Origin of the sequence: Streptococcus sp. A12 (genome assembly GCF_905372335.1) — a bacterium.
Classification (GTDB): domain Bacteria; phylum Bacillota; class Bacilli; order Lactobacillales; family Streptococcaceae; genus Streptococcus.
In genome coordinates this window covers 1-45,698 of record NZ_CAJPOU010000008.1, presented here as the reverse complement: position 1 = coordinate 45,698, position 45,698 = coordinate 1, and the positions used below count along the sequence as shown (strand labels likewise).

At 41.3% G+C, this 45,698-nt stretch carries 44 protein-coding genes and 1 tRNA gene; 3 read left to right on the top strand and 42 right to left on the bottom strand.

The features are described from left to right. Positions 1-29 precede the first annotated feature (29 nt). The 6 genes from QZ158_RS02185 to QZ158_RS02160 form a co-directional block, all read right to left on the bottom strand. Positions 30-953 (bottom strand): ATP-binding cassette domain-containing protein, encoded by a 924-nt coding sequence (locus tag QZ158_RS02185; protein ID WP_293874099.1) that lies wholly within the window; start codon positions 951-953, stop codon positions 30-32. A 9-nt stretch (positions 954-962) separates the two neighbouring features. Further along, positions 963-2,030 (bottom strand): ABC transporter ATP-binding protein, encoded by a 1,068-nt coding sequence (locus QZ158_RS02180; RefSeq protein ID WP_048788750.1) that lies wholly within the window; start codon positions 2,028-2,030, stop codon positions 963-965. An 11-nt stretch (positions 2,031-2,041) separates the two neighbouring features. Continuing rightward, entirely contained in the window at positions 2,042-2,968 is a 927-nt protein-coding gene (gene oppC / locus QZ158_RS02175) for an oligopeptide ABC transporter permease OppC (protein WP_293874094.1), read from the bottom strand. Continuing rightward, positions 2,968-4,467: an ABC transporter permease gene (locus QZ158_RS02170; RefSeq protein WP_293874091.1), complete on the bottom strand. Its 1,500-nt coding sequence runs from the start codon at positions 4,465-4,467 to the stop codon at positions 2,968-2,970. Before QZ158_RS02170 ends, oppC begins: the two co-directional genes overlap by 1 nt. Positions 4,468-4,531: 64 nt before the next feature. Next, a complete protein-coding gene (locus QZ158_RS02165) occupies positions 4,532-6,517 on the bottom strand; it encodes a peptide ABC transporter substrate-binding protein (RefSeq protein WP_293874088.1) in 1,986 nt (661 codons plus the stop codon). 180 nt (positions 6,518-6,697) lie between these two features. Continuing rightward, positions 6,698-8,662, bottom strand: a complete 1,965-nt coding sequence (locus tag QZ158_RS02160; protein WP_293874085.1) for a peptide ABC transporter substrate-binding protein — start codon at positions 8,660-8,662, stop codon at positions 6,698-6,700. Positions 8,663-8,846: 184 nt separating this feature from the next. Between QZ158_RS02160 and pbp3 the strand changes: the two genes are divergently transcribed. Continuing rightward, entirely contained in the window at positions 8,847-10,091 is a 1,245-nt protein-coding gene (pbp3, locus tag QZ158_RS02155; protein WP_293874102.1) for a D-alanyl-D-alanine carboxypeptidase PBP3, read from the top strand. A gap of 64 nt (positions 10,092-10,155) precedes the next feature. On the opposite strand, the gene QZ158_RS02150 is transcribed toward pbp3, so the two are convergent. From QZ158_RS02150 to QZ158_RS02105, 10 genes are all read right to left on the bottom strand, one after another. Continuing rightward, entirely contained in the window at positions 10,156-10,728 is a 573-nt protein-coding gene (locus QZ158_RS02150) for a hypothetical protein (protein WP_293874082.1), read from the bottom strand. 21 nt (positions 10,729-10,749) lie between these two features. Further along, positions 10,750-12,162 (bottom strand): Fe-S cluster assembly protein SufB, encoded by a 1,413-nt coding sequence (gene sufB / locus QZ158_RS02145; RefSeq protein ID WP_006594961.1) that lies wholly within the window; start codon positions 12,160-12,162, stop codon positions 10,750-10,752. Positions 12,163-12,307: 145 nt separating this feature from the next. Beyond that, positions 12,308-12,742 carry a Fe-S cluster assembly sulfur transfer protein SufU gene (sufU, locus tag QZ158_RS02140; RefSeq protein ID WP_048714758.1) on the bottom strand — a complete coding sequence of 145 codons (435 nt, stop codon included), beginning with the start codon at positions 12,740-12,742 and terminating at the stop codon, positions 12,308-12,310. Beyond that, positions 12,729-13,955 (bottom strand): cysteine desulfurase, encoded by a 1,227-nt coding sequence (locus QZ158_RS02135; protein ID WP_293874075.1) that lies wholly within the window; start codon positions 13,953-13,955, stop codon positions 12,729-12,731. The genes sufU and QZ158_RS02135 overlap by 14 nt, the downstream gene beginning before the upstream one ends. Before the next feature lie 2 nt (positions 13,956-13,957). Next, positions 13,958-15,220 carry a Fe-S cluster assembly protein SufD gene (gene sufD, locus QZ158_RS02130; RefSeq protein ID WP_293874072.1) on the bottom strand — a complete coding sequence of 421 codons (1,263 nt, stop codon included), beginning with the start codon at positions 15,218-15,220 and terminating at the stop codon, positions 13,958-13,960. A gap of 41 nt (positions 15,221-15,261) precedes the next feature. Beyond that, on the bottom strand, positions 15,262-16,032 hold the full coding sequence (gene sufC, locus QZ158_RS02125; RefSeq protein WP_006594965.1) for a Fe-S cluster assembly ATPase SufC: 771 nt from the start codon (positions 16,030-16,032) through the stop codon (positions 15,262-15,264). An 86-nt stretch (positions 16,033-16,118) separates the two neighbouring features. Continuing rightward, positions 16,119-17,276 carry a glycosyltransferase family 4 protein gene (locus QZ158_RS02120; RefSeq protein WP_293874067.1) on the bottom strand — a complete coding sequence of 386 codons (1,158 nt, stop codon included), beginning with the start codon at positions 17,274-17,276 and terminating at the stop codon, positions 16,119-16,121. Then, positions 17,273-18,019 carry an adaptor protein MecA gene (mecA, locus tag QZ158_RS02115; RefSeq protein WP_061564740.1) on the bottom strand — a complete coding sequence of 249 codons (747 nt, stop codon included), beginning with the start codon at positions 18,017-18,019 and terminating at the stop codon, positions 17,273-17,275. The genes QZ158_RS02120 and mecA overlap by 4 nt, the downstream gene beginning before the upstream one ends. A 165-nt stretch (positions 18,020-18,184) precedes the next feature. Continuing rightward, positions 18,185-19,021 (bottom strand): undecaprenyl-diphosphate phosphatase, encoded by an 837-nt coding sequence (locus QZ158_RS02110; RefSeq protein ID WP_293874064.1) that lies wholly within the window; start codon positions 19,019-19,021, stop codon positions 18,185-18,187. A gap of 160 nt (positions 19,022-19,181) precedes the next feature. Continuing rightward, positions 19,182-21,089 carry a DUF2207 domain-containing protein gene (locus tag QZ158_RS02105; RefSeq protein WP_293874061.1) on the bottom strand — a complete coding sequence of 636 codons (1,908 nt, stop codon included), beginning with the start codon at positions 21,087-21,089 and terminating at the stop codon, positions 19,182-19,184. A gap of 120 nt (positions 21,090-21,209) precedes the next feature. Between QZ158_RS02105 and QZ158_RS02100 the strand changes: the two genes are divergently transcribed. Both QZ158_RS02100 and QZ158_RS02095 read left to right on the top strand, forming a co-directional pair. After that, on the top strand, positions 21,210-22,772 hold the full coding sequence (locus QZ158_RS02100; protein ID WP_293874058.1) for an ABC transporter substrate-binding protein/permease: 1,563 nt from the start codon (positions 21,210-21,212) through the stop codon (positions 22,770-22,772). Beyond that, positions 22,772-23,512, top strand: a complete 741-nt coding sequence (locus tag QZ158_RS02095) for an amino acid ABC transporter ATP-binding protein (protein ID WP_009732258.1) — start codon at positions 22,772-22,774, stop codon at positions 23,510-23,512. Before QZ158_RS02100 ends, QZ158_RS02095 begins: the two co-directional genes overlap by 1 nt. A 195-nt stretch (positions 23,513-23,707) precedes the next feature. Here QZ158_RS02095 and QZ158_RS02090 read toward each other — a convergent pair whose 3' ends face one another. The 26 genes from QZ158_RS02090 to QZ158_RS01965 form a co-directional block, all read right to left on the bottom strand. Next, on the bottom strand, positions 23,708-23,923 hold the full coding sequence (locus tag QZ158_RS02090) for a hypothetical protein (protein WP_006594972.1): 216 nt from the start codon (positions 23,921-23,923) through the stop codon (positions 23,708-23,710). A gap of 108 nt (positions 23,924-24,031) precedes the next feature. Continuing rightward, positions 24,032-24,919 (bottom strand): SPFH domain-containing protein, encoded by an 888-nt coding sequence (locus QZ158_RS02085; protein WP_023022202.1) that lies wholly within the window; start codon positions 24,917-24,919, stop codon positions 24,032-24,034. A gap of 59 nt (positions 24,920-24,978) precedes the next feature. After that, positions 24,979-26,229, bottom strand: coding sequence for a threonine ammonia-lyase IlvA (gene ilvA / locus QZ158_RS02080; protein ID WP_293874037.1), 1,251 nt, complete (start codon positions 26,227-26,229; stop codon positions 24,979-24,981). A gap of 215 nt (positions 26,230-26,444) precedes the next feature. Then, positions 26,445-27,467, bottom strand: a complete 1,023-nt coding sequence (ilvC, locus tag QZ158_RS02075; RefSeq protein ID WP_293874035.1) for a ketol-acid reductoisomerase — start codon at positions 27,465-27,467, stop codon at positions 26,445-26,447. Positions 27,468-27,685: 218 nt separating this feature from the next. Further along, positions 27,686-28,162: an acetolactate synthase small subunit gene (gene ilvN / locus QZ158_RS02070; protein WP_006594976.1), complete on the bottom strand. Its 477-nt coding sequence runs from the start codon at positions 28,160-28,162 to the stop codon at positions 27,686-27,688. Next, positions 28,155-29,855, bottom strand: coding sequence for an acetolactate synthase large subunit (locus QZ158_RS02065; RefSeq protein ID WP_272080697.1), 1,701 nt, complete (start codon positions 29,853-29,855; stop codon positions 28,155-28,157). Before QZ158_RS02065 ends, ilvN begins: the two co-directional genes overlap by 8 nt. Before the next feature lie 187 nt (positions 29,856-30,042). Beyond that, positions 30,043-30,642, bottom strand: coding sequence for a response regulator transcription factor (locus QZ158_RS02060; RefSeq protein ID WP_126403787.1), 600 nt, complete (start codon positions 30,640-30,642; stop codon positions 30,043-30,045). A 1-nt stretch (position 30,643) separates the two neighbouring features. Next, positions 30,644-31,741 (bottom strand): sensor histidine kinase, encoded by a 1,098-nt coding sequence (locus QZ158_RS02055; protein ID WP_293874015.1) that lies wholly within the window; start codon positions 31,739-31,741, stop codon positions 30,644-30,646. Continuing rightward, positions 31,738-32,478 carry an ABC transporter permease gene (locus QZ158_RS02050; protein WP_293874012.1) on the bottom strand — a complete coding sequence of 247 codons (741 nt, stop codon included), beginning with the start codon at positions 32,476-32,478 and terminating at the stop codon, positions 31,738-31,740. Before QZ158_RS02050 ends, QZ158_RS02055 begins: the two co-directional genes overlap by 4 nt. Then, a complete protein-coding gene (locus QZ158_RS02045) occupies positions 32,447-33,364 on the bottom strand; it encodes an ABC transporter ATP-binding protein (protein WP_293874009.1) in 918 nt (305 codons plus the stop codon). The genes QZ158_RS02050 and QZ158_RS02045 overlap by 32 nt, the downstream gene beginning before the upstream one ends. Beyond that, positions 33,351-33,548, bottom strand: coding sequence for a hypothetical protein (locus QZ158_RS02040; RefSeq protein ID WP_123159968.1), 198 nt, complete (start codon positions 33,546-33,548; stop codon positions 33,351-33,353). The genes QZ158_RS02045 and QZ158_RS02040 overlap by 14 nt, the downstream gene beginning before the upstream one ends. Then, positions 33,545-33,736 carry a hypothetical protein gene (locus QZ158_RS02035; RefSeq protein ID WP_014712940.1) on the bottom strand — a complete coding sequence of 64 codons (192 nt, stop codon included), beginning with the start codon at positions 33,734-33,736 and terminating at the stop codon, positions 33,545-33,547. The genes QZ158_RS02040 and QZ158_RS02035 overlap by 4 nt, the downstream gene beginning before the upstream one ends. Positions 33,737-33,864: 128 nt before the next feature. Then, positions 33,865-34,434, bottom strand: a complete 570-nt coding sequence (locus QZ158_RS02030; RefSeq protein WP_154854537.1) for an SP0191 family lipoprotein — start codon at positions 34,432-34,434, stop codon at positions 33,865-33,867. Between the two features lie 160 nt (positions 34,435-34,594). After that, positions 34,595-36,259 carry a DAK2 domain-containing protein gene (locus QZ158_RS02025; RefSeq protein WP_293873991.1) on the bottom strand — a complete coding sequence of 555 codons (1,665 nt, stop codon included), beginning with the start codon at positions 36,257-36,259 and terminating at the stop codon, positions 34,595-34,597. Positions 36,260-36,261: 2 nt separating this feature from the next. Next, a complete protein-coding gene (locus tag QZ158_RS02020; RefSeq protein ID WP_293873988.1) occupies positions 36,262-36,627 on the bottom strand; it encodes an Asp23/Gls24 family envelope stress response protein in 366 nt (121 codons plus the stop codon). A gap of 155 nt (positions 36,628-36,782) precedes the next feature. After that, the gene (gene rpmB / locus QZ158_RS02015; protein WP_001140948.1) at positions 36,783-36,971 is read right to left on the bottom strand and encodes a 50S ribosomal protein L28; all 189 of its coding nucleotides are present in this window, start codon (positions 36,969-36,971) and stop codon (positions 36,783-36,785) included. Positions 36,972-37,089: 118 nt separating this feature from the next. Beyond that, entirely contained in the window at positions 37,090-37,785 is a 696-nt protein-coding gene (locus tag QZ158_RS02010; RefSeq protein WP_293873985.1) for a hypothetical protein, read from the bottom strand. Positions 37,786-37,789: 4 nt separating this feature from the next. Then, complete coding sequence (locus QZ158_RS02005; protein WP_048788766.1) at positions 37,790-38,236, bottom strand: LytTR family DNA-binding domain-containing protein; 447 nt, start codon at positions 38,234-38,236, stop codon at positions 37,790-37,792. Between the two features lie 177 nt (positions 38,237-38,413). Next, positions 38,414-38,725, bottom strand: a complete 312-nt coding sequence (locus QZ158_RS02000; protein WP_293873980.1) for a hypothetical protein — start codon at positions 38,723-38,725, stop codon at positions 38,414-38,416. Between the two features lie 274 nt (positions 38,726-38,999). Continuing rightward, positions 39,000-39,929 (bottom strand): alpha-L-glutamate ligase, encoded by a 930-nt coding sequence (locus QZ158_RS01995; RefSeq protein WP_293873979.1) that lies wholly within the window; start codon positions 39,927-39,929, stop codon positions 39,000-39,002. A 10-nt stretch (positions 39,930-39,939) separates the two neighbouring features. After that, positions 39,940-41,190: a dicarboxylate/amino acid:cation symporter gene (locus tag QZ158_RS01990; RefSeq protein WP_293873977.1), complete on the bottom strand. Its 1,251-nt coding sequence runs from the start codon at positions 41,188-41,190 to the stop codon at positions 39,940-39,942. Between the two features lie 293 nt (positions 41,191-41,483). Next, positions 41,484-41,556 (bottom strand) — tRNA-Thr (locus QZ158_RS01985). Positions 41,557-41,656: 100 nt separating this feature from the next. After that, positions 41,657-42,442 (bottom strand): ABC transporter permease, encoded by a 786-nt coding sequence (locus QZ158_RS01980; RefSeq protein WP_293873975.1) that lies wholly within the window; start codon positions 42,440-42,442, stop codon positions 41,657-41,659. A gap of 1 nt (position 42,443) precedes the next feature. Then, the gene (locus QZ158_RS01975; RefSeq protein WP_293873973.1) at positions 42,444-43,262 is read right to left on the bottom strand and encodes an ABC-2 family transporter protein; all 819 of its coding nucleotides are present in this window, start codon (positions 43,260-43,262) and stop codon (positions 42,444-42,446) included. Between the two features lies 1 nt (position 43,263). Further along, entirely contained in the window at positions 43,264-44,256 is a 993-nt protein-coding gene (locus QZ158_RS01970) for an ATP-binding cassette domain-containing protein (protein WP_293873971.1), read from the bottom strand. A 359-nt stretch (positions 44,257-44,615) separates the two neighbouring features. After that, complete coding sequence (locus QZ158_RS01965) at positions 44,616-45,548, bottom strand: alpha/beta hydrolase (RefSeq protein ID WP_293873969.1); 933 nt, start codon at positions 45,546-45,548, stop codon at positions 44,616-44,618. Positions 45,549-45,698 lie beyond the last annotated feature (150 nt).

Sequence of the window (45,698 nt, the reverse complement as noted above, 5' to 3'; positions counted from 1 at the left end):
AGAAGCGTATTCTTCTCGTTTTCTTATGATTATACAAGTTCTTTATATTTTTTCTGTTCAGCTTTATTTGCCCAAACGTAATGTCCAGGTTTGATTTCAACCATTTCTGGTTTGTCGGTTGAATAATCATGCTGATCTGGATCATAAACTTTCAGAACTTTTTTGCGTTCTAGAATTGGGTCTGGAATCGGTACAGCTGATAGTAGAGATTGTGTGTAGGGATGAATTGGATTATTAAACAATTCTTCCGTCTCAGCTACTTCTACAATAACTCCTTTGTAAATAACCGCAATACGATCAGAGATAAATCGAACGACTGAAAGATCGTGTGCGATAAAGAGATAGGTCAAGCCCAACTCTTTTTGGAATTTCTTAAGGAGATTTAAAACTTGCGCACGTACGGATACGTCAAGGGCTGAAATAGGCTCGTCTGCGATAACAAATTCTGGTTCCATTACCAAGGCACGAGCGATCCCAATCCGCTGGCGTTGTCCACCAGAGAATTCATGGGGATAACGAGTCAAATGCTCTGCTAGAAGCCCTACTTCATGCATAATCTCTTTTACTTTACGTACTCGGTCTTCTTCATTGTCGAATAGGTGATAATTGTACAAACCTTCTGAAATAATGTAGTCGACTGTTGCACGCTCATTCAAACTTGCTGCCGGGTCTTGGAAGATCATTTGAATTTTTCGGATTAATTCATTTTCATCCTTACGCGATTGCTTACCATTGATTTTTTTGCCATCATACAGGATTTCACCTGCACTAGTGTCATTCAAACCAATGATTGCACGACCAATTGTCGTCTTCCCACTACCAGACTCACCAACAAGAGAAAATGTTTCTCCTTTGTTGATGAAGAAATTTGCATTCTTTACAGCTACAAATTTTTTACTTCCTTCACCGAAGGAAATTTCTAGATTTTTAACTTCTATTAATTTTTCTGTCATTTCCTTCTCCTAGTCCTTGATTGTAGTGAATCCCATTTTCGCACTAATCTTTTCATGAAGATTATCAATAATTTCTGGTTTATTGACTTTTGGTGCATCTTCATGTAAGAGCCATGTTTTAGCCCAATGTGTATCTGAAACATTGAAGACTGGTGGATGTTCCTCAAAATCAATTTGCATTGCATAGTCTGAACGCAAAGCAAAGGCATCCCCTTTTACTGGTGAATACAATGATGGAGGAGTTCCTGGGATAGAATATAAATCACCTTTAGAGGTAGACAATTGTGGCAAACTTGAAAGGAGACTCCATGTATAAGGATGTCTTGGATCGTAGAAGATTTCTTCTACTTTACCAAATTCTACAATTTCACCAGCATACATTACGGCAACCTTATCTGCAATACTTGCAACCACACCTAAGTCGTGGGTAATAAAGATTGTTGTAAAGTTATATTCTTTTTGCAATGATTTCAACAAGTCAATGATCTGGGCTTGGATGGTTACGTCAAGGGCCGTTGTAGGCTCGTCACAGATCAAGATATCAGGACGACAAGCCAGCGCAATAGCAATAACGATCCGTTGGCGCATCCCGCCTGAATATTGGAAAGGATATTCGTCAAAGCGACGTTCCGCTTCTGGGATTCCAACCTTTTCCATATAATCAATGGCCATTTCTCTGGCTTCTTTGGCACTCTTGCCTTGGTGTTTAATAATAACTTCCGTAATTTGTGATCCGATTGTATTAATCGGGTCTAAACTAGTCATTGGATCTTGGAAGATGGTTGCAATTTTTGCACCGCGGATATCTTCCCAGTCTTTGTTTGACTTGAGTTCTGTTAATTCTTGCCCACGATAATTAATGTTACCATTGGCAATTCGGCCGTTGTCTTCTAACATTCCTGTGAAGGTTTTTGTGAGAACAGATTTACCAGAACCTGATTCACCAACAAGTGCCATGACTTCACCTTCAACAAGGTCTAAGGACACATTGCGAATGGCTGTTAAGACACGATCCCGAACATCAAATTCTACTACGATATCGCGAGCAGATAAGATTACATTTTTATCATTTGTCATACCTACTCCTCCTATCTATGTGTACGTGGATCGCTGGCATCTGCAAGGTTTTGTCCAACGATATAGAATGACAAGGATACCAAGACTAAGACTGTCAATGGAATCCAGAAAAGATACGCATTGGTTGTCACGTTTTGTGAGTAGTCTGAAATCAGACGACCTAAACTTGGAACTGTAATTGGCAATCCCAATCCAAAGAAGGAAAGGAAGGCTTCAGTTGAAATAAAGGCTGGCAACAATTGAGTTGTTGTTGTCACAATAACAGATACCAATTGCGGCAAAATATTTTTTGTCACGATTTTTAGAGTTGGAGTCCCCAAAGTACGGCTGGCCAAGTTGTACTCTAAATCACGGTAACGCATAATTTGGACACGGATAGAATAAGCAATTCCAATCCATCCTGTTACCGTCATCGCCAAAATCAAGTTCCAGAAACCAGCACCGATTGAGTAAGTCAAGACAATAACAATCAACATGAATGGAACGTTTGAAATAACGTTATAAACTTCCATCATGAAACGATCGATTGATTTTGACACACCCCAAATCCCACCAATCACTACACCGATCACAACGTTGATCAAGGTAGCAATAAAAGAGATGATAATCGAATTACGGGCACCAAACCAAACTCCATCAAACAACGATTTACCATTGTTATCTGTACCAAAGAAAGCTTTGGCACTTGGAGGATTCAAACGAGCAGTGAAATCATTAACTTTACTTACATCATTGTAATCAAAGTTTGAAAACATTGGATAAACAAAACTCATCAAGAGAATTCCCACCAAGACTGCTAACATGAAAATGGTTGATTTCTTTTTGAAAAATTGGCGAAATACCGATTTCCAGTAGGAGTACGACGGCGCATCAATTGTTTCAGAGGCAAAGTCGTCACGTTCAACAAATTGGAATTTCTTTCTATCGATTGTAGACATTATTTGCCTCCTTTCTTAGTTGTCAATTTGATACGAGGGTCTACCATAACCATGAGAATGTCACCGGCCATTGCTCCAAATACAGCAAGAACAGTAAAGATGAAGACAAGACCAACCACCATGGTATTGTTCGATGCCTTGATGGAATCAATCAACATTTTACCCATACCAGGGAAGGCAAAGACGGTTTCTGTCAAGGTAGCTCCTGAGATAACCAAGACCAATTGAACAGGAATACCTGTAACGATTGGAACCATGGCATTCTTGAAGATATGTTTGCGTGAAATTTCTTTTTCAGAAAGTCCTTTAGCACGTGCAAAACGGACAAAGTCTTGTGAGTGCAAGTCAATCATATAACGACGAATCCAAACAGCCAAACCTGGAGCGGTCAACAGTCCCAAAATGACAGAAGGAAGAACATACGATCTCCAGTCCTGAGCTCCTAAGACTGGGAAGGAGTCTGGAAGACCGATTGTTGAACCTACCAAGCGAACAATGTAAACCAAGGCAATCGTTGGAAGAGCCATCATCAATGTCAAGACAGCTGTCGAGGCACTATCAAACCATGTGTTCTTCAACAAGGCCATGTAAGATCCCAATGGAATCGCAATCAAGTAAGCAATTGCAATCCCGATCAAGCCGATAATAGAAGAGCTCACAATCATGGATGGATTTTCATAGTTGCTCAAAGTTGCTGTATAGGCATCTCCTTTACCAAAGCGGGCAATATCTTGAGCATCTGCCTTGCTTGGTGATTTGTAAGTACGTGAGTAGATATTGATAGAAGATTCTTTTTTCCCTGTTGGGAAGTTTACTTCACTCTTCTTGGTAGTACCTTGTCCTTGTGTAATAACCTGAAGAACTGGCGTATTGGAATAAGTTGGATAAGATTCACCCAAGTTTAACGATACAAAATTTTGATGAATGAACGGGAATTGACCATTGAAATACAAAAGATATTTATGTTTAGTCCCCGAACCAACTACTGACCAACCAATAGCTGGATCATTTTCAATGCGAATATAGCGTTCAAGTTTTGGATTGGAAGCATCTTTGATGACATTTGGATGATCAATCTGAATCAGGTTGCCATAGAATCCAATAACACGTTCAAAGACAGGGACTTCACGAGTTGCGTAAAAGCCTTTGTTTTCAGGGAAACGTTTCAATACCCAGCCATTTCCAAGATTAGAAATGTACTTTTTGTAGATCTTTTCGTTTTCTTTAGTAGGCTCTACAGTTACTGATGAGTCTTCCTTGCTTGCTTTTTCTTTCAAAGCTTTTGAATCAAGATATTCTATATACCCCATACGATCATAGACTGTGTTTTCATAATTGATTTTAGAATCCTTAGTCTTTGCAATCTTATTATAGTTAGGGTCGTTTTTGAAAATTAAATTTCTTGGGGTTAGCGTATAAATAATTGTATACGTCAATGTCGTAACCAAAAAGATCGACACTAACGAACGTAAAATACGCATAAATATATATTTTTTCATATTCCGTTCCTTTAATGTTCAAAAGAACTTTCTCCCCTATTAGAGAAAGTTCTGATGAAGGTGATTATTTAACGTGTTTTTCTAGTTCTTGCTGAGCTTTCTTATTTGAATCAGCTTTTTCTTTCAACCATTTTTCACGTTCTTGATCATATTGTTTTTTAGTGACAGGCTCATCTTGAACTTCAACATATTTGAAATAAGTTGATCCTTTGTTACCTGTTTGTGATGAAGGTCCAGAGAATGGAACTACTTTTGAAACAACTGTAGCTGCTCCAGCGCTAGTCATAGTTGGAATCACTAATGCGCTATCTGTTAACCAAGCTTGTGCTGCTGCAAATTTGTCGTAACGTGTTACTACGTCTTGAGTTTCTTTTTCTGCATCATCAAGCAACTTCGCATATTCATCTAAACCAACTGCTTTAGCAGAAGCATTGTCGACACCACCAGCAAATCCAAGGTAAGTCTTAGTTTGGTCTGGTGAAGATGGTTGCAAGGTATCAAGGTAAGTAGATGGGTCATCGTAGTCTGGATTCCATCCTACAAGCCCTTGAAGATCCCAGTCAGTTTCTGCAGCTGATGGTACGTTCAATGTAATGTTCAAGACTTCATCTTGGTCCATCATTTGAAGGTCCACAACAACGTTTTCTGTGCCAAGTGTTTCTTCAACTGATTGTTTGAAGGATTGCATCCGTGACACAAAGTTTGTTGAGTTTTGTGCAACTGGAACATCCAAGTGGATTGGGAATTGAACACCTTCTTTTTGGAGTTCAGCTTTTGCTTTTTCAAATTGAGCTTTTGCTTTTTCCTTGCTATAGAGGGCGTTTTGACCGTCCGCAAGATTCACACCGCTCCATTGATCTCCATATGTTTGCAACTTGTCTGCTACTACATCACCAAAGTCTTTACCGTTTACTTGAACAAAGGCAGGTGCAGTGTACATATTCCGAATAGCAGCCTTAGCATAGTCTTTACCATTGACTTGTGCTGAATAATTCTCACGGTTCAAGGCAAAGGTGATCGCTTGACGGAAATTCTTGTTTAAGATCGCTTTCTTAGTAGAAGATTTCTGGTCATCTGACGTCTTAGAAGTATGGTTGTATGCTTGACGGTCAATATTGAAACCAAAGACTGCTACACCAGCACTAGGTTGTGTGTTGTAGATATTGTCTTTGTATTTCTCTTCAACTGACGCAAAGTTTGAGCTTGCTGGGAAGAGACGAGCAACTGTATATGATCCATCAGTAAAGCCACGCGCCAATGAATCTTGGTCTGATCCATCATAATAAGAGAATTTGATCTTGTCGATATGAACGTTGTCTTTATCCCAATACTCTTCATTCTTTTCAAAAGTGATTTCTGATTTAGAAGTGATTGATTTCAAAAGGAATGGACCATTGAACAAGATTGATTTAACATTACCTGGTTGACCAAATTCATCACCCTTGCTCTTCAAGAAATCTGTACTAATTGGGAAAAGAACACCATTAGTTGTTTTTGAATTCCAGAAAGTTTCTGGTTGGTTCAAAGTATACTCAAGAGTATAGTCATCCACTGCTTTGACTCCAACCTCAGAGAAATCTGAAATTTTTCCTTCTGAGTAGTCTTTCAATCCTTTGATTGAGTCTTTTACCAATGGAAGAGATTCTGATTTTTTATCCGCCGCATGCTTCAATCCAGTAACAAAGTCATGAGCTGTTACTTCACCATGCTCTTCACCATCAGCATCATACCATTTAACACCCTTACGGATTTTGTAAGTATAGGTCAAACCGTCTTTTGAAACAGACCAATCTTCAGCAATAGATGGTACAAGGTTTCCGTACTTGTCGTTCTCCAACAAACCATCTACACCGTTTGTTGTAATATCGTGTACGGAAGCTTTTGAAGATACAGTGTAATCCAAAGTTGTTGGATCATCGTTATAAACATAGCCATATGTTGTATCTTTTTTTGATGCATACTTGCTATCTTTTGAGCCAGAACATGCTGCAAGGAAAGTTGCTGCGAGCAATGTTACTCCGGCAAATGCAAAAACTTTACTTTTTTTCATTTTGAGTCTCCATTTTATTGAATTTAGATAGAATTATAGCATAAGTGAGACAAAAAGTAAACTAAATTTTCTGAATATTTGGCAAGCGAAAGGAGCCACTAAGCGGAGGACTGTCTAAAAAATCAATCCTTTTTAGTGGCTCCTTACCCTACATAAACTTATACGTTCTTACTATCCCAGCTATTTAGATTCGATGTGGTTCTTTAATTCTTCTTGGGCTTTTTTATTGGATTCGGCCTTTTCTTTCAACCATTTTTCTTTACTTGCATCGTAATCTTTTGTCTTGATGACTTCTTCTGAAAGTTCAAGATATTTATAGTTGGTTCCTGTACCTTTTGTTCCAACCCATGAAGCAGCACGACTATATGGGACAGTCCGTTGCAGCATTGGAGTTCCACCATTTGAAACAGTTGGCAAGATCAACGAACTATCGGTTAGCCATGCTTGAGCGGCTGCGTATTTCTCATAACGTACAGCTTGGTCACTCACTTCTGCATTGGCATCTTTTAAGAGCTCTGCATACTTCCCAAAGTCAACTGCTGTAATAGCAGGGCTTTTTGAACCTGCATCCACACCTAGATAGTAGAAAACCGAACCGTTAACAGGACTTAAACTCTCTAAATAAGTAGATGGATCTTGGTAGTCTGGAACCCATCCTCCGCCTGCAAGGTCATAATCTTTCTCAGCAGCAGTGTCTGTAAAGTAGGTAATATTGTTAAAGTCATCATCAGATAATTTCTGAATATCTACGACAACATTGTCTGCACCAAGAACAGCTTCTACGGATTGCTTAAAGGAGCTAGCTTGTTGTACCTGACTGTTATCTGTCTGACTAACAACGTAATCCAAATGAATTGGGAATTGTACCCCTTCTTTTTGCAGTTGTTCTTTTGCTTTTGCAAATTCAGCCTTAGCTTTTTCTTGATTGTAGAGAGTGGTTTGGGCATCATCTAGATTTACGTCTTTCCACTCATCCCCATAGCTCACCAATTGTTTCTCAACAACCTTACCGAACTCTTCACCATTTACTTGAACAAAAGTCGGTGGAACCAAGGTGTTTCGAAGAATCTTGGTCGCCGCATCCGCACCAGATGTTTGAGCTGCATAGGCTTCACGGTCAAAGGCAAAGTTGACGGCTTGACGGAAATCCTTGTTTAAAATCGCTTGTTTTGTAGACGATTTTTGAGCATCTGTCGTTTTGGCTGTATGGTTATACTTCTGACGATCGATGTTGAAGCCTAGGTAATAAGATGTACCATATTGAACACCATAAACAATATTATCACCAAATTTCTTTTTCACACTCTTATAAGTGGAGCTATTTGGCATTACTGTCGCAAATGAATATTGTCCATTCTCAAATTTCTTGATGACTGATTCTGGATCTGATCCGTCATTGTAAGTCAACTTCACATTATCAATATGAACATTCTTTTCATCATAGTATTCTTTATTTTTTACAAGTTCAATTTGAGATTTTGAAGTTAAATTCTTCAAATAATAGGGACCGTTATAGAGAATACTACTTGGTTTCAGGGAACCAAAGTCTTTTCCTTGCGATTTTAAGAAAGTTGCGTTAACTGGGAAAAGGACGCCTGATGTCGTCTTAGAATTCCAAAAGCTTTCTGGACGTTCCAAGGTATATTGAACGGTGTAATCATCTAGGGCTTTCACGCCAACTGTCTGAAAGTCTGTTGTTTCACCCTTGGCATAGGCATCCAAGCCTTTAATGGAGTTTTGGATTAAGAAGAGACCTTCAGATTTTGATTCCACAGCATGTTTGATTCCTGTCACAAAATCGTGAGCTGTTACAGCACCATACTCTTCCCCTTCACTGGTGTACCATTTAGCATCTTTTCGAAGTTTATAGGTATAGACCAAGCCATCTTCTGAAACTGTCCATTCTTCTGCCAAACTTGGGATTAAATTTCCATATTTATCATTTTCTAACAAACCATCAACAAGATTACTTGTAATATCAGACGTCGTTGTACGAGTCGATACAATGTAGTCCAAAGTATTTGGATCCGTTGAATAAATATAAGAATAAGTAGATTGATTGCTGCTTCCACCACCGCATGCTGTTAATAGAAGAGCGCTGGCTAGAGAAACACCGGCCAGTACAAACCGTTTATTTACTTTCATCACTATCTCCTTATGTTAGGTTTTCTACCATTATACACTATTTCTTCCATTTTACCAACTATCTTTACAATTTACTTATAGAGTTTTAAATTAAGTGAAGGTGAAAATAGGATTAAAGCAGTTGCCTTCTTTTATGATACAATAGTAGAGACAAAAAACAATCGAGGATTCAAACGTGAAAAAAATAATCACTTTACTTCTTTGCATAATTCTTACCCTTCTCAGTACTTCTCCTGTAAGAGCGGAGGACCTAGACCTCGGAGCTCAGCATGCTATTGCAATCGATGGAACAACAGGTAAAATACTCTACGAAAAAAATAGCAATGAAAAAAAAGAAGTTGGTGGAATCAGCAATCTCTTAACTACTTATCTCGTTTACAAAGCCATTCAGCAAGGAAAAATCTCTTTAAATGATGACGTAGATATTTCGGACAAAGCCTACCAACTGACCGCTGTTGAAGGAATCAGCAATGTCCCCATGGAAGCCCGTAAATACAAGGTTAAGGACTTGCTCACTGCTCTCCTCGTATCAAACGCCAATAGTGCCGCCATCGCCTTAGCTGAAAAAGTAGCTGGTAGCGAAGAAAAATTCGTCCTCCTCATGAAAGAAAAGCTCAAAGATTGGGGAATTACAGATGCGACGATTGTGAATGCTAGTGGTTTGAACCAATCTATCATTGATGGGGATGGGGATGAGGATGAGGAAAACAAAAAGAAAAATACAGAAAACAAGCTGAGTGCTTATGATGTTGCAGTTATTGCAAAACATCTCCTAGAAGACTATCCTGAAGTTACAAAAATCACCTCACTTCCCCATGCAGACTTTGCTGGAATTCAATTGGAGAGCAGTAACTATATGTTGGAAAACATGCCCAACTATCGAGCAGGAGTAGATGGTCTAAAAACTGGAAATTCCGAAAAAGGAGGGATCTCATTTGTTGCCTCTACGAATCAAAATGGGATTCGAATGATTACCGTTGTCATTGGTGTTGAGGCAATCGATGGCGACCCTTACGCACGATTTGTTGCAACAGCCAACCTGATGAATTATGTGAGCCAAAACTTCGTTCCAAACCTCATTGTCAGCAAAGGCAAAGCTTACAACAACAGTAAATCAACAGTCCTTGATGGTAAAAAAACAAGTTCCACCGCTGTCGCTAAGGATGACTTCATTGTGATTGAACGACAAGGAAGCCAAGCAGAAGCTAAAATCACCTTTAAAAGTAGCCAATCTTCATTTAGCGCTCCTATAAAGAAAGGTACTTCTCTCGGAACCCTTACCTACACTGATCCAGAACCCATCGGTCGAGGGTATATCGAAGGTAAAGCCCCTAGTATGGAAATGGTAAGCGGAGAAAATATCCAAAAAAGTTTCTTCTTAAAGGTGTGGTGGAATCAATTTGTTCGTTACGTCAACGAAAAACTATAAATGCTCATAAACAAAAAAGAGGTCACCCTCTTTTTTTGTTTATTCAATTCCGTCAACAGAACTTCTATCGAACTTCGAAATAAGGAAAAGCAGTATCGCTGTCTATTGGATGAGTCGGGATTTCTTGTTCAATCAACGCACGCCAACCTGCTACCAATTCTCCAAAAGATAAGCTAGCTTCAGGTGTAGCTGTTGTTAGCTTCCGACCAAACCAAGCCATGGTCGCCGTTTCTAATTGAAGCATGGCATAACTAATCACAGGAACATTGGCAGCTTCGTAATTTTCATTGACTGCATGGGCTACTGCTGGTGCTTGAGGCAAGAGTTGAAGGCGGATTTTTTCTACAAGTTCTGGATCCAATTCTTGCCAAGAAATTAATTTCCCATCGATTTGATAATACAAATCAAATGTTTCTTGACCCGGCTTAAAATTCACTAGCATAAAGGCACGATCCGCTTTATCAGGACCGCCAACAGCCTTCACAGCATTGATCAAGAGATTTTGTTCCATCTGTCTCCAATAATCATCTGCTTCTTCTGCTAGATCAATTGTAAAGGGTGGAACAATTTCCTCAACAGGAATTTCGCCCTTATTCGCTTTTTCAACATTACCAAATATTTTTTTTAAGAATCCCATTTTGCTTCTCCTTTTATCCCCTTAACCGACAGATCCTTCCATTTCATAGCTAATCAAGCGGTTGAGCTCAACTGCATATTCCATTGGAAGTTCTTTAGTGAAAGGCTCTACAAATCCCATGACGATCATTTCAGTCGCTTCTGATTCTGATAAACCACGGCTCATGAGGTAATAGAGTTGCTCTTCAGAAATCTTAGAAACCTTAGCTTCGTGCTCCAAAGCAACTTGCGAGTTATGGATTTCATTAAATGGAATGGTATCTGACGCAGATAAGTCATCCATGATAATGGTATCACACTCAATGTGACTGACAGATTTCGCTGAATCTTTATTGAAGGTCACTTGTCCACGGTAGTCAACCTTTCCTCCACCTTTCGCGATGGATTTTGAGACGATTGAAGAGCTGGTATGTGGAGCATTATGGATCATTTTAGCACCTGTATCTTGGTGTTGCCCCGCATTTGCAAAGGCGATAGAAAGCATAGTCCCACGCGCGCCTTCTCCATCCAGATAAACAGACGGGTATTTCATGGTCGTTTTAGCCCCGAGGTTTCCATCGATCCATTCAACTGTCGCATCTTTGGTCGCTTTGGCCCGTTTGGTTACCAAGTTATAGACATTGTCGGACCAGTTTTGGATGGTCGTATAACGCATATAAGCGCCATCCAAGGCAAAAATTTCGACAATAGCTGCGTGCAGGCTATTGCTTGAATAAGTCGGTGCTGTACATCCTTCTACATAGTGGACGCTAGCGCCTTCGTCAACAATAATCAAAGTCCGCTCAAACTGACCTGTATTTTCATTATTAATCCGGAAGTAAGTCTGCAAAGGAACATCGACCTTAACACCCTTCGGCACATAGATAAAGGTTCCACCTGACCAAACAGCTGAGTTGAGGGCTGCCAACTTATTATCCGTTGGAGGTACCAACTTAGCAAAGTATTGCTTAAACAAGTCTGGGTATTCCTTCAAAGCCGAATCTGTATCGGTAAAAATGATTCCGAGCTTTTGGAATTCTTCCTTCATGTTATGGTAAACTACTTCAGACTCATACTGAGCAGCTGCTCCGGCTAGGTAAGCACGCTCTGCTTCTGGAATACCAATCCGTTCAAATGTTTCCTTAATTTTTTCAGGCACTTCATCCCAGCTACGTGCAGGTTTATCAGATGGTTTTTGATAATAAATCAAATCATCAAAATCAATATCTGACAAGTCCGCTCCCCAAGTTTGCATCGGCATTTTTTTAAATGCTTCATAAGACTTCAAACGGAACTCCAGCATCCATTCTGGCTCATTTTTCGCAGCAGACAACTCGCGAATAACCGATTCATTCAACCCTTTTCCTGTTGACAAGATTGGGTCTACATCATCGTGAAAGCCAAATTTATATTCACCAAGATCAATTGGTTTTGGTTCTACTCTTTCTTCTGTCATATCTTTCCTTTCATTTTCTTTTTATCGCTCTTTCCATGTGATTACTTTCTCTAGTCTGGACCATAAGCACCCGAATGTTGATAGCATTTCTCACCAGAAGCTTGGTTAAAGAACAGACTTAAATCTTAATCACTTTTATTCATCATTAGGCTTGAGCATCGATTGCTTTTTTGAGAGCATTCCAAGCCAGGGTCGAGCACTTGATCCGTTGTGGAAATTTAGCAACTCCAGCTAAAAAGGCTGCATCTCCCAACTGGTCTTGACGGGCATCTTCTTTGCCTTGGACCATTTCTGAAAAAATAGTCGCCAACTCTAGCACTTCTTCCTTGGATTTTCCTAGGACAACGTCCGTCATCATACTAGCAGAAGCCGTCGAAATCGTACAGCCTGAGTTGACAAAGGCAATGTCCTTGATTACTCCTTCATCATCAAACTGAACAGACAAACTAATCACATCGCCACAGGTTGGATTGTTTAAGTTGATTTGTTCAACCCCTTCAATCTTTCCATGGTGGTGGGGATTTTTTGAATGGTCAGCTACTACAGCCATATAGAGGCTATCTAATTTAGAAAGTGCCATTGAAAAACTCCTTTGTTTTTATCAGCGCTTCTACAAGCTTATCACAGTCTTCCTTTGTATTGTAGAGATAAAAGCTAGCTCGAGCAGTAGCTGGAACCTCCAAATACTGGATCAAAGGTTGAGCACAATGGTGGCCTGCCCGAACGGCAACTCCTTCATAATCCAGGGCAGTCGCAAGATCATGAGGATGCAGATCCCCTAAGTTGAAGGAAATCACCCCAGAGCGTTTCGCTAAATCTTGGGAGCCATAGATTTTCAAGCCTTCAATTGCTTGAAGTTTGGGAAAGACGTAGGCAATTAACTCTTGCTCGTGATGCTCAATAGCATCCATTCCAATAGCCTCTAAATAATCAATCGCCGCAGCTAAACCAATAGCACCAGCCATATTTGGAGTCCCAGCTTCGAATTTCCAAGGGAGTTCCTTCCAGGTTGCGGATTGTTCATAGACAAAGTCAATCATTTCCCCACCAAATTCAACAGGTGACATTTGGTTGAGATAGTGCTCTTTTCCATACAAGACTCCAATTCCTGTCGGTCCAGCCATTTTATGCCCGGAAAAGACAAAGAAGTCTCCATCTAGTTTTTGAACATCAATTTTCATATGGGGGACTGATTGAGCCCCATCCACTATCATAATAGCACCTTTTTCATGGGCCAATTGAGCGAGTTCCTGGATAGGATTGATCACCCCGAGAACGTTAGAAGCATGGGTAATGGAAACAAATTTGGTTCGATCTGTCAATTTTTCTCGGAAATCCTCTAGATCCAGACCACCGTCTTTCAAGTAGGCATAGACCAACTTCGCCCCTGTCTTCCGACAAGCTTCCTGCCAAGGAAGGATGTTGGAATGGTGTTCCATAATGGAGATGAGGACCTCATCCCCCTCTTCGAGGATTTCTTCTGCAAACCGACCAATCCAGTTCAAGCCTGTCGTAGTCCCTCTCGTAAACAAGACCTCTTTGGTCGAGGAAGCGTTTATAAAACGACGGACCGTTTCTCTTGCTGCTTCATAGGATGCGGTTGCCCGTTCCGCCAAGGTATGAACCCCACGGTGAACATTGGCGTTATCCTCTTGGTAATAGCGATTCACCGCCTCTAAGACAGCTTTTGGTTTTTGTGTCGTCGCTGCATTATCTAAATAGACAAGTGGCTCATCATTCACTATTTGATCTAAAATCGGGAAATCTTTCCGAATCTTATCGACATCTATCATGTTTATCTCTTCAATAATTTATCTTCAATGGTTTGGATCATTTCTTCACGAACTTCTTGGACTGGAATCTCCACGATCACTGATCCAAGGAAACCACGAACCACTAGGCGTTCTGCAGTTGCCTGATCCAAGCCACGGCTCATGAGGTAGTACATGTCTTCTGGATCTACCTGACCGATAGAAGCCGCGTGACCTGCAGTCACATCATTTTCATCGATCAAAAGAATTGGGTTAGCATCGGAACGAGCTTGGTCAGAAAGCATTAACACACGGCTTTCTTGTTGGGCATCTGCCCCTTTTGCTCCCTTGATAATGTGACCAATCCCGTTGAAGGTCAAGGTTGCCTTTTCAAGAATGACACCATGTTGGAGAATGTTCCCTACCGAATTGCAACCATAGTTGGTTACACGGGTATCAATCCCTTGTACCTGACGACCACTAGATAGGGCTACGACCTTCAGGTCTGCATGGCTGCCGTTTCCTATCAAGTCACTATCAAAATCAGCAACGACATTTCCTTCGTTCATGACACCAATTGCCCAGTCAATGCTAGCATCCTTGCCTAGTTTCCCACGGCGGCTAATGTAGGCAGTGACATTCTCACCAAGACGATCAATCGCAGCAAACTTCACTTGCGCACCCGAACGGGCAATGACTTCTACTGTGATATTAGCAGTTGCCTTAGCACTACCTTCTCCACGTGACTCAAGACGTTCAAGGTAACTAATCTTACTGTTCTTACCAGCGATAATCAAGATGTGCTTGTTAAATGGCACATCGCTATCACTATCCTGGTAGAAAACACCCTCGATTGGCTCCGCGATTTCTACATGATCTGGAATATAGAGAACAGCTCCACTATTGAAATAAGATGTGTGGTAGGCTGCCAACTTGTCATCATCATATTTAACGGATGACATGAAAAATTCCTCTACGACCTCTGGAATTACTTCCAGGGCTGAGTGGAAGTCTGTAAAGATGACTCCCTGGTTGGCCAAGTCAACTGGAATCTGTTCAAATACTGTGTGAGTTCCATGCTGAACCAATTTTAATTGATTGTCAATTGCCGTGAAGTCTGGCACAGCAGTAAGGGGCTCACTTTCTGTGATTGTTCCATCCCCAAGATTCCAACGATGAAATTTCACGCGTTCAATCACAGGTAGTTCTAAGTCATCAATTTTATCAAAAGCCCTCTGGCGCAAATCCTGCAACCATTGAGGCTCTGCATGCATTTCTGAAAAAAGTTTGATATTTTCTTTGGTCATTTACTCCTCCTCAAAGATCCTGTTCAGTTTCGAACACAAGATTAGAGTTCTTCTTTGTAGTCGTAACCTAACTCTTCTGCTAATTTCGCGTATCCTTCACGCTCCAAACGCACAGCAAGTTCAGGACCACCTGAAAGGACGACACGACCTTCCATCATCACGTGAACCACATCAGGAGTAATGTAGTTTAAAAGACGTTGGTAGTGGGTAATGATCATGGCACCAAAATCTTCGCCACGCATTTCATTGACCCCTTTTGAAACCACTTTAAGGGCATCGATATCCAAACCAGAGTCAATCTCATCAAGTAGAGCAAACTTCGGTTCCAACATCAACAATTGCAGAATTTCATTGCGTTTCTTCTCACCACCTGAGAAACCTTCGTTCAAATAGCGTTCTGCCATCTCTTCCTTCATATTGAGGAGTTCCATTTTCTGGTCCAATTTTGTGATGAAATCACGAACAGAAATTTTTTCATCCTCTTCTTTGCCTGCATTCATGGCTGCACGAAGGAATTCAGCATTGGTAATTCCTGGAATTTCTGATGGGTATTGCATAGCCAAGAAAAGGCCCATGCGAGCACGTTCATCCACTTCCAATTCAAGGATATTCACTCCATCAAATAGAATTTCACCCTTGGTCACTTCATAGTTTGGATTCCCCATGATGGCTGCAGACAGGGTTGATTTCCCTGTCCCGTTAGGTCCCATGATGGCTGCAATTTCCCCTGTTTTAAGGGTCAAGTTCACGCCTTTTAAAATTTCCTTGCCTTCAATTTCTACATGAAGATCTTTAATCTCTAATACTGACATTTGTATTCCTTTCTGCTATAGAGTTTTGTCTTATCTAGTATAACAAAAAAAAGCCTAAAAGGCTTTTCTGGTGTTTAGAATCGTTCTTATTTAGTCTTATTTTTTCTATTTTGTCGAACTTCCTCTCGATAGGCAGAATTTCCTATATAGCGTAAGCAATTGAGGAGAGGACTATGGTTCGGACCTAGGACTCCAATCAATTCTGCTAATAATTCAACTCCTAATACCAAACCGATGACAAGCAGAACGCCACCAATACGAGTCGAAATATTCAATAGAAGAGAAATCATAGCAAAAATCATCGAAATTCCATAGATAACCAAGACAGTTCCACGATGCGTTAAGCCCAAAGAAAGTAGGCGATGGTGCAAGTGATTCCGATCTGGGGCATAGAACTTCTGACCAGAGAGAGTCCGACGAACAATCGCTAAAAAGGTATCCGTAATGGGAACTCCCAAGATAATCATCGGCGTAACAACTGCAACAGCCGTCGCATTCTTAAGACCTTGCAAGGACAAAACAGCGATCATAAATCCAATGAAGAGGGCTCCTGTATCCCCTAAATAAAGAATCGCTGGATGATAATTAAAGGGGAAGAAACCAGCAATGGCCATGACTAAGACAAAAATCGTCATAGTCAGAAAGAGATTGGGCACTGGGAGAAAGAAATGAGAAACAATCCCCATCGTCACCAAGGAAATAATCGAAACCCCGCTGACCAGGCCATCCAACCCATCAATCAAATTGACTGCATTGGTAATCGAAATGATCCAAATGACTGTTAAAATATAGGACAACCAGGGGTCAAAATGAAGAAACGGCCCTCCAAAAGGGATTTTGAAATCATTTAAGCGAAAATCTGTAAAGAACCAGATCACACTGGCCCCTAGGAAAATCCCCAGCATCTTTAACCGCGGTGATAATTCTTTTATATCATCGATTAAACCAGTCAGACCAATGATCCATCCTCCAACAACAACTGGTAAAGTATAGGTCAGATAAGATGTCTTGGCTACATAGCCTTTGGTAATCATCGGTAGCAATACCACGGTTGCAATAGTAAAAGCAAGAAGAATGGCTAAACCACCAGCGCTGGGCATGGGTTTTTTATTGATCCGACGCGAATTTGGATAGTCTACAGCATCTATTTTAAAGGCCAGTAACCTCACAAAGGGAGTTAGAATCAAACTGATCAAAAAAGTTGTAATCAGGACCAGGATAAATTGTAATGGAAAAGTAATCATACCAAATTAACCTTTTGTAGTTCGTGAATAGCATCTGAGACGAGCAAGAGATGACCATGTTCCTGGAGGACAGCTCTAGTAGTATCTGTGTCTTCTGCATATTCACGCATGGTTGCCAAGAGCCAACCTGGATAATCTTGCGGGCACCCTTCCAAATCAATCAAGACGGTTAAATAGTAAATCCCGTCCATTTTATAAAGTTCCGAAGTCTCGACCGCATAATGAACTGTCTTTGTAAACCGAATCACTTCTTCTAACTGAGAGAACTGGAGGATATAATAAATATACCGTGTATCTACTGGATGATTCGGCGTATCTTCTTCTGAAAGCTGATTTTCATCAGCCAATTCCTCAGCTTCTAAATGACGAATAGCATCGCCGTCTCCCTTACTCTTTTCAGAGATGGTCTTTTCCAAGGTCTTGATAAATTCGTCCGGAGACATTTGCGACAATTCTTCCATATCAGGCAAGTCGGAAAAATCTTCAAAATTTAGATGCTGGTCAATTTTTGATTTGGTCACAAACACATCGAGCTTATCCGGCTTAGGAGTCACTCGGAAACTCAACATGCCACTGTCTAAGAAACTTTCTGGCATTTCCAATTCATCCAAGATGGTATAGAAAAATTCTTCTGTTTTTTCTTGAGGCACCAAAAAATCGGCCATTTCCATGCCTCGTTCTTCTAAATCCTCTAATTGAATCGTGATTTTAATGGTTGAATCACTGATTTGCTTCATCTTCATGACTGCACCTCATACTGTTAGTCTTTCTATTATACTAAAAAGGGACATTTTTTTCAAAACATGACCCCCCACTTCAGATATGAAAAAACCTTAAACAAAAGAGCACTTCCTCCCCCCTCAAACATAGCCATTTGAAGAGAAAGAAGAAGCACTCCTATCTCATGATTAGATAAAGATTTTGATTACTGCATAGACCAGCAAAATCGCTCCCAAAACAATCCGATATTTTCCAAAAACTGTGAAGTCATGAGTTTTAACATAATCTGTCAAGAAGCGAATCGCTACCATACTGACTCCGAAGGCAACTGCCATAGCCACCAAAAGGATCGTTCCTTGGCTGAAGCTTAAAGCATTTCCTCCCAAGACAAACTTAGCGACCTTTAATAGGCTAGCTCCAAACATAGCAGGAATCCCCAGATAGAAGGTAAATTCTGTCACAACTGAGCGGCTAACTCCATTGACCAAACCACCTACAATCGTTGCACCTGACCGACTGGTCCCTGGGAAAAGTGACAAGACTTGGAACAAACCAATATAGAGAGCAGTCTTATAAGGCAACTTGTGTAATTCCATCACTTCTGGTTCTACTTGTTCTCGTTTTTCAAGGTAAATAAAGGCCCACCCATAGGTGATCAGCATGATGGCTACAGAAAAAGAGTTATGAAAATGAGCTTCAAACCAATCATCTAATTTAAAGACAAAGAGCAAAGGCAGGGTCGCCACAGCAACCTTGGCCCACAATTGCCAAGTCCGTCTCACCTCTTTTTTCGATTTTCCAGGCTTAAATGGATAAAGCTTGTCGAAGTAAATCACGACGACGGCCATAATAGCACCAAGCTGAATAACGACATTAAACATCTCCATAAAGGCAGGGTTTTGATCTTTAAACTGGATAAAGTCTTGGATCAAAATCAAATGACCTGTACTTGAGATTGGAAGCCACTCGGTGACTCCTTCAACGATTCCAAAAAGAATCGCTTTTATCACTTCAATGATAAACATCTTCTTCTCCTAAACTTACATTTGCTATATTATAACACATTTCTAGCCATAGAACCAGATGTGCTTGCAAGGATGCATAGACTAAAAAAAGTGAGGTAAATCCTACCTCACTTCTCTAAAATTGTAACTACAACTGTGGCTAGCTAGCACTTGTGCGACTCTAAAAAGCACCGAAACCACCGCCACCACCGCCACCAGAGAAGCCACCACCAGAACTACCGCTTGAAGACACTGTAAAATGACTAGCAGTTGTCGCGGTCGTTCCATAAGTAGATAAGAGATGGCTGGAATGGATCAGATTACTACGAAATGGAGTGTAGACATAGGCATCCATACTTGGGTTATCCAAGTGGATTTGACGAAGTTTCATCACTTTACTTACTTGATCTGCAAAACCAAATAGAGTGGCATAGACTAACAAGCGATTCCATAAAACCAGCGATTGAACTTCTGCTTCTTCCAAATGAGCGATATCCCGCAACATATTACGGAAGCTATCCCAGTAATAGCGCTGTTCTGCACCGAGATCCGTTGGGACTCCATCCCGTCGATAGAGTGTGAACTTCCCTTGGAAGGATGCCGGAAGAATCCACATTACCAACACATAGATCACACAAAAGATAGAGAACCAATTCAAGATGAAATAAGCAATTAGACCGGTTACCAAAGCAATGCTCCACGCAGCCCATCCAAAGAAGAGACACATACGGCCTGCACGTTCCTCCCCTACCTCTAAAGGACGGTAGTAAGGAGAAAGGGCAAAGGTTTGGATCCTTTGTTGAACTGCCTGAGCGACACGAGAAATCGCTACATCAATCCGATCTTGCGCTTGTTTTCCTCTCTTGCGAATGGCATCTTGCTCTTTCTCAGAGGCATATTTATAGAGAGAATCCGAAATTTCGTAATCTGAAAACAAGTCATCTGTTCTACAATATTTTTGAGAACCGAAAGCAAGTCTAAGAAACTCGCGCTCAAATTCATCCAATGTATCTTCATTTTGAATCGTTAAAACTGTATGAGTGTCGTATTGCTCACAGATGATATTTTTTCGATCAATCAAATCAAGTAAGGTTGCTTGCACCAACTGATCAAATTTAAAGGCGCCCCGAGCATGTTTTTTGGTTGGAGAAATCTCATCTAGCTCTGTAGAGTATACAATCGAGGCCATTAGTAGAGGCGCAACGTCATTTGGTATCTCATACAAGCGGCTATTTTTCGGGAAAACTCTGGTAGAAGTAACAGATTGCACGAATCGATAACGACAATAAATAGCGAGAAGAAGGAAGAACAGAATAAGGATTGGGAGTAGGACCTTCATAAATAGACGAATCCAGGTCCTTTTTTGAACAATTCCTGCTTCTGTCCGATGATAGTTGAACTCCTCCATTAAGCCTGTATCTCTATCTGATTCCCCAAAGGAAGCTATATCCGATTTCCGCCAGTAAGCATAAATCTCAACACCTTCTTTTCGTTTCAGATTCTCTAGAGTAGCCTTATAGTTTGCTTCTTCTTTCTGAACAGTTGCCTCAGCCCCCATATAAGCCGTATGGATATTCAGTTCCGATTTCGAGGCAGGCGTGGCAAATTTCGGGATAATCTGTAACTCTACTTTTTTGACCTCTTGATCCCCATCACTAATTGGTTTCCAGTTCAATAATAGGATATCTTGGTGAACATAGAGCAGGTTTTTTAAGCGCCAGGTAACCTTTATCTTGACAGTATCCCCTGCACTTCCGCCGTTATAAATCTTTACCTGATAACCATCGCCTAAATTATGAACTTCTGGTTCTTGCGACAAAGTTCTACCTTCCACTTCCACCAAAGGAGGAATTACTATTTCAAAACCTTGAGGCATTTTACCCGCACTTCCCAAGGTGACATATTGACCATTATAGGAAGTTGTAAAATGATAGACCAATTCTTCCTCATAGGTAGCATCATCCCAAGTTTCCAAGGTAAGAGTCCCCCGATAAGACTGAACCTCATAGGAAGGACCATCCGCCTTTACAAGACCTGTTACAAATAGACAGGCCATCACTGCCAATAGAACATACAGAATTTTTTTCATTTCCCCTATACTCCTTTGGTTTATTATAGCATTTTTTCATGAAAAGGCTATCAGGTTTGAAAAGTAGACCAATTTCCTGTACAATAAGATGATACTATTTATAAAGGAAGAGGAGACTACATGAAAAAAACAATTTATGCTCTCTTTACCGGACTACTTTTGTGTCTGGGAATGAGCCATATTGTCAAAGCAGATGAGTATCTCCGGATTGGAATGGAGGCTGCGTATGCTCCTTTCAACTGGACTCAAGAAGATGATTCAAATGGAGCCGTAAAGATTGATGGCACCAACCAATATGCTAATGGTTACGATGTTCAAATCGCCAAAAAGGTTGCTGAGGGACTAGGTAAAAAACCTCTGATCGTAAAAACATCTTGGAACGGACTAATTCCAGCTCTCACTTCTGGGAAAATCGATATGATTATCGCCGGTATGAGTCCTACTGCTGAGCGCAAAAAAGAGGTTGCTTTTTCTAATAGCTACTATACTAGTGAGCCAGTCATGCTGGTCCGCAAAGATGGAAACTATGCGAGTGCCACTAGTTTAGATGACTTTAAGGATGCAAAGGTCACCTCTCAACAAGGGGTCTACCTCTACTCTCTCATCTCCCAACTCAAGGGTGCAAAACAAGAAACTGCAATGGGAGACTTTGCTCAAATGCGCCAAGCTTTAGAATCTGGTGTTATCGATGCCTATGTTTCTGAGCGTCCAGAAGCCTTGACAGCTGAGTCCGCTAATTCAAAATTTAAGATGATCCAATTCAAAAAAGGATTTGAAGTTGGTGAAGAAGATGCGACCATCGCTATCGGGATGAAGAAGGGTGACGCTAGACTTGACCAAGTCAATGCAGCACTAGCTAATATTTCATCTGAAGACCAAGTCAAACTCATGGATGATATGATCAAGAAGCAACCAGCTTCCAGCGATGCTAGCGATGATGAGCAGACTTTCTTCAGCCAAATGATGAAGATTTTGAAAGATAATGGCCCACAATTCTTACGCGGAACTGGTATGACTCTCCTCATCTCCATGACGGGAACCATCGCTGGATTGATTATCGGTTTGTTAATCGGTGTCTTCCGGACTGCTCCTATGTCTAAGAACAAGGCCCTCGCCGCCTTGCAAACATTCTTTGGTTGGTTCCTCAATGTCTACATTGAAATCTTCCGCGGAACTCCGATGATTGTTCAATCCATGGTTATTTTCTACGGTTCAGCCCAAGCCTTCAACATTTCCTTGGATCGCACCTGGGCCGCTATCTTTATTGTTTCGATCAATACAGGGGCTTATATGAGTGAAATTGTTCGTGGAGGAATCTTAGCAGTGGATACTGGTCAGTTTGAAGCAGCGACCGCTCTAGGAATGACCCATGGACAAACCATGCGCAAGGTCGTCCTTCCTCAGGTCATTCGGAATATCTTGCCAGCGACAGGGAATGAATTTGTCATCAACATCAAGGACACATCTGTCTTGAATGTTATCTCTGTGGTCGAGCTTTACTTTACAGGAAATACGGTGGCAACTCAAAACTACCAATACTTCCCAACCTTCACTATTATTGCGATTATTTACTTTATCCTGACTTTCACTATCACCCGTATCCTTCGTTACATCGAACGTCGCTTAGATTCTGATACCTATACAACAGGTGCCAATCAAATGCAAGTCAAAGAGGTGAAATAATGGCAGAAAAAATACTTGAAATCAAACACTTAAAAAAATCCTACGGTCAAAACGAAGTTTTGAAGGACATCTCTCTTTCTGTTGAGAAGGGCGAAGTAATCTCTATCATTGGGAGCTCTGGTAGTGGGAAATCTACCTTCCTTCGCTCCATCAATCTCTTAGAAACACCGACTGATGGGGAAATCCTCTACCGAGGGCAAAACGTTCTTGATCCTGATTACGATCTCACCCACTATCGAGAAAAATTGGGCATGGTGTTCCAAAGCTTCAATCTCTTTGAAAACCTGAATGTCTTAGAGAACACCATTGTCGCTCAGACAACTGTCCTAAAACGGGACCGAGAAACAGCAGAGAAGATTGCTAAAGCGAATTTAGAGAAAGTTGGTATGGGAGAACCTTATTGGGCTGCTCGTCCAAAACAACTTTCAGGGGGGCAAAAACAACGGGTTGCTATCGCTCGTGCTCTCTCTATGGATCCTGATGCCATTTTGTTCGATGAGCCAACCTCTGCTCTGGACCCTGAAATGGTCGGAGAAGTTCTTAAAATTATGCAAGACTTAGCCAAAGAAGGCTTAACCATGATCGTGGTCACCCACGAAATGGAATTTGCACGAGACGTCTCAAGTCGTGTTATCTTTATGGACAAGGGGGTCATCGCTGAACAAGGTGATCCGAAAGAAATCTTTACCAATCCAAAAGAAGAACGGACCAAAGAATTCTTACAACGTTTCTTAAACTAAAACAAACTCCCTCACCGGAAATCCTTCCGATGAGGGAGTTTTTAAATACCATCAATTGAAAGCCCAATTCCACACATAAACTTGTTGAAATCCTTTAATAGATATGAAGAAAGCTAGTGATACTTTCCTACGATATCCTGATTTATACTATGTAAAAAGAAGGGAAGCTTTTTCCCTTCTTTTTTATATGTAAATTTAATTTTCGAATTTTTGATGATTCTTATCATAAAAATCGATCAAGCCAAGCGCAGTTTCAAACGAGATGTTCTTCACTTTTGCACGACCTTGCGCAAGTGCAATGATAGACATTTCACGGGCGTTCGTTTCTTTACTGATACGATAGCCAGTGATCTTTTTATCACGTACCCAACCAACAACTGATTCCACTTTTTCGAAGTTCGATTTAGCCATGATTCTTCTCCTATATTATTATTTCCAATACTAATATAAAATTTTTTGCATATTTTGTCAACCATAATAGCTGAAAATACGAACAATTTTAAAAAAGTCAGATATTTGTTATTTAGCTTTTAAAGCTGAGAGGATTTGGGTGCGAATATTCTCTACGCCATCCGGATTTGCTGGTAAGAAGAGGGTATTGGTACCTTGTTTTTCTGCAAAGTTATTCAAAGTATCCAAATATTGGTTGGTCAAAAGAATCGACATAATCTGTTCTTCTGTCAAATTCACATTGGTGTCTTTCAATTCCTTGATAGAATCTGCCAAACCATCTACAATAGCCTTCCGTTGCTCTGCAATTCCGACCCCGTGAAGGCGATCTTTTTCAGCTTCTGCTTCGGCTGCGGTAACAATCTTAATCTTGTCCGCTTCAGCCAATTCTTGGGCAGCCACACGTTTCCGTTGAGCAGCATTGATTTCATTCATTGACTGCTTCACTTCAGCATCTGGTTCAACCTTGGTAATCAAGGTTTTTACAATGATATACCCGTAGGTTGACATTTCTTCAGCTACTTGTTTTTGAACCTCAAGGGCGATTTCATCCTTTTTCTCAAACAATTCATCCAAGGTCAACTTTGGAACAGATGAGCGCAAAGCATCTTCGATGTAAGATTTGATCTGAGCTTCTGGACGCATCAATTTGTAGTAAGCATCCGTTACATTGTTTTCATTTACGCGGTATTGTGTCGCGACATTCATGGTAACGAATACGTTATCTTGTGTCTTAGTTTCGACCACAATCTCGCTTTGCAAGAGACGCAATTGCACACGCGCAGCAATTTTATCGATTCCAAATGGTGCACGGACATGAATCCCACTATTGCTGATTTTTTGGTAGCGTCCAAAACGCTCAATAATCGCAACAGATTGTTGTTTCACCACATAGAGTGAGCTAATGAATACAGTAGCTCCAACTACTAGAATAGCCAATAGAAAAATCCAAATCATTTCCTGATTCTCCTTTTTATTTTATTACATTTTTAAGTGACTCTTTATTAAAGAAACCATCATACCAACATGTTATAAAGGGTTTCATTTCCGTTTAAGTTAATGAAAGAAGGGTCAAATTGTTCAATCCGATTGATCAGACCTGCATAGTCATGCTTATCTGCCAAAGCAACCCCAATCAAGACTGGCCCAGTCCCCTTACTTGCCCGTTTGATGTACTCAAACCGCGTGATATCGTCATTTGGTCCTAAGATATCATTTACAAATTCTCGAAGAGCTCCTGGACGTTGCGGGAAGTTGACGATGAAGTAGTGTTTAATACCATCATAGATCAAAGCTCGCTCTTCCATCTCTGGCATCCGGTTAATATCATTGTTCCCACCAGAAATCACACAACAAATAGTCTTCCCTTTGATATACTCTCTTAACACTTCTAAGGCAGCAACACTGGCAGCTCCAGCTGGTTCTGCAACCAAGCCTTGCTTAGAATAAAGATCAATCAAGGTCTCAGAAATCAAGCCCTCGTTGACGCCAATCAAGGTCTCAACATTTTTTTTCGTTGCCTCATAAGTCAACTGACCTACCTTTTGAACAGCAATTCCATCCGCAAACTTATCAATCTGTTTGAGTTTTACTGGACCTCCGGCTTCAAAGGCTGCCTTCATCGACCGAGCACCATCTGCTTCGATCCCAATAACCTCGATCTCCGGTGCTTGTTCCTTGATATAGGTGGATACTCCGGCTATGAGACCACCTCCACCAACTGGTACTAACACCGCATCGAAGTCGATGGACTCTTTTTTAGCTTCCTCTAGAATTTCGTAGGCTACAGTTCCTTGACCCGCTTGGACATTGGCATCATCAAATGGATCAATGAAGGTACAGTTTTTAAGCTCGGTATATTCCTGCGCCGCCTTAGAAGAAGCATCAAAGGTATCTCCTACTAATTTAATGGTCACGTACTCTCCACCGAAGAAACGAACCTGGTTAATCTTTTGCTGAGGTGTCGTAATCGGCATAAAGATGGTCGCTGGGATTTTCATCTCCCGGCAGGTGTAGGCAACTCCTTGAGCGTGGTTGCCCGCCGAGGCACAGACTACTCCTCGCTCTCTCTCTTTCTCATTCAACTGAGAAATCGCGTAGTAGGCTCCACGAATCTTAAAGGAACGAACCCGCTGCGCATTTTCCTTCTTTAAGTAGATTTTCGCTCCATACTTTTCGGATAAATAATGATCATAATCTAAGGGAGTCTCAACAACCACACCCTTTAAGACCTTGTGGGCTTTTATGATATCTTTCGATGTTATCATAGTTTTCCTCTTCTTCTCCTTATTTCATCTAATTATATCAAAAGACTGCAAAAATTTCAGCGTATTTTCCAAATTTTCAGAAAAATCACCCAAAATGTTCGATATGACACGTCTCTTCATAGAGATTCTGCTAAATGGTTGAAAATGCCTTCCAATCCATCTCTGCTATTGATGAAAAAGAAGTTGGGATTTCTCCCAACTTCACCATCACCTCATTAGTTATAGATTTTAAAGGCGTCGTCGTCATTTTTTCCAACGAATGGCATTGCTTTACGCAATTCAGCACCAACTTTTTCGATTTCAAGGTTAGCCGCTTGTTCACGGTAAGCAGTCAATTTTGGACGACCAGCTTTGTAGTCGTTCACAAAGTCGTTGGCGAATTTCCCATTTTGGATATCTGCAAGAACGGCTTTCATGTTTTCTTTCACTTGTTCAGTGATCACACGTGGACCTGAAACGTAGTCACCGTATTCAGCAGTGTTAGAGATTGATTGACGCATTTTCTTGAATCCACCTTCGTAGATCAAGTCAACGATGAGTTTCATTTCGTGAAGTACTTCAAAGTAAGCCAATTCTGGAGCGTATCCAGCTTCCGTCAAGACTTCAAAACCTGCTTCGATAAGGGCAGTCAAACCACCACAGAGAACGGCTTGTTCACCAAACAAATCTTCTTCAGTTTCTTCTTTATAAGTTGTTTCCAAAAGACCAACGCGTGCTGAACCAACACCTTTACACCAGTCCATGGCGATATCTTTAGCATTTCCTGTAGCATCTTGGTAGACAGCGTAAAGTGCAGGAACACCAAATCCTTCTTCATACGTACGACGTACCAAGTGACCAGGTCCTTTAGGCGCACACATGAAGACATCTACATCTGCAGGAACTTTGATGAATTCGAAGTGGATGTTGAAACCATGCGCAAATCCAACTGCATTCCCAGCTTCCAAGTTTGGAGCAATTTCTGCTTCGTACAATTCTTGTTGGATTTCGTCTGGAGCCAAGATCATGACAACGTCAGCCAATTTAGTTGCTTCTGCCACTGTGTAAGTATCAAAACCATCTTCTTTTGCTTTGTCAAAAGATTTACCGGGACGTACACCGATGATCACATCATGACCTGAGTCACGCAAGTTTTGAGCGTGGGCATGACCTTGTGAGCCATAACCGATCACGGCGATTTTTTTACCGTCAAGTGCTGCTACTTTTACATCTTTTTCGTATTCCATTTGAACTGCCATAGTTTTTTCTCTCTTTTCTATTTTTATTGCCTCTTAGGCTGTTTTAACAAATTTAGGTTGGATTCTTTTACTCAATGAAAATCAAAGAGCAAACTAGGAAGCTAGTTGTAGGTTGCTCAAAGCACTGCTTTGAGGTTGTAAATAAGACTTACGGAGTCAGTAACATATACCTACAGCAAAGCGACGCTAACGTAGTTTGAAGAGATTTACGAAGAGTATTAATCGCGGGTAAAGCCAGTTGCACCAGTCCGTGCGACATTCTTAATCCCATAAGGACGAATAACACGCAAGAGAGCTTCGTTCTTCTCTGCATTTCCTGTCATCTGCACGGTGATGGAGCTTGGAGCCACGTCAACCACAGTCGCGCGGAAGGGCTGAATAATAGCCAGCAATTCTGCTCGTTTCTCTGCTGGCGCAGAGACCTTGATCAGAATCACTTCACGCTCTAGGTGAGGTTTATCTGTAATGTCTCGGACGCGAATCACATCGACCTGGCGATTGAGTTGCTTGATGATTTGTTCGACTTCATCATGAGATGCAACATCGATGATGATGGTAATTCGTGACACATTCGGATTTTCTGTCGCTCCCACTGAGATGCTCTCAATGTTGACTTGTCGTCTAGACAAGACACCGGTAAAACGGTTGAGAACCCCAGACCGGTTTTGAAGTTTGGCTGTTAACATTCTACGCATTAAACTTCACCCCCAACATCTCATGATTGCTCTTACCCGCTGGTACCATTGGTAAAACGTGTTCTTTCCGAGAAATGTCAATCTCGATGAACATTGGTACATCTTCGGTAATGACTTCCAAATCCTTCTCAAGCGTTTCGGGATTATCAAATTTGTAATTCTTAATCCCATAGGCTTGCGCCATCAATTGGAAGTCTGGCAAGGTTTCAAAGACGGACTCTGATGTTCGTCCATCATAGAAGGCTTCTTGCCACTGCCGAACCATCCCAAGTGAATGGTTGTTGAGCATGATAACCTTGATCGGAATCTTGTAAACATTCAAGATTGCCAATTCTTGGTTGGTCATCTGGAAGCCACCATCTCCGACAAAGAGCACGACTTCTTTGTCTGGATTGGCAATCTTAGCACCAATTGCAGCTGGTACACCGAATCCCATAGTCCCTAAACCACCAGAAGTCACTAATTGCCGTTCGTTTTGGTATGGGTAGTACTGAGCTGCCCACATTTGGTGTTGGCCAACGTCTGTCACGACGATGGCATCCCCCTTGGTCAACTCACCCACGCGTTCAATAACTGCTTGGGGTTGGACCACGCGTTCTTTCTTATCGTAAGAACGAACCCGGTTCTTATCTTTTGTGACCTTCTCGATCCATTTCTCCGTATTGTTGTGAACGACTGGCTCTGCCAACAACTGTTGTAGAGCTTTCTTCGCATCACCAACGACAGGAATATCGACTGCAATGATTTTACCAATCTCTGCTGGGTCAATATCAATATGAGCGACTTTGGCATTCTTCGCAAAGGTCTTTGGATTTCCTGTCAGACGATCATCGAAACGACAGCCAATACTGATCATGAAATCCGCTTCGGTCATGGCAATGTTGGCCGCAAATGAACCGTGCATCCCACCCATTCCAAGGAAGAGAGGATGGTTTGTCGCAATCGTTCCCTGACCTAAAAGACTAGTCACTACAGGGATCTGATAGCGTTCTGCTAAGGCTACCAATTCTTCTGCCGCTTCCGCATAGCTAACGCCACCCCCAGCCAAAAGGACTGGTTTTTTAGCCTTGCCCAATTGCTTCAAGATTTTCTTAATCTGCAATTCATTTGGCTCAATGGTAGGCTGGTAACTTGGAATGTTGATTGCTGGGTTGAATATATAATCTGTTTCTAAGGCAGAGACATCTTTTGGAAGGTCAATGACGACAGGGCCTGGACGACCAGTTGTCGCAATATGGACCGCTTCAGTAATAATCCGTGGAATATCTGCTGTCTCTCGCACTTGGTAATTGTACTTGGTGATTGGCATGGTAATCCCAACAATATCTGCCTCTTGGAAGGCATCCTTCCCGATACCGGAACGGTTGACCTGTCCAGTAAATACAAGAAGAGGGACACTATCACTCATGGCATCAGCAATACCTGTAATGGCATTGGTTGCCCCAGGTCCACTAGTGACGACTGCGACACCCAACTTTCCAGTTGATTTGGCGTAGCCTTCAGCTTCATGCAAGCACCCTTGTTCATGTCGACCAAGAATGTGTTTGATCCCTTTAAAACTATAAATAGCATCGTAAAGGGGTAAAACTGCTCCACCTGGGTACCCAAAAATGGTATCAATCCCAAGATCTCGAAGCGTTTCTAGCACAAGCTCTGAACCTGTCTTTGCAGTTTCTAAGGTAATTTTCTCCATGTCTCTCCTTTCTGTTTCTTTGATTATCAAATGAGCATGCTACTATCATATCATTTTTGGAAAATATTTCAAGTAAAAATCACAAATTTTCTGAATTTTCTATCCAAATCCGAATAATGAGATATTTCCTGAAAAAAGAACAATCCAATCAAAAAAAGTCTCTAGGAATCCTAGAAACTTTGCTTGCTTATAGCCAGCCCCTTTCTTGGGCAATCTTTGCTGCCTCGGTCCGGTTCTCTGCATCCAATTTGGTCAGAATCGCTGACATATAATTGCGGATGGTCCCGTTAGAGAGAAATAAACGATCAGCAATTTCTTGATTAGAAGCTCCTTTGGCGACTTCTTTTAGGACTGCTTGCTCCTGAGAACTTAGAGGATTGGGATGGGTCAAGATTCCCTCCATTAATTCAGGAGAATATTCTTTTTGACCTGCCAAAACGGTATGCAGGGTGCCCATCAAGTCCGTGATCCGGCGTTCTTTTAGAACATAGGCATCGACTCCTGCCTTCAGGGCCCGCTCAAAGTAACCTGGCCGCTTAAAGGTGGTAACGATGACAACCTTGAGCTGGGGTTGTTGACTTTTGGCCCATTCCAACACTTCTAGCCCTGTTTTGATGGGCATCTCAATATCTAGGATAGCAATATCAACTGGATGGGTTTCGAGTAAGCGAATAGCTTCTTGCCCGTCTCCGGCCTGCAAGACTTCTTCTACATCCTCTTGCAAAAGCAAGAGCTGGCAGAGGGCATCGCGTAGCATACTTTGGTCTTCTGCAACTAATAAGCGCATCTTATTTCCTTTCTTGATAGGGGATCCGTATTTCTATGCGGGTCGGCTTGTATTGATGACTGATCTCCAGCTCTCCTCCCAACAAGGCAATCCGTTCGCGAATCGAGTGCAGGTCCTTGTCGGAGACTTTTTCAAAACCGATCCCATCGTCTTCTGCAATCATTTCTACACCTGTTTCAGTGGAGCGATAAGAGAGAAGGGCTTGCGTTGCTTTGGCATGTTTGATCATATTAGTGGCTAGTTCCAGAGACACCATGGCCAGAGCAGACTCTAGGACCGGCGAGATACTGGCTGTATCGAGATTGTTTTGGATTTTCACTTTTACTTGCGCCACTTCTAGCATTTGCTTGACGGTTTCTAGCTCTCTTGCCAGGGTTCGCTGCTTCAAGTTCTCCACAATCTCTCGGACTTGGTGCATGGACTCCTGACTGATGGTTTGAATCTCTTGCACCTGCTCCTGCGCCTTCTCAACTTGACCCAATGCTAAGAATTGATCAGCCAGGTCTGCCTTGACACTGAGCATGGCAAAGGTGTGGCCTAGACTATCATGCAGATCGCGACCAATCCGATGGCGCTCGTTTTCTGCCAGCAAAAGATTGATCTGGGCATTTTGCTTGGCATGGTCAGCTTTCAACTCTTCCATCATCCGAATCCGGATCATTCCGTAGGTCATGGCATGGGTAAAAAAGAAAATGATGATTAAAAATACCCATTCATACTCCATCGCACTCTGTTTGAAAAAGATGGCCCCAAAAAACAGGAATTGCGATAGAAAAACTGTCCAAAGATAGGGAGAGCGAAAATTGCGAATCTCAAAGTGATAGACCAATAGGTTGCTGATGAAGAAATAAAACCAAAAATAGTTGGCGTTAATAAAAAGAGTATTCCCTACTACATAGGCTAGGAGGTACAGCCAACAAATCCAGGTCAGCTTTTTGTTTTCAGTAATCAAGATTCCTAGATAGGAAGCAATAAACAAGAGGGCTAAAAAGAAGTGCCAGTAGGGGACCTCCCCTAATAAAATAGAGATAAAGGGAAAGCCCATAAAGACTAGGCTAGCGTAAAACATATAATGGATACGCTTGAGTTTTTCAATCATGAACGAACCTCAGAATGACGACGATAAACAATGACAAGGGTAAACAAGACCAGGGTAAACAAGGTTAAATAGACACTAGCGAGAACATTGATCTCCCCCTTGTTTAAAAAGGTCTTGATCAGCTCCATCAATTGATAGGTTGGTAGGCATTTGCCGATGGCTTGCATCCATTCTGGAAAGAGACTAATCGGCATCCAAAGGCCACCCATGACAGCCAACCCCATGTAAAGGAGATTGCCCACAACAGACATCAATTGACTAGAAGGAAGCAAGGTCAAAACCAGGCCGAGAGCCACAAACGCTAGGCTTCCTAGGATGAGAATAAAGGCCGACAAAATCCAATCTTGTAGGGACATATTCACATGGCGCACCACATGGCCCACGGTAAAGACAACTCCAATCGATAGGAGAAAATCGACAAAGAGACCCACAACCTTTATTAGATAATATTCTACCATAGATACCGGGGTATGGCGCAAGACTTTTTGCCAATTGTTGAGTCGATCGGTTTCAAGAACTGTTGGAAAAGAAAAGATAGCCGTAGACATCATAGAAAATGCCGTCATAGAAAGGAGATAATCCCTCATAAAGTGAGCAGGTGCTCCTGGTGTTTCCTGGTACATCCCTGAAAAGAAGAGATAAAAGGCCGTTGGCATCCCAATTGATAACAAGTAATAAATGGCTTGGCGTCTAGTCAAATGCCACTCAACCACGCCGAGAGCTTTCATGCGTTTCATCTTCTCTACCTACTTCCTTTGTATTTTCAAAAATAGAATCCAATAAGCTTCTATTGGTCACCTCGATCTCTTGGATCGAACATCCTTCTTCCTGCAATCGCCTCCACAAACGATTGGCATCACCTGTCACAACCTGAAGGGCATCGGGTTTGACCGTCACTTGACCAACGCCTTCCATCTCGGCCACTAGAGCTTTGTAACGCAAAGGCAGGGTGAAATGTTTTTCTACCTCTTCGCTTCTCATTGCGAGAGGTGTCGTATCCCGAAGCAAATGGCCCTGGTGCAAGACCAAAATCCGATCAGCTGTGTGCTCTACTTCCTCGATGTAATGGGAAGAATAGACTATAGTCACACCTTGGTCCTTTAAATGCCCTACGATCTCCCAAAAGCGTTGGCGAGTGGACGTATCCATGGCTGCAGTTGGCTCATCCAGAAACAGAAGACTGGGACGACCAATCAAGGTCAACACAAAGGATAGGAGACGCTTTTGCCCACCAGACAGCTTACTGGCTAATTGCTTCTTTTGTTCTGGAGTAAAACGCAATAAATCATCGATGGCATTGACCGTTAAAGGGTTGGGATAAATGGAGCGAAAGAAACTGATCAGTTCCTGCACGGTTAGCTTTTGCACGATGGCATTCTCTTGAGGGAGATAAGAGACACTATCCTTTAACTGAGGATGACCAGAAGCCTTACCCTCTATTTCAATGATCCCAGAAGTCGCCTTCCTATCTCCTAGGAGGCAATCCATCAAGGTTGTCTTCCCTGCCCCGTTTGGCCCAATCAAGGCCAGACAGTCTCCCCGTTCAACCCTGAAAGAAAGATTTTCTAGAATCATTTTTCCTCTGATACTTTTGTTCAAGTTCTCTACTCTAATGACACTCATGAGACTCTCCTTTCAACCAGATTTGGCCAGCTGGAATGATGACATAGACGACCAAGGTCACTCCCCAAACCGTTTGGAAAAACCAGCTAGGAAAATGGGCAGAAAACCAGCCCGTCATTATCTCAGTTGCCCAAAGGAGCAAACACAAAACAGCTACCAATCCAATTTCAAACTTCTTTTTCATTGCTCCATCTCCTTTTTAACAGCCTTGATCATTTTTAGACCTTCTTGGACCGCCCAGCTCATGATTCCAATCCCAGCAAACAATTCCCAAGGGAAATGGTAATAGAGGCTATCATCCTTTGAAAAGATCAAATAGACGACCATCCCAACAACTGTTAACGTAAACACTTTATAGAACCATTGTTTCATTTTTCCTTACCTCTTACTTTCTGACTATATTATAGCGAAAGGAATAACAGGCCACTAGATGATTTTGTCACTGGCTCACATGACAAATGTCATGGAAAATAAAAAAAAGGCCGGATAAGAGTCCGAACCTATGGAGCTGGGGTTTCTTCTTTGAAACCGTGGAGTTTTAATCCTGTGAAAACAGTAGATGCCTTGATGTCTTTTAGGTCACCGATACCAAGGTCTTTAAAGTAAGATAGATCTTTAACCTTGTCCCAATCAATGGTTTCCATATCAACAGAGACTGTTGAGGCTAATTTTTTCTCTGGAGTGACCTTATATTCGATACTGAAGCCAGCTGTGTCTTTCAGAGCCTTGTATTCTGAATCTGACTGCAAACCTTCATTGATAATTTTTGTCATCTCTTCAGGACTTAGATTAGCTGAGTTAGTGGCAATTTTTTCTGGTAGGGCCGATAAAACATCTAACTTTAATTTCTGAACCTTATCACCTTTTGTCGTGATGGTGTAGCGATGTTGATTGCCATTGATTTCTGCAGTGAGAACCTTGGTTTCTTCTTTTGCCTCACTGGTAACAGTTTCACTTTTTTCTATCGAAGTAGTGGTTGAGCTTTTTGATGTTTCTGTGGACTGGGACTTAGTAGCACAACCTGTCATCACAAAAAGCAAAGCTCCTAAAAAGCAGATTACCTTTTTCATGTGCTTTTTCTCCTATTTCTATTTTTCTAAAGTATAACATATCAAATAAAAATTGTCTAAAAACACCTATTTAATCGCTTTCATAAAGCTTTTTTTATCAAAAAAAGGGCCAAAAAATCATTTTTTGGCTCTTTTTCCTACTATTTTTGAAATTTTTTGATTATTCAACGCTAAACAAATATGGGTAAACTGGTTGATTTCCTTGATGAATTTCGACTTCGACATCCTCATATTTAGCCATCAAGTTTTGAGCCAAGTCATTGGCTAGATCTTCTTTACCATCTTCACCGATATAAATAGTGACAATTTCACTATCTTCGTCCAACATCTTGTCAAAGGTAGCTGTCAAGGTTTCCATCATATCTGGATTGGAAGCGACGATCTTACCATCGACCATTCCAAGATTGTCGTTTTCATGGATTTCAAGACCATCAATAGTGGTATCACGAACAGCTGTCGTCACACTACCTGAAACAACATCTTCCAATGAAGCGCTCATGCGTTCGTAGTTTTCTTCGATCGACTTGCTCTCATCAAAAGCAAGAAGACTGGTCAATCCTTGAGGGATGGTCTTCGTCTCTACGACTGCTGCTGGTTGTTCAATGACTTCTGCTGCAGATTGAGCCGCCATCAAGATGTTTTTGTTGTTTGGCAAGATGATGATGTTGCTCGCATTCAACTCTTCAACAGCTTTGACAAAGTCTTCTGTTGAAGGGTTCATGGTTTGACCACCAGAGATGATGTAATCCACTCCTTGCGCTTTGAAGATATCCGCTAATCCGTCACCCGCAACGACTGCAATGATCGCATATTCTTTTGCTTCAGCTGGTTTCGCTTGGCGCTCTTCTTTTTCAACTTGTGCTTCGTGCTGGTTGCGCATGTTGTCAACTTTTACCTTGACCAAGCTACCATATTTCAATCCTTCTTGCATAACAAGACCTGGATCTTCAGTATGGACGTGGACTTTGACGATTTCATCATCGTTGACGACTAATAGAGAATCCCCAAGATTGTTCAAATAGTTACGGAATTCGTCGTAGTCAAAGTCTTTGACATAGGTTGGACCTTGTTTCAAAGCGACCATGATCTCTGTACAGTAACCAAAGGTGATATCTTCGGTTGCCACATGGCCCGCTACGGACTTGTGGTGCTCTGCGTTGATCATTTCTGACATGGTTGCTGGAGTCGCCACAAATTCTTCAGAAGCGATGAATTCTCCTGTCAAAGCTGATAGGAATCCTTCATAGATGAAGACCAAACCTTGACCACCAGAGTCCACCACACCGACTTCCTTCAATACAGGAAGCATATCTGGTGTTTTGGCAAGGGCTGTTTTAGCTCCTTCAAGGGCTGCACGCATGACTTCTACTGCATCATTGGTTAATTCTGCTTTTTTCTTGGCACCGATGGCAGCACCGCGAGAAACCGTTAAGATAGTTCCTTCTACAGGTTTCATAACCGCTTTATAGGCTACTTCAACCCCTGCTTGGAAGGCTGCCGCAAGAGCTGCCCCATCCAATTCATCCTTGTCTTTGACACTTTGAGAAAATCCGCGGAACAACTGAGAAGTAATCACTCCTGAGTTTCCCCGCGCTCCCATCAAAAGCCCCTTCGCAAAGATATTTGCTGCTTCACCAACAGTTGAAGCAGAGCGATCGGCTACTTCTTTTGCACCATTTTCAATGGTCATCCCCATGTTGGTTCCAGTATCACCATCAGGTACAGGAAAAACGTTCAATGAATTGACATACTCGGCTTGTTTATTTAAGCGAGTAGCCCCTGCTTGGACCATTTCTTGAAATAAACTAGTTGTAATTTTAGACACGATTATTCTCCCACAATTTTAATGTTTTGGATATAGACGTTGACTGTATCCGTTGTGATTCCAAGTTGATTTTCTAAACTGAATTTGACACGCTCTTGAATATTTTTTGAGACTTCGCTAATCTTTGTACCATAGCTCAAAACAGTGTAAACATCAACCACAATACTTCCTGCTTCCGCTGTTTTCACAACGACACCCTTAGAGTAGTTTTCCTTACCTAAGAGAGCTTGGAAATTATCTTTAATCGCGTTTTTGCTGGCCATTCCAACCACTCCAAAAATTTCAGTAGCTGCACCGCCTACAACAGTTGCGATGACATCATCAGTCAATTCAATTTGACCATCTTTCGTATTGATTTTTACTGTCATAATTTCTACCTCAAAAGTATTTTATATTCTATTTTACCATAAAAGAGGGCGCGTGTAAAAGGGATACACCTTTCTCCTATCGGTTGATACAAATGTCCAAAAAGAGAAAAAATGAAGAAAAAAGAAAAGGACCTCCAAGAGATCCTACTTTCTGATTAAACGCGTTCTACTTTACCAGATTTCAATGCACGAGCTGAAGCCCAAACTTTTTTAGGTTTACCATCGATAAGGACAGTTACTTTTTGAAGGTTTGGTTTTACGGCACGTTTGGTTTGGTTCATCGCGTGTGAACGGTTGTTTCCTGATACAGTCTTACGACCAGTAAAATAACATACTTTAGCCATTCTGTTTTGCCTCCTATTAGATCTAATATTACGGATGTGCTAGCACCACATACCGTACTATATTACCAAAAAAACTTTCTCTTGGCAAGACCTTTGAATAAGTTTTTCTTAGATCGGCTTATGAAAAGTTATTCTCACCTACATAGATGATTTCCAGATTCCCCAGTGAGACCTCTCCGACGATGTAAAAGTCCTTGCTGGTTACATTGCTAGGATTTTCTTGGTGTTGGATAGCTGACAGAGAACTTTCTACATTGACATGAACCCGCCAGTCGCTCGGGACATAGAGACTCAAACTTCCAAGGGAGACATCCACCGTAAACTGGGCAGACGGTCCTTCGATCCGGCAATTGTCAAAATAGATAGAAGCTTCTCCTAAGCTCACATCCGCACTTCCGCCCGTAAAATTCTGATCATTCAAATACTTGGTCACTGTAGAGAAGGAGACGTCGATGTCATTGCCAGCAGTTTGGGAAGATGATCCTGCTGAGTAAGAATTCCAAGTCGCTTTTGCTTTTTTGGAAGGCTTGAAGAGAATATTGAGACCGATTACCGCTAAGATAGAAGAAAAGATGACCACCGAATTGGATACTGGAAGAAAATGGTATTGGCCGTTAAGGGAGAAGAGGGCCAAAATCCCATATAGAAATCCCCAACCAAAGTGGCGCTTCAAGAAACTAGAGAGGGAAAGGACTGCGAGCAAGACAACCCAAGCCAGCGTCCAGATACTGATCTCCCATTTTACAAAATAGCCTTGTAAGAGCACCAAGGCTGCTAGGAGGATTAAGAAAATCCCAATTAATTTATTTTTCATTTTGTTACCTCATTTCCTTTAACCGTTCTTTTAAGAGTTGATAATAGTGTCGGGACACGTGTACCTGCTTATGGGTTTGATAAAAGTTTACTGTACTGGTTCCCGAAAAAGATTTTTCGATGGAATAAATCTGCTTGGTATTGACGATGGTCGACTTGGAGATGCGACAGAAAGCAATCGGCAAGATCTCTTCCAACTCGTAGAGTTTTTGACGGACCTCGTATGCCTCTTCTCTGGTATGCCCATAGATCTTTTCACCATCTGTCTCAAAGAAGAGAATTTCTGACACATCTACAAAGTACTCGCTTCGATCCTTGTAAAAGGTCAAGGGCGTCATTTTTTGCTCCAAGATCAACTGTTGCAAGCGGGCGACATCCTCCGTCAATCGAGGAGCCCGAATGATCATTTCCGGCTCATCCATCTGCGGATCTAATTCGATACGAACTTTCATAGGACTCCTTTCTTAACCTTTGTTAGTAACATTATAACAGGTGTTCAAAATCTTACAAGACCTTTTCGGTAAGTGGTTCTTTTCAGCCCCTAAGTGGTTCTTTCAGACAGCTAAAAAGGACTTGGTCTGAAGAAATCTCTTCATACCAAGCCCCTGAAGCGAATAAAATTGGAAGCATTATTTTTCTTTTGGTGCGTCTGGAAAGAGAAAACCGAGACCAAGACAAGCCAAGACACCCGCAGTAATCACGATCCCATTTGAAATCGGAAGGAGGTCATAGATGGCATTGGCAATGATAAAACCAATGATGGCACAAATCAAGCTGGACTTGTAGTCTTTCTTGAGTGCATTTTCAAGCGTAAAGAAAGCAAACAAGACAACTGGAACCAAGGGCCAAAGATTGGCATCTATTTTCGGATAACCAATGATACTAAAAGTGATAACGGCGAGAGCTGCAAGGATAAATCCAAACCCAATTAATTTTTTCATGATACTACCTCTTTTTGTATTTATATCAGAAGACTAGCTTCTTTTGATAATCCTACTATAACAAACAGAAGCAAGGGTGACAAGGAAATTTGGATAAGCGGTCAAATTATCGGACTATCTGGTTGAACTTCTTTCAACCCTATCAATTCTAAGATCTGCTATTCTCCTACTTTCTTCCTATATAAACTAAAAAGAAAAATCTCTGAAAGTTAGTGGATCATCCACTAACCTGCAGAGATTTAAAGAGGTTTCGTCTTTTAGCAAATCGCTCTAGCTACAAGCGATTCAACTCTTCCTTCAGATACTTGGCAAGATGTTGATGTGCAAATACTCCTGCTTTTTCTTCCGCCGTCGGATTGTAATTGGTGTTGGTATTGACATCATAAACATAAATCTGACCAGTTTCAGATTCCACCCACTCAATGGCTGCCACATCTATTCCTGCTGCAGTTAAAAAGTCTTCATAAGCTTGTTGGCGATCAAGTGGGAGGGGTTCCGTAATTTGAAATTTATCTGAAGTTTCTAGCTGAGCTGGTCCATGTCCGATTTGGCACCCATCTGCTGGACACAGTTGGAAGCCGTCTGATGAATCAATCGATACGGTATAAAGAAACTGGCGGTTAATAAATTCCGAACGGCGAATACGACCATCTGCTGGTTTGATATAAGCTTGTAGCAAGGTAATCCCATCAACAGAAGGCTCAAAAGCTGGACTGTTCACATATACTTCCAATTCCTCTTCCGAATGAAACAACTGAACTCCCAGTCCTTTTCCAGCACGATTATGCTTGGTAATCAAGGGATAAATATTTAATTTTCTAGCAGCTTCAATAATATTTTCTTTTCCTAAGACAGCTACTGTTTCTGGCGAAGCGATTCCTGATTCCCCTAGTTTTAGATATTGTTTAATTTTACTAATTTCAAGATTAATGGCACCTGTCCCATTCACCACTTTACGACCATGCGCTTCTAACCAAGTCAGGACTTGCTCCGTAAATTCAGGAGCATAGCGATGACCTCTTGTATGGGAAGAAGCAGACATGCGATTATAAAAGACTCCTAGCGGAGGCGGACTCTGGAGATCTAATATCCCACTTGATAAATCCCACAATTCATAAGGGACTTCTTCCTTTTTCAACCATTTCACTAGATGTTCTGTCCACTCAAGATTTTCATGAATAACATACACTTTTGCTTGACTCATTTTTTCTCCTTTACGAATAGTGAACAGCTAATTCACCAGCTTGGTTCACCTCTAAAACATGACCCTCTGTCTTTTCAATGACGCTAACAGCTAAGACTTGCCCCAATACATTGAGCATGGTCCGCCCTGCATTCACAAAGAAATCAACTGCAAAAATCAGGGCAACACCTTCTACTGGCAAGCCTAACTGAGGTGCTGCTGCTAATAATACAACTATTGCCCCTGAAGGGACTGTAGCTGCCGTCTTTCCAATCAAGGTTAATAGTAAAACAGTGAAGATAAGACCAGAGAGAGAAAAGGTAATCCCATAAGCATGGGCAATAAAGACAGTTGCTACAGAAAAGTAAACTGCCGCTCCTTCAAGATTGAAAGTATAGCCTAAAGGAACAACCAAATCGATGACATGCTCATCATGACCTTGTTTCTTCAAATCTTTCAATAGTGGTGGTAAGACAACACTAGAACTACCTGACACGAATGCTAGAGTTAAGAGACTCCAAATCTGGCGAAAGGCAATCAAATAAGGTACACTAAATGCAAAAGCAATCAAAGGAAAGATGACTAGAGCCAACACAGCGTATGCTAGATAAGTCCCTGCCACAAATTGACCCAATCCGACCAATTTATTCAGCCCTGTAGTGGCAACATCCTTAGCAATAAAACCAAAAATACCGATTGGTGACAATTTAACAATAACACCAACAATTTTATAAATTGCATCAATCCAAATCTGGAAGAATTCAATTACTTTTTGTGTTTTTTCATCTTTTAGACTACCGACACCGTACCCCAAGAAAATAGCAAATACGATAATTGGAAGCAAAGCTCCTTCTGACAAAGACTTCACAATATTTGATGGAATAAAGCCAAGAAGAAACTCATCCAGATGGATGCTTTTAGCAATCCCTTCAATATTTTCTCCAGATTGCCCAATGTTGACTCCTTGACCAAAGCCAAGGAAGTAACTCGCAAACACAAAAATAAAAGTGATGGCCGTCGTTACGACAAAGAAATAAAGGAGCGTCTTAGTTAAGAGTTTTCCAAAGGATTTTTTACCAATTACTCCTGCAACTGCTACAACAACAGTCGGAAAGACAAGGGGAATAATCACCATGTTGATCAAACTAATAAAGGCTTGCCCTAAAAATTGATAGAAGCTGGCAAATTGTGGCCAAACAAGGGCAACCAGCACCCCTAAAACTAAGGCAATCAAGAGTTGGATTCCTAAAGAAATCTTAGACCATAATGTACGTAATTTCATTCGCATCTCCTTTGTTCTATTTTGATAGTTATTCTACTACGATTCCTCCACTCTGACTAATATATATTAACTATGAAAGGTATAAAAAAGATTTATGGCTAGTCCTACAAAAGCTGATCTACAAAGGGAAATTTGACCGTCCAGAACCAAAAACCGACTCGCCAATTTTATAGATTTTTGCATGTATTCAGAGCTTTCTTTCATCCAGACGGAAAGCTATATCTACTAACAACCATTCTGTCTAAACTAGCAAAAAAAGCCCATCACAAGGGACTTTGTCTTGTATCATTTGATGCCGAATGCAGGGCTCGAACCTGTGACCTACGCGTTACGAGTGCGTTGCTCTACCAACTGAGCTAAATCGGCGATTACCCTTTTAGTATAGCACTCTGAGAATAGATGTCAAGAAATTTTTATCTCCATTAGAAAAAGCCTGTCCTGAGACAAGGCTTTGAGTTTCTTCCTTTTACGAACCTGCACTTTCGTAGGCATCTAATCCCCTATCCCAGAGTTTCAGAGAGATGCAAAAGAAGATAATAGAAATCAGAAGCAAACCACCAATATTAAAGAGCCCATTCTTGTCCTCTAAGAAATAGCTGGCAGGATAGTAGGCCGTAAAGGCGAAAGGTACAATAAAGCTAATTAACCAACGAAGGAGCGAATTGTAAATGGAAATCGGGTACTTGGCAAAATCATTAAACATATAGAAAATGTAAATCATAGCACCTGACTGCTTGGTCCAAAAAGCGATGCTGGCTGTCGCAATTTTCAAGGAAGTATAAATCAAGGTCGCAAAAGGAATACAAACTAGGAAAATCAGGAATTTTGGAAGAGTCCAAGCAATGCTAGTCGCCGTTGTCGCTAGTAAAATTCCACCGACCAAAAGTTCACCCAAGGCATCAATCTGAAAGGTCTCAACCAGAATATGAAATAGGGGATTGATAGGACGAGTTAGATACTTGTCAAATTCTCCTTTTCGGACTAGTCGTTGACCTAAAGCCCAGAGATTGTCAAAAAAGAGATGGTCCAAACCCTTAGGAATCAAGGAGAAGCCATAGATAAATGCTATCTCTTGAAAGGTCCAACCTTCTAGGGATGGAATGTGTTGAAAGAGTACATTAAGAAACAAGAGGTTCAGGCCTTGAGTCAGAAAGACTCCCAACACACCAACCACAAAATCGACCTTGTATTCCATGATTTGCTTGATGTACTGTCTGATAAAAATCAGATGCATGCGTTGATATTTTTTCATACTAACCTCCCTGAATGGTGATAAATGACTGGACTCGTTTCCAAATCAACTGAGACAAGCCCACCATCACTATAAGCCAGAAAAGCTGAAGCAAAAGTGCTTGAAGAATCTGACTAGCATCGTATTTCCCAACAATAATCATGACCGGAGTGTAAATTAAGGATGAGAAAGGTAAGAAGGACAGAATATCTGAAATGACCTTTGGAAAGAAAGCCAAGGGAATCAAACTCCCAGACATAAAGGCCACTATGGAAGTCTTAAGTAGGTTGGAACCCCAAAGATTTTTAAATACAAAGGCTGAAAATCCAAAGCAGATATTAAAGAAAAAGTTAATCAGATAGGCCAGCGTTAAGCTAAAAAGATAAAGGGTAGTTAGTCCCAGCACTTCTACAATCCCTTGCCCAGATAAGATTTGCATCAAGACAATGACACTTAAAAATGGCAGTCCAACAGAGATAAAAATCAACCACTTGGAACCAAGCTCCGTAAAGAGGTAAGAAGCCGCAAAATGCACTGGTCGCAACAAGCGCATGATAATGGAACCATCCTTGACCTCATCACCAATCATAAAGGAAGAATCCGACCTAGTCAGAAGATTAGTCACAAAACTCATGATGATGTAGAGGGTGATATCCGCCATACTGAAGCCCTGAATCAAAGGCTCCTGGGAGGAATCAAAGACAGCCTTCCATAGATAAAAAGCCACAAAAGCCCCCATGACATCGCCAATCCGATAAAGAATAAAGTTGACTCGATAGCTAATCAACTCCTGAATCCCTGCATTGATAAAGGGTTTATAACGTCTCCACAATTTGACCATCTTAGAGCTCCTTTCGATAGAAGCGACGGATAATATCTTCAATATCCGTATCTACCATCTTCAAATCACGGACTTCAAAATCAGACAGGGTTTGCTTGATAATATCAGCTGATTGGTAGCGGGAACTATCGAATTCAATATTGAGAGTATTTCCTTGTCTATCAATGGACATATCAGGCAAGCCCTCATAATAAGAGACTAGATGATTTTGACCTGGCGTCAGGTCAAAGGAGAGAGTCTTCATCTTGCCAAAGGTCTCCTTGAGCTGGCTCACCGTCCCATCAAAAATCTCCTGCCCCTTGTCAATCATAAAAATCCGATCACAGAGTTGCTCAATATCGCTCAAGTCGTGAGTGGTCAAGAGAATAGTTGTCTCTTCCTCCTGATTAATCTGGGTGATAGCACGTCGAATGTTATCCTTGACCGACACGTCCAACCCAATGGTCGGCTCATCTAAAAAGAGAACCTTGGGATTGTGAAGCAAGGAAGCCGCAATATCCGCCCGCATCCGTTGACCCAATGAAAGAGTCCGCACAGGATCCTTGATAAATTCCTTCAAATCCAAAACTTCATTCAAAAAGTCCATGCGCTTATGGAAAAGCGAGTCTGGCACATCGTAAATCTCCTTCAAGACCGTGTAGGTCTCTTGCAGTGCCAAATCCCACCATAGCTGGGTACGTTGTCCGAAAACGACTCCAATATCCTTGACATAATCTTGGCGATTATCCTGGGGAATCTTGCCGTTAATCCGACAAAAACCAGATGTCGGTTTCAAAATCCCTGTTAGCATTTTGATGGTTGTCGACTTCCCAGCACCATTAGCTCCGATAAAGCCTAGAATCTGCCCCTTGGGTACTTCAAAAGTCAAATCCTTGACCGCTTCAAAGGTCTGCTTTTCAGGATGAATAAAGGAGCGCAAAGCTCCCTTTAACCCCGGCTCCTTAACTGTCTTCACAAAATTTTTCTGAAGATGTTCCACTTCTATCATTGCCATATCTATCTCCCTATCGTAAGAAACAACATTGTATTTTTGACTACAAATATTCTAAATCCTTACTTTCTACACCTTCTCAATATTATTACAGAAGGATTTATACCAACCTATTATAATCTAATAAAAAAAGGAATGCAAGCGTTTGCTTATTGATTATGAAATTAGAGATTTCTCTCTTAAAATGAAACTTTTAATCAAAAATTCTGTTAAATAGTTTCCTTAAGACACCAAAAAAACCACCCTCACGAGAAGGTTTATTGTTAAGAAAAAGAATTTTTTTAATCGAGAAAATTAACGATTCTACTGTTAATCCTCCAGCATTTAATTATTATCATCAGTCTCAATGGATTTTTAAGCCCTTAATTATTCTCCAAAAATTCTTTAATGTGAGAAACAATAGCATCGCTTTGATAATGATAGAGGTCGTGAGGCGCATCCATATAGACGACTTGAACATTAGACTGATCGCTTGCAAATCTCTCTGCATAACGTTGCCACTCTGATTGGCTAAAGGTCGTGCCTTCACCGTTAGAAACCAGGAGTAAGGCTGGAATTTTCGGATTAATGCTAGATGGAACTTTCTTGGCATTTTCCTTTGCCAAACGGGATTCATGAAGCATGGCTTGTGACATCAACTGCTTATATGCTAGTAATTTATATTGTTGTCGTTCAGTTTCAGTCAGAGTTGGATTTTTTATATAAAAGGACTCAGGGAAATAGCGTAATAAACCAATCTTACTGCTCCAATAAGCCACAGTAAGCAAGGCCTGATTATCCTTTAAATCCTCATAACTTGCTGGTAATGCCCAATCCAGACCAACCAAGGCTTTCACTTCATTAGGATATTTCTCTTGCCAAGCAAGGCTCTCAAGGCTAGCCATTGAATGAGAAACAATCACATAAGGCCCCGAAACTTCGGCTTGAGACAAAGCTTGACGGGTCTCAGAAAGAACCGTCATCACATCTCTTGATTGATCACTATCTTCACTAAAACCATAACCCGCTCGCTCTACGACGACTACTTTGTATTTTTTAGATAGAAGATCTGATAGATTCTTAAAGTCTAGGATAGGGGAAGCGATGCCAGCACCTGAAAGTAACACGATTGTTTCAGGCCCTTCTCCAGTAATCGAGACATTCATTTGATGGCCATTGACCATAACCTGCTTACCTATGGGTGTGAGTAGCTTCCTTTCTTGTCGCAAACTAACTTGGTGATACATAAATGTAGCACCTAAAAAGAGGATAAGAAAGCCACAAAGGATCCAACTCCACTGTTTAAATTTTTTCATAGCGTTATTGTACAAGTTTTAGAGTGTTTTATCAATATGACTTAGATATTTTTGTTGCAATAATAAAAGAGATAAATAATCACCTCCAACACCAACAAAAAAGGCTTATCCTTACGGATAAACCTCTGATTAATAACGTTTCAAGCAAGA

What these genes read in the sequence shown, in the direction of transcription:
- QZ158_RS02185 (WP_293874099.1), bottom strand. Translation starts at nt 953, where the DNA reads ATGACAGAAAAATTAATAGAAGTTAAAAATCTAGAAATTTCCTTCGGT.
- QZ158_RS02180 (WP_048788750.1), bottom strand. Translation starts at nt 2,030, where the DNA reads ATGACAAATGATAAAAATGTAATCTTATCTGCTCGCGATATCGTAGTA.
- oppC (WP_293874094.1), bottom strand. Translation starts at nt 2,968, where the DNA reads ATGTCTACAATCGATAGAAAGAAATTCCAATTTGTTGAACGTGACGAC.
- QZ158_RS02170 (WP_293874091.1), bottom strand. Translation starts at nt 4,467, where the DNA reads ATGAAAAAATATATATTTATGCGTATTTTACGTTCGTTAGTGTCGATC.
- QZ158_RS02165 (WP_293874088.1), bottom strand. Translation starts at nt 6,517, where the DNA reads ATGAAAAAAAGTAAAGTTTTTGCATTTGCCGGAGTAACATTGCTCGCA.
- QZ158_RS02160 (WP_293874085.1), bottom strand. Translation starts at nt 8,662, where the DNA reads ATGAAAGTAAATAAACGGTTTGTACTGGCCGGTGTTTCTCTAGCCAGC.
- QZ158_RS02150 (WP_293874082.1), bottom strand. Translation starts at nt 10,728, where the DNA reads ATGGGATTCTTAAAAAAAATATTTGGTAATGTTGAAAAAGCGAATAAG.
- sufB (WP_006594961.1), bottom strand. Translation starts at nt 12,162, where the DNA reads ATGACAGAAGAAAGAGTAGAACCAAAACCAATTGATCTTGGTGAATAT.
- sufU (WP_048714758.1), bottom strand. Translation starts at nt 12,742, where the DNA reads ATGGCACTTTCTAAATTAGATAGCCTCTATATGGCTGTAGTAGCTGAC.
- QZ158_RS02135 (WP_293874075.1), bottom strand. Translation starts at nt 13,955, where the DNA reads ATGATAGATGTCGATAAGATTCGGAAAGATTTCCCGATTTTAGATCAA.
- sufD (WP_293874072.1), bottom strand. Translation starts at nt 15,220, where the DNA reads ATGACCAAAGAAAATATCAAACTTTTTTCAGAAATGCATGCAGAGCCT.
- sufC (WP_006594965.1), bottom strand. Translation starts at nt 16,032, where the DNA reads ATGTCAGTATTAGAGATTAAAGATCTTCATGTAGAAATTGAAGGCAAG.
- QZ158_RS02120 (WP_293874067.1), bottom strand. Translation starts at nt 17,276, where the DNA reads ATGATTACTTTTCCATTACAATTTATCCTGGTCCTGATTACAACTTTT.
- mecA (WP_061564740.1), bottom strand. Translation starts at nt 18,019, where the DNA reads ATGAAGATGAAGCAAATCAGTGATTCAACCATTAAAATCACGATTCAA.
- QZ158_RS02110 (WP_293874064.1), bottom strand. Translation starts at nt 19,021, where the DNA reads ATGTTTATCATTGAAGTGATAAAAGCGATTCTTTTTGGAATCGTTGAA.
- QZ158_RS02105 (WP_293874061.1), bottom strand. Translation starts at nt 21,089, where the DNA reads ATGAAAAAAATTCTGTATGTTCTATTGGCAGTGATGGCCTGTCTATTT.
- QZ158_RS02100 (WP_293874058.1), top strand. Translation starts at nt 21,210, where the DNA reads ATGAAAAAAACAATTTATGCTCTCTTTACCGGACTACTTTTGTGTCTG.
- QZ158_RS02095 (WP_009732258.1), top strand. Translation starts at nt 22,772, where the DNA reads ATGGCAGAAAAAATACTTGAAATCAAACACTTAAAAAAATCCTACGGT.
- QZ158_RS02090 (WP_006594972.1), bottom strand. Translation starts at nt 23,923, where the DNA reads ATGGCTAAATCGAACTTCGAAAAAGTGGAATCAGTTGTTGGTTGGGTA.
- QZ158_RS02085 (WP_023022202.1), bottom strand. Translation starts at nt 24,919, where the DNA reads ATGATTTGGATTTTTCTATTGGCTATTCTAGTAGTTGGAGCTACTGTA.
- ilvA (WP_293874037.1), bottom strand. Translation starts at nt 26,229, where the DNA reads ATGATAACATCGAAAGATATCATAAAAGCCCACAAGGTCTTAAAGGGT.
- ilvC (WP_293874035.1), bottom strand. Translation starts at nt 27,467, where the DNA reads ATGGCAGTTCAAATGGAATACGAAAAAGATGTAAAAGTAGCAGCACTT.
- ilvN (WP_006594976.1), bottom strand. Translation starts at nt 28,162, where the DNA reads ATGCGTAGAATGTTAACAGCCAAACTTCAAAACCGGTCTGGGGTTCTC.
- QZ158_RS02065 (WP_272080697.1), bottom strand. Translation starts at nt 29,855, where the DNA reads ATGGAGAAAATTACCTTAGAAACTGCAAAGACAGGTTCAGAGCTTGTG.
- QZ158_RS02060 (WP_126403787.1), bottom strand. Translation starts at nt 30,642, where the DNA reads ATGCGCTTATTAGTTGCAGAAGACCAAAGTATGCTACGCGATGCCCTC.
- QZ158_RS02055 (WP_293874015.1), bottom strand. Translation starts at nt 31,741, where the DNA reads ATGATTGAAAAACTCAAGCGTATCCATTATATGTTTTACGCTAGCCTA.
- QZ158_RS02050 (WP_293874012.1), bottom strand. Translation starts at nt 32,478, where the DNA reads ATGAAACGCATGAAAGCTCTCGGCGTGGTTGAGTGGCATTTGACTAGA.
- QZ158_RS02045 (WP_293874009.1), bottom strand. Translation starts at nt 33,364, where the DNA reads ATGAGTGTCATTAGAGTAGAGAACTTGAACAAAAGTATCAGAGGAAAA.
- QZ158_RS02040 (WP_123159968.1), bottom strand. Translation starts at nt 33,548, where the DNA reads ATGAAAAAGAAGTTTGAAATTGGATTGGTAGCTGTTTTGTGTTTGCTC.
- QZ158_RS02035 (WP_014712940.1), bottom strand. Translation starts at nt 33,736, where the DNA reads ATGAAACAATGGTTCTATAAAGTGTTTACGTTAACAGTTGTTGGGATG.
- QZ158_RS02030 (WP_154854537.1), bottom strand. Translation starts at nt 34,434, where the DNA reads ATGAAAAAGGTAATCTGCTTTTTAGGAGCTTTGCTTTTTGTGATGACA.
- QZ158_RS02020 (WP_293873988.1), bottom strand. Translation starts at nt 36,627, where the DNA reads ATGACAGTAAAAATCAATACGAAAGATGGTCAAATTGAATTGACTGAT.
- rpmB (WP_001140948.1), bottom strand. Translation starts at nt 36,971, where the DNA reads ATGGCTAAAGTATGTTATTTTACTGGTCGTAAGACTGTATCAGGAAAC.
- QZ158_RS02010 (WP_293873985.1), bottom strand. Translation starts at nt 37,785, where the DNA reads ATGAAAAATAAATTAATTGGGATTTTCTTAATCCTCCTAGCAGCCTTG.
- QZ158_RS02005 (WP_048788766.1), bottom strand. Translation starts at nt 38,236, where the DNA reads ATGAAAGTTCGTATCGAATTAGATCCGCAGATGGATGAGCCGGAAATG.
- QZ158_RS02000 (WP_293873980.1), bottom strand. Translation starts at nt 38,725, where the DNA reads ATGAAAAAATTAATTGGGTTTGGATTTATCCTTGCAGCTCTCGCCGTT.
- QZ158_RS01995 (WP_293873979.1), bottom strand. Translation starts at nt 39,929, where the DNA reads ATGAGTCAAGCAAAAGTGTATGTTATTCATGAAAATCTTGAGTGGACA.
- QZ158_RS01990 (WP_293873977.1), bottom strand. Translation starts at nt 41,190, where the DNA reads ATGAAATTACGTACATTATGGTCTAAGATTTCTTTAGGAATCCAACTC.
- QZ158_RS01980 (WP_293873975.1), bottom strand. Translation starts at nt 42,442, where the DNA reads ATGAAAAAATATCAACGCATGCATCTGATTTTTATCAGACAGTACATC.
- QZ158_RS01975 (WP_293873973.1), bottom strand. Translation starts at nt 43,262, where the DNA reads ATGGTCAAATTGTGGAGACGTTATAAACCCTTTATCAATGCAGGGATT.
- QZ158_RS01970 (WP_293873971.1), bottom strand. Translation starts at nt 44,256, where the DNA reads ATGGCAATGATAGAAGTGGAACATCTTCAGAAAAATTTTGTGAAGACA.
- QZ158_RS01965 (WP_293873969.1), bottom strand. Translation starts at nt 45,548, where the DNA reads ATGAAAAAATTTAAACAGTGGAGTTGGATCCTTTGTGGCTTTCTTATC.